Source organism: Stenotrophomonas maltophilia group sp. Smal12 (genome assembly GCF_037079935.1).
GTDB classification, from domain to species: Bacteria; Pseudomonadota; Gammaproteobacteria; order Xanthomonadales; family Xanthomonadaceae; genus Stenotrophomonas; species Stenotrophomonas sepilia.
In genome coordinates this window covers 1-56,816 of record NZ_JBAWUK010000023.1, presented here as the reverse complement: position 1 = coordinate 56,816, position 56,816 = coordinate 1, and the positions used below count along the sequence as shown (strand labels likewise).

At 67.2% G+C, this 56,816-nt stretch carries 50 protein-coding genes and 2 pseudogenes (1 of these 52 running past the window's edge); 31 read left to right on the top strand and 21 right to left on the bottom strand.

The annotated features are described in order from the left end of the window. The 21 genes and pseudogenes from WDC87_RS11845 to WDC87_RS11745 all read left to right on the top strand — a co-directional run. Positions 1-951: the 3' portion of a spore coat U domain-containing protein gene (locus tag WDC87_RS11845; protein WP_151355118.1), read on the top strand. The gene continues 87 nt to the left of window position 1, outside the view; the window shows 951 of its 1,038 coding nt (coding positions 88-1,038); its start codon lies off the left edge, out of view; the stop codon is at positions 949-951. Positions 952-993: 42 nt separating this feature from the next. Continuing rightward, complete coding sequence (locus tag WDC87_RS11840; RefSeq protein WP_252744685.1) at positions 994-1,320, top strand: hypothetical protein; 327 nt, start codon at positions 994-996, stop codon at positions 1,318-1,320. After that, positions 1,320-2,018: a molecular chaperone gene (locus WDC87_RS11835; protein ID WP_334271697.1), complete on the top strand. Its 699-nt coding sequence runs from the start codon at positions 1,320-1,322 to the stop codon at positions 2,016-2,018. The genes WDC87_RS11840 and WDC87_RS11835 overlap by 1 nt, the downstream gene beginning before the upstream one ends. 219 nt (positions 2,019-2,237) lie before the next feature. Beyond that, a complete protein-coding gene (gene rpsB, locus WDC87_RS11830) occupies positions 2,238-3,044 on the top strand; it encodes a 30S ribosomal protein S2 (RefSeq protein ID WP_005408748.1) in 807 nt (268 codons plus the stop codon). Positions 3,045-3,169: 125 nt separating this feature from the next. Then, complete coding sequence (gene tsf / locus WDC87_RS11825; protein ID WP_053463562.1) at positions 3,170-4,045, top strand: translation elongation factor Ts; 876 nt, start codon at positions 3,170-3,172, stop codon at positions 4,043-4,045. A gap of 259 nt (positions 4,046-4,304) precedes the next feature. After that, positions 4,305-5,840, top strand: a complete 1,536-nt coding sequence (locus tag WDC87_RS11820; protein WP_005415855.1) for a GGDEF domain-containing protein — start codon at positions 4,305-4,307, stop codon at positions 5,838-5,840. A gap of 120 nt (positions 5,841-5,960) precedes the next feature. After that, positions 5,961-6,689, top strand: coding sequence for a UMP kinase (pyrH, locus tag WDC87_RS11815; RefSeq protein ID WP_005415854.1), 729 nt, complete (start codon positions 5,961-5,963; stop codon positions 6,687-6,689). Between the two features lie 96 nt (positions 6,690-6,785). After that, positions 6,786-7,340, top strand: a complete 555-nt coding sequence (frr, locus tag WDC87_RS11810; RefSeq protein WP_005415853.1) for a ribosome recycling factor — start codon at positions 6,786-6,788, stop codon at positions 7,338-7,340. A gap of 5 nt (positions 7,341-7,345) precedes the next feature. After that, complete coding sequence (uppS, locus tag WDC87_RS11805; RefSeq protein ID WP_049412139.1) at positions 7,346-8,113, top strand: polyprenyl diphosphate synthase; 768 nt, start codon at positions 7,346-7,348, stop codon at positions 8,111-8,113. After that, entirely contained in the window at positions 8,110-8,946 is an 837-nt protein-coding gene (locus WDC87_RS11800; protein WP_061480179.1) for a phosphatidate cytidylyltransferase, read from the top strand. The genes uppS and WDC87_RS11800 overlap by 4 nt, the downstream gene beginning before the upstream one ends. Before the next feature lie 2 nt (positions 8,947-8,948). Beyond that, the gene (locus WDC87_RS11795; RefSeq protein WP_072166812.1) at positions 8,949-10,139 is read left to right on the top strand and encodes a 1-deoxy-D-xylulose-5-phosphate reductoisomerase; all 1,191 of its coding nucleotides are present in this window, start codon (positions 8,949-8,951) and stop codon (positions 10,137-10,139) included. Positions 10,140-10,194: 55 nt separating this feature from the next. Beyond that, a complete protein-coding gene (rseP, locus tag WDC87_RS11790; RefSeq protein WP_252745320.1) occupies positions 10,195-11,553 on the top strand; it encodes an RIP metalloprotease RseP in 1,359 nt (452 codons plus the stop codon). A 74-nt stretch (positions 11,554-11,627) separates the two neighbouring features. Further along, on the top strand, positions 11,628-13,991 hold the full coding sequence (bamA, locus tag WDC87_RS11785) for an outer membrane protein assembly factor BamA (protein WP_053497093.1): 2,364 nt from the start codon (positions 11,628-11,630) through the stop codon (positions 13,989-13,991). A gap of 435 nt (positions 13,992-14,426) precedes the next feature. Next, positions 14,427-15,449 (top strand): UDP-3-O-(3-hydroxymyristoyl)glucosamine N-acyltransferase, encoded by a 1,023-nt coding sequence (lpxD, locus tag WDC87_RS11780; protein ID WP_301655197.1) that lies wholly within the window; start codon positions 14,427-14,429, stop codon positions 15,447-15,449. After that, positions 15,446-15,904, top strand: coding sequence for a 3-hydroxyacyl-ACP dehydratase FabZ (gene fabZ / locus WDC87_RS11775; RefSeq protein WP_005415845.1), 459 nt, complete (start codon positions 15,446-15,448; stop codon positions 15,902-15,904). Before lpxD ends, fabZ begins: the two co-directional genes overlap by 4 nt. 16 nt (positions 15,905-15,920) lie before the next feature. Further along, entirely contained in the window at positions 15,921-16,712 is a 792-nt protein-coding gene (gene lpxA, locus WDC87_RS11770) for an acyl-ACP--UDP-N-acetylglucosamine O-acyltransferase (protein WP_005415844.1), read from the top strand. A 92-nt stretch (positions 16,713-16,804) separates the two neighbouring features. Continuing rightward, positions 16,805-17,968, top strand: a pseudogene (gene lpxB, locus WDC87_RS11765) (lipid-A-disaccharide synthase); the annotation flags it as partial. Further along, complete coding sequence (locus WDC87_RS11760; protein ID WP_252745322.1) at positions 17,965-18,624, top strand: ribonuclease HII; 660 nt, start codon at positions 17,965-17,967, stop codon at positions 18,622-18,624. The pseudogene lpxB and the gene WDC87_RS11760, both read left to right, overlap by 4 nt. A 237-nt stretch (positions 18,625-18,861) precedes the next feature. Next, entirely contained in the window at positions 18,862-22,449 is a 3,588-nt protein-coding gene (gene dnaE, locus WDC87_RS11755; RefSeq protein ID WP_072166815.1) for a DNA polymerase III subunit alpha, read from the top strand. 56 nt (positions 22,450-22,505) lie between these two features. After that, on the top strand, positions 22,506-23,375 hold the full coding sequence (locus WDC87_RS11750; protein WP_252745323.1) for a hypothetical protein: 870 nt from the start codon (positions 22,506-22,508) through the stop codon (positions 23,373-23,375). Between the two features lie 113 nt (positions 23,376-23,488). Further along, positions 23,489-24,448: an acetyl-CoA carboxylase carboxyltransferase subunit alpha gene (locus WDC87_RS11745; RefSeq protein WP_072166817.1), complete on the top strand. Its 960-nt coding sequence runs from the start codon at positions 23,489-23,491 to the stop codon at positions 24,446-24,448. 275 nt (positions 24,449-24,723) lie between these two features. Here the strand turns inward: WDC87_RS11745 and WDC87_RS11740 are convergent, their stop codons facing one another. Next, complete coding sequence (locus tag WDC87_RS11740) at positions 24,724-25,179, bottom strand: CopD family protein (RefSeq protein WP_053497082.1); 456 nt, start codon at positions 25,177-25,179, stop codon at positions 24,724-24,726. A gap of 187 nt (positions 25,180-25,366) precedes the next feature. Between WDC87_RS11740 and WDC87_RS11735 the strand changes: the two genes are divergently transcribed. Together WDC87_RS11735 and phaZ are read left to right on the top strand one after the other, a co-directional pair. Next, complete coding sequence (locus tag WDC87_RS11735) at positions 25,367-25,957, top strand: class I SAM-dependent methyltransferase (protein ID WP_111008404.1); 591 nt, start codon at positions 25,367-25,369, stop codon at positions 25,955-25,957. A 93-nt stretch (positions 25,958-26,050) separates the two neighbouring features. Further along, positions 26,051-27,358 carry a polyhydroxyalkanoate depolymerase gene (gene phaZ, locus WDC87_RS11730; protein ID WP_252745324.1) on the top strand — a complete coding sequence of 436 codons (1,308 nt, stop codon included), beginning with the start codon at positions 26,051-26,053 and terminating at the stop codon, positions 27,356-27,358. A gap of 110 nt (positions 27,359-27,468) precedes the next feature. Here the strand turns inward: phaZ and WDC87_RS11725 are convergent, their stop codons facing one another. Both WDC87_RS11725 and WDC87_RS11720 read right to left on the bottom strand, forming a co-directional pair. Then, positions 27,469-28,458, bottom strand: a complete 990-nt coding sequence (locus tag WDC87_RS11725; protein ID WP_061480675.1) for a sensor domain-containing protein — start codon at positions 28,456-28,458, stop codon at positions 27,469-27,471. After that, positions 28,455-28,820, bottom strand: a complete 366-nt coding sequence (locus WDC87_RS11720) for a PadR family transcriptional regulator (protein WP_252745325.1) — start codon at positions 28,818-28,820, stop codon at positions 28,455-28,457. The genes WDC87_RS11725 and WDC87_RS11720 overlap by 4 nt, the downstream gene beginning before the upstream one ends. A gap of 136 nt (positions 28,821-28,956) precedes the next feature. Here WDC87_RS11720 and WDC87_RS11715 point away from each other — a divergent pair, with 136 nt between their 5' ends. Beyond that, positions 28,957-29,859 (top strand): peptidylprolyl isomerase, encoded by a 903-nt coding sequence (locus tag WDC87_RS11715; RefSeq protein WP_252745326.1) that lies wholly within the window; start codon positions 28,957-28,959, stop codon positions 29,857-29,859. A gap of 160 nt (positions 29,860-30,019) precedes the next feature. Here the strand turns inward: WDC87_RS11715 and WDC87_RS11710 are convergent, their stop codons facing one another. Further along, on the bottom strand, positions 30,020-30,151 hold the full coding sequence (locus WDC87_RS11710; RefSeq protein WP_281268058.1) for a hypothetical protein: 132 nt from the start codon (positions 30,149-30,151) through the stop codon (positions 30,020-30,022). A 273-nt stretch (positions 30,152-30,424) separates the two neighbouring features. Further along, positions 30,425-31,297, bottom strand: coding sequence for a DMT family transporter (locus WDC87_RS11705; RefSeq protein WP_252745327.1), 873 nt, complete (start codon positions 31,295-31,297; stop codon positions 30,425-30,427). A gap of 115 nt (positions 31,298-31,412) precedes the next feature. Between WDC87_RS11705 and WDC87_RS11700 the strand changes: the two genes are divergently transcribed. Together WDC87_RS11700 and WDC87_RS11695 are read left to right on the top strand one after the other, a co-directional pair. Further along, the gene (locus WDC87_RS11700; protein ID WP_088496930.1) at positions 31,413-32,357 is read left to right on the top strand and encodes a LysR substrate-binding domain-containing protein; all 945 of its coding nucleotides are present in this window, start codon (positions 31,413-31,415) and stop codon (positions 32,355-32,357) included. 68 nt (positions 32,358-32,425) lie between these two features. Continuing rightward, positions 32,426-32,719 (top strand): hypothetical protein, encoded by a 294-nt coding sequence (locus WDC87_RS11695; RefSeq protein WP_005415831.1) that lies wholly within the window; start codon positions 32,426-32,428, stop codon positions 32,717-32,719. Between the two features lie 31 nt (positions 32,720-32,750). Here the strand turns inward: WDC87_RS11695 and WDC87_RS11690 are convergent, their stop codons facing one another. Together WDC87_RS11690 and WDC87_RS11685 are read right to left on the bottom strand one after the other, a co-directional pair. Continuing rightward, entirely contained in the window at positions 32,751-33,563 is an 813-nt protein-coding gene (locus WDC87_RS11690; protein ID WP_252745328.1) for a DUF4349 domain-containing protein, read from the bottom strand. Then, on the bottom strand, positions 33,560-33,916 hold the full coding sequence (locus tag WDC87_RS11685) for a GFA family protein (protein ID WP_072166825.1): 357 nt from the start codon (positions 33,914-33,916) through the stop codon (positions 33,560-33,562). Before WDC87_RS11685 ends, WDC87_RS11690 begins: the two co-directional genes overlap by 4 nt. A 112-nt stretch (positions 33,917-34,028) precedes the next feature. Here WDC87_RS11685 and WDC87_RS11680 point away from each other — a divergent pair, with 112 nt between their 5' ends. Then, entirely contained in the window at positions 34,029-35,837 is a 1,809-nt protein-coding gene (locus WDC87_RS11680) for a DUF885 domain-containing protein (RefSeq protein WP_252745329.1), read from the top strand. 84 nt (positions 35,838-35,921) lie between these two features. Here the strand turns inward: WDC87_RS11680 and WDC87_RS11675 are convergent, their stop codons facing one another. The 3 genes from WDC87_RS11675 to WDC87_RS11665 form a co-directional block, all read right to left on the bottom strand. Next, positions 35,922-36,158 carry a hypothetical protein gene (locus tag WDC87_RS11675; RefSeq protein ID WP_088496928.1) on the bottom strand — a complete coding sequence of 79 codons (237 nt, stop codon included), beginning with the start codon at positions 36,156-36,158 and terminating at the stop codon, positions 35,922-35,924. A 180-nt stretch (positions 36,159-36,338) separates the two neighbouring features. After that, positions 36,339-38,171, bottom strand: a complete 1,833-nt coding sequence (gene smrA, locus WDC87_RS11670; protein WP_061480683.1) for a multidrug efflux ABC transporter SmrA — start codon at positions 38,169-38,171, stop codon at positions 36,339-36,341. Between the two features lie 155 nt (positions 38,172-38,326). Beyond that, complete coding sequence (locus tag WDC87_RS11665) at positions 38,327-39,889, bottom strand: serine hydrolase (RefSeq protein ID WP_252745330.1); 1,563 nt, start codon at positions 39,887-39,889, stop codon at positions 38,327-38,329. A gap of 110 nt (positions 39,890-39,999) precedes the next feature. Between WDC87_RS11665 and WDC87_RS11660 the strand changes: the two genes are divergently transcribed. Next, complete coding sequence (locus tag WDC87_RS11660) at positions 40,000-40,443, top strand: VOC family protein (RefSeq protein WP_072166830.1); 444 nt, start codon at positions 40,000-40,002, stop codon at positions 40,441-40,443. Further along, a complete protein-coding gene (locus tag WDC87_RS11655; protein ID WP_252745331.1) occupies positions 40,440-41,312 on the top strand; it encodes a DUF72 domain-containing protein in 873 nt (290 codons plus the stop codon). The genes WDC87_RS11660 and WDC87_RS11655 overlap by 4 nt, the downstream gene beginning before the upstream one ends. Here WDC87_RS11655 and WDC87_RS11650 read toward each other — a convergent pair. Beyond that, entirely contained in the window at positions 41,233-41,847 is a 615-nt protein-coding gene (locus tag WDC87_RS11650) for a Pr6Pr family membrane protein (RefSeq protein ID WP_072166832.1), read from the bottom strand. The genes WDC87_RS11655 and WDC87_RS11650 overlap by 80 nt on opposite strands. Before the next feature lie 79 nt (positions 41,848-41,926). On the opposite strand from WDC87_RS11650, the gene WDC87_RS11645 reads away from it, so the two are divergent. After that, positions 41,927-42,874 carry a DMT family transporter gene (locus WDC87_RS11645; protein ID WP_252745332.1) on the top strand — a complete coding sequence of 316 codons (948 nt, stop codon included), beginning with the start codon at positions 41,927-41,929 and terminating at the stop codon, positions 42,872-42,874. A 30-nt stretch (positions 42,875-42,904) separates the two neighbouring features. Here the strand turns inward: WDC87_RS11645 and WDC87_RS11640 are convergent, their stop codons facing one another. The 6 genes and pseudogenes from WDC87_RS11640 to WDC87_RS11615 all read right to left on the bottom strand — a co-directional run bounded on the left by WDC87_RS11640 (position 42,905) and on the right by WDC87_RS11615 (position 52,505). Beyond that, a complete protein-coding gene (locus WDC87_RS11640) occupies positions 42,905-44,065 on the bottom strand; it encodes an AAA family ATPase (protein ID WP_252745333.1) in 1,161 nt (386 codons plus the stop codon). Between the two features lie 117 nt (positions 44,066-44,182). After that, positions 44,183-45,253, bottom strand: coding sequence for a sensor domain-containing diguanylate cyclase (locus WDC87_RS11635; protein ID WP_252745334.1), 1,071 nt, complete (start codon positions 45,251-45,253; stop codon positions 44,183-44,185). 132 nt (positions 45,254-45,385) lie between these two features. Continuing rightward, positions 45,386-46,108 carry a pseudouridine synthase gene (locus WDC87_RS11630; RefSeq protein WP_019659152.1) on the bottom strand — a complete coding sequence of 241 codons (723 nt, stop codon included), beginning with the start codon at positions 46,106-46,108 and terminating at the stop codon, positions 45,386-45,388. 34 nt (positions 46,109-46,142) lie between these two features. Continuing rightward, positions 46,143-47,807 (bottom strand): GGDEF domain-containing protein, encoded by a 1,665-nt coding sequence (locus WDC87_RS11625; RefSeq protein ID WP_252745335.1) that lies wholly within the window; start codon positions 47,805-47,807, stop codon positions 46,143-46,145. Positions 47,808-47,915: 108 nt separating this feature from the next. Then, a pseudogene (locus WDC87_RS11620) lies at positions 47,916-50,340 on the bottom strand (EAL domain-containing protein). A gap of 218 nt (positions 50,341-50,558) precedes the next feature. Next, on the bottom strand, positions 50,559-52,505 hold the full coding sequence (locus WDC87_RS11615) for a DEAD/DEAH box helicase (protein ID WP_053497041.1): 1,947 nt from the start codon (positions 52,503-52,505) through the stop codon (positions 50,559-50,561). Between the two features lie 268 nt (positions 52,506-52,773). Between WDC87_RS11615 and WDC87_RS11610 the strand changes: the two genes are divergently transcribed. After that, the gene (locus WDC87_RS11610; RefSeq protein ID WP_014036469.1) at positions 52,774-52,995 is read left to right on the top strand and encodes an RNA-binding S4 domain-containing protein; all 222 of its coding nucleotides are present in this window, start codon (positions 52,774-52,776) and stop codon (positions 52,993-52,995) included. 11 nt (positions 52,996-53,006) lie between these two features. On the opposite strand, the gene ubiM is transcribed toward WDC87_RS11610, so the two are convergent. The 4 genes from ubiM to WDC87_RS11590 all read right to left on the bottom strand — a co-directional run bounded on the left by ubiM (position 53,007) and on the right by WDC87_RS11590 (position 56,434). Then, the gene (gene ubiM, locus WDC87_RS11605; RefSeq protein WP_252745338.1) at positions 53,007-54,185 is read right to left on the bottom strand and encodes a 5-demethoxyubiquinol-8 5-hydroxylase UbiM; all 1,179 of its coding nucleotides are present in this window, start codon (positions 54,183-54,185) and stop codon (positions 53,007-53,009) included. A 79-nt stretch (positions 54,186-54,264) separates the two neighbouring features. Next, positions 54,265-54,654, bottom strand: a complete 390-nt coding sequence (locus WDC87_RS11600; protein ID WP_072166838.1) for an MAPEG family protein — start codon at positions 54,652-54,654, stop codon at positions 54,265-54,267. Between the two features lie 11 nt (positions 54,655-54,665). Beyond that, positions 54,666-55,211, bottom strand: a complete 546-nt coding sequence (locus WDC87_RS11595; RefSeq protein WP_088496919.1) for a DUF4019 domain-containing protein — start codon at positions 55,209-55,211, stop codon at positions 54,666-54,668. A 59-nt stretch (positions 55,212-55,270) separates the two neighbouring features. After that, positions 55,271-56,434, bottom strand: coding sequence for a hypothetical protein (locus tag WDC87_RS11590; protein WP_061479514.1), 1,164 nt, complete (start codon positions 56,432-56,434; stop codon positions 55,271-55,273). Positions 56,435-56,816: the final 382 nt, after the last annotated feature.

Below are 56,816 nucleotides of genomic sequence, written 5' to 3'. Positions count from 1 at the left end.
GCCGATCCGACCCTGCCGTTCGGCAACATCAACAGCAATGCACCCGGCCCGAGCACGGCCAACCTCAACATCACGGTGACCTGCACCACCGCCGCGCTGAGCCTGTTGGCCACCACCGGCGTGCGCGTCTGCGTGGGCATCGGCGCAGGCAGTGGCGGCGGCAGCAGCTCCACGTTCCGCACGATGGCCACCTCCACCAGCGACACGATGAATTTCCAGCTATATAACAACGCCAGCTTCGGCCAGGTCACTGGCCTGGTCCCGCGCGGCACGCCGCCAGCGCAGGAGCTGACCATGAGCTACAACGTACCGCTGCTGACCGGCGGCAGTGGTGCGCAGACTGTGCAGCTGTTCGGTCAGATTCCGGCCAACCAGGTCCTGGCCTCCGGCGCGTACAGCAGCACCTTCAGCGGCGCCAGCGTGGTGCTGACCTGGGCCTGGAACGAAGTCCTGCTCGGCACCGCCACCGTTCCCGCCACCTGCAACGGCGGCGCCACCGGTACCAACAGCGCGAGCGCGGCCTTCAGTTTCACCGCCACCGCCAACGTGCTGCCGCAATGCGGCAGCTACGTCACCACCAACATGAATTTCGGCAACGTCACCGGCGGCATCCCGGCCAACATCGACCAGACCGCCACCCTGACCCTGACCTGCCTGAAGAACACCGCCTTCCAGGTCGGCCTGAACAACGGCCAGAACAATCCCGCCGCCACCACCACCCGGCGCATGGCCACCACCATCGGCAACAGCACCTATTACCTCCCCTACGAGCTGTACCGGGATCCGGCACGAAGCCAGCGCTGGGGCAACACCCTGACGGTTGACACGGCCAGCAGCACCGGCACCGGAAGCGCACAGCAGCTGACCATCTACGGCCGGGTACCGCCGGTCACCGGCCAGCCCCCGGCCGGCACCTACAACGACCTGGTGACGGTGACGATCACCTACTGACCTGCGTGCCGACCAACAGTCTGCACCCACCGGACGAAGGCCGTGCCGAGCGCGGGCTCGGCGCTACAGTTGCGGCGCATCCAGCCGATACCGCGCAGCAAGATCTTTCAGCACGGTGGGCAGGTGATTCGCGCATTTCTGATCGGGGCGATGCTGGTCGCCAGCACGCCGGCCCGCGCCGAACCGCGCAGCAGCACGCTGCAGATCCGGCTGACCGTGGTCGAATCCTGCAGCGACGATGCCGGCGCTCCCCATTGCGCGGCGCCACACCAGCGCAGTGACGACCCCAAGGTGCCGCCCCAGGTCCGCGACCTCGCACCACCGACGACAGACGACAGCGCAATGCCCTCCGTGACCCTCATCTACTGATGCGCGCGCTGCTGATCCTGCTTGGACTGCTGCTGGCGCAGCCCTCGGCGGCGCTGGAGCTGTTGCCGACCACCCTGCAGCTACCCGCCGAAGGCGGCCGCGCCGAACTGTGGCTGCGTAATCCGGGGCCCGGCCGCTGGCAGGGCCAGGTGCAGGTGCTGGCCTGGGAGCAGCAACTGGACGCCGAACGACTGCAGCCCAGCGACCGGATCCGGGTCAGCCCTGCGCGGCTGGACCTGCCCCCTGGCAGCACCCAGCGCGTCTGGCTGCTGCCAGGCGGTCCGCCAGCATCCGTGGGTGAACAGGCCTATCGGATCGTACTGGCGCCGGCCTTGCCGGGATTGCCCCGCTACTCGCTGCCGTTGTTCCGCGGCCCAGCGGCGCCAGCGCTGCATGCCCGGTTGCAGGCCCGCGTCGAGGCACATGGGCCTCAGGCCATGCTGCGACTCAGCAATTCCAGTACGCTGCATGGCCGCCTGCACGATCTGCAGTTCATAGCGGCCGACGGCCAATCGTCGCTGCTGGTGGCCGGGCTGGCCGGCTATATCCTCGCAGGCCATGAACGCCGCTGGCCCCTGCCCGCCCGCCCCGATGGCTATGTGGGCGGCCACTTCCGGGCCCGTCTGCAGGACGGCCGCGAGGTCGATCTGGCCGCATCTGACCCTGCAATTGCAGCGGACGCCCCCAGCGGGCTATAATCGACCGGATTCCTGCCGCCTGCGTGCGCGGGAGCCCGTCCACACCGGACGTCACCGGTGAATCCACACCTGCTGCCCCCATCCGTGCCGGGGTGCTCCGCGAGGAGTTCGGCCACGGAGGCAACAGGGAAGCCCAACCCCGGAACCGATCGCGCTTCCACGCGTCCCGCATACCTATCCCGCGGGCGGAATCGCTGGTTCCATATCAGGAGTATTGCAATGCCCCAGGTCACCATGCGTCAGATGCTGGAAGCCGGCGTCCACTTCGGCCACCAGACCCGCTACTGGAACCCGAAGATGGCTCCGTACATCTTCGGCGCCCGCGGCAAGATCCACATCATCAACCTGGAAAAGACCGTCCCGCTGTTCAACGATGCGATGAACTTCATCTCGTCGGTTGCCCAGAAGCGCGGCACCGTCCTGTTCCTGGGCACCAAGCGCAGCGCCCGCGAAACCATCAAGGAAGAAGCCGAGCGTTGCGGCATGCCGTTCATGAACCAGCGTTGGCTGGGCGGCACCCTGACCAACTTCCGTACCGTCAAGCAGTCGGTTGCCCGCCTGAAGGAACTGGAAGCCGGTGAAACCGACGGCACCTTCGAGAAGCTGGTCAAGCACGAGGTGCTGGGCCTGCGTCGCGAGCGCGACAAGCTGGAAGCCTCGCTGGGCGGCATCAAGGACATGAACCGCCTGCCGGACGCCATCTTCGTGATCGACATCGGCCACGAAGACATCGCGATCAAGGAAGCCAAGAAGCTGGGCATTCCGGTCATCGCCGTGGTCGACACCAACTACAACCCGGAACTGGTGGACTACGCCATCCCGGGCAACGACGACGCCATCCGCGCTGTGCAGCTGTACGCCCGCGCCGCTGCCGACGCCGTGCTGGAAGGCAAGGCCGCTGCGCCGCACGCCGCTTCGGTGCGCGAGGAAGAGTTCGCGGAAGCCGCTGCTGAAGGCGAAGAGAAGCCGGCCCGCCGCGCTCCGGCCAAGAAGGCTGCCAAGAAGGGCGACGACGCCCAGGCCTGATCCAGGCCCCGGGTGGACGCCCGGCGTCCACCCTCCCTGCACGCAGCCCCTGGCGCGTGACAGGACCGTGTCACACGGGCCGGCCACCATGCCGGCCCAACCCCTTTCTTTCGTGAGGTAATCCCGTGGAAATCACTGCTTCCCTGGTCAAGGAACTGCGCGAGCGCACCGGCGCCGGCATGATGGAATGCAAGAAGGCGCTTACCGAAGCCAACGGCGACATCAACGCCGCTGCTGAAGCCATGCGCAAGTCCGGCGCTGCCAAGGCCGACAAGAAGGCTGACCGCGTGGCCGCCGAAGGCCGTCTGGGCCTGGCCCAGGACGGCGGCAAGGCCGTGCTGGTCGAAGTCAACTCGGAAACCGACTTCGTCGCCAACGATGACAACTTCAAGTCCTTCGTCAACGCCGTCGCCGCCGCTGCCCTGGCATCGGGCGCCAATGACGTCGAAGCCGTGAAGGCCGCCACGCTGGCCGACGGCCGCACCGTAGAAGAAGCCCGCGCCACCGCCGTGCAGACCCTGGGCGAGAACATCCAGATCCGCCGCATGGTCAAGGTCGACACCACCGGCAACATCGGTGCCTACGTCCACACCAACGGCAAGGTTGGCGTGCTGGTCGACCTGATCGGCGGCGACGTCGAGCTGGCCCGTGGCCTGGCGATGCACGTGGCCGCGCTGAAGCCGCCGCACAACAAGGCTGCGGACGTTCCGGCCGAGTTCGTCGAAAAGGAAAAGGAAATCGAGCTGGCCAAGATGACCGAGAAGGACAAGGCCAAGCCGGCCGACATCCTGGAAAAGATCATCAGCGGCAAGATCAACAAGATCGTCAGCGACGTGACCCTGTACGGCCAGACCTACGTGCTGGGCGACACCACCGTCGAGCAGGTGGTCAAGGCCGCTGGTGCGGACGTGGCAGGTTTCAAGCTGCTGATCGTCGGCGAAGGCATCGAAAAGGTGGTGGAAGACTACGCCGCCGAAGTTGCCAAGGCGATGCAGGTCTGATTCCAGCCCTCCGGCTGTGAAGCGACCAGAAGGAGCCGCGGGAAACCGCGGCTCTTTTTTTATGCATGGGCCCAGGGATTAACCCATGGCCCATCGGTGGGTGCGCACCGTTGGTGCGCACAACCGGCACCTTTGCGTTGCGCTCGAATCAAGCCGATACTCAGTCGCAGGGAATCCTCAGTCACTTAGCAGGAACGAAAATCGCGGACTGTGATGCATTCCTAGGTATTCTTGTCCCAATGGAATTGAACGACCCGACATGCCTCCCGAGCTGACAGCTGCCCTGGCGCTCTGCCGCAACCTGCCTTCGCCACCCGGTATTGCCCTGCGCATCATCGAACTGGCTCAGGACCCGGAAGCGGACATCGCCACCGCCGCCGACATCATCGCCATCGACATGGCGCTGAGCGCTCGCATGCTGCGCATCGCCAATTCGCCGCTGTATGCCAGCCGCCGCCGCATCGAGAACCTCGGCCAGGCGCTGACCATGCTGGGCCTGAACGCCACGATCAGCCTCGCCCTCGGCTTCACCGTCACCCAGGGCCTGACCGGCGGTGGCGCCGATCATGACCTGCGCCAGCGCGCGTGGAAGCGCAGCATCCTCAGTGCCCTGGCCGCCAGCCAGCTGGGCCAGGCGCGCGGCCTGCGCCGGCTGGAGGAGCTGATGCTGGCCGGACTGCTGCAGGACCTGGGCGTGCTGTGCCTGGCCCAGGCCGAGTCGGAGCGCTACCTGCCACTGCTGCGCGAGGCACGCGACAACATCGACCTGGTTTCCCGCGAGCGCGAGGCGCTGGGCTGCAGCCACGCCGACGTCGGCGCCTGGGTGGCCGAGCAATGGGGCCTGCCACGTTACCTGGTGGAGAGCATCAGCCACAGCGAGGACGAGGACGCCGCCGAATCGCCATTCCAGGCCTGCGTGCAACTGTCCGGCGCAGTGGCCGACATCTGGCTGGATAACGATGCCGATGCCGCGCGCGAGCGCGCACTGCAGCAGGTGCACGACCGCCTGGAGCTGGACAGCGCGCGCTTCGACCAGGTGCTGGCCCGCATCAGCGAGGCCCTGCCCGACATCGCCAGCCTGTTCGATGCCGGCCTCAATTCGCCGGCGCGGGTGCGCGAGCTGATCGATCACGCGCAGGAACTGGCCACGCTGCGCAACCTGCGCGAACTGCAGGATGCCGACCAGGCACGCCGCCGTGCCGACGAATTCGAGGCGCGCGCCAAGCGCCTGGCCGACCAGGCCCATCGTGATGCATTGACAGGCGTGCTCAACCGCCGCCAGCTGGAAGCGGTGCTGGAGCAGGAATTCCTGCGTGCCGGCCGCCAGGGCTGGCCACTGTCGGTGGCCTTCATCGACCTGGACGACTTCAAGAAGATCAACGACGCCCACGGCCACCTGACCGGCGACGAGGTGCTGCGCGCCTTCGCCGGCAAGCTGCAGGGCCAGTTGCGCAACAGCGACACCGTGGCCCGCTTCGGCGGCGAGGAGTTCGTCGCGCTGCTGCCCAACACCAGCGAAAGCGTGGCCCTGGACGTGATCCGCCGGGTGCTGGCCAACATCGTCGCCACGCCGATGGCCGAGCTGGAGGGTGGTCCGCTGTTCGTCACCTTCTCCGCCGGCGTGGCCACCCAGGGCGGCTACGAGCGCTTCGCCGACGTCCAGGACCTGCTGCGCGCCGCCGACGACGTGCTGTACCGCTCCAAGAACCTGGGCCGCAACCGGGTGATCGCCCGCTCGCCGGGGGCGCTGGGCCATGACGAGCTGTCGGCCACGGCCAGCGCCGAACTGGGCTGAACGGGACGCCCCGGCTGATCGGGCGAACCACCGGATTCTGCGCCGCAGTGCACAAAACACTTTGGCACAACGCCGCATGCGCGTAGAATCGCCCGCGATTTCCACGCACCCGAGGTCCCCATGTCCAAGCTCGCCTATCGCCGCATCCTTCTGAAACTGTCCGGGGAGGCGCTGATGGGAGACGAGGACTACGGCATCGACCCCAAGATCATCAATCGCCTCGCCCGTGAGGTCATCGAAGCCCAGCAGGCCGGTGCCGAAGTGGCGCTGGTGATCGGAGGTGGCAACATCTTCCGCGGCGCCGGTCTGGCCGCCGGCGGCATGGACCGCGTAACCGGCGACCAGATGGGCATGCTGGCCACCGTCATCAACGCCCTGGCCATGCAGGACGCCCTCGAGAAGCTGGGTGCCAAGGCCCGGGTGATGAGCGCGATCAAGATCAACGACGTGTGCGAGGACTACATCCGCCGCCGCGCCATCCGCCACCTGGAGAAGGGCCGTCTGGTGATCTTCGCTGCCGGCGTCGGCAGCCCGTTCTTCACCACCGACTCCGGCGCCGCGCTGCGCGCGATCGAGATCGGCGCCGACCTGCTGCTGAAGGCCACCAAGGTCGATGGCGTGTACGACAAGGACCCGAACAAGCACAGCGATGCGGTCCGCTTCGACAGCCTGAGCTACGACGAAGTGATCCGCCGCGGCCTGGAAGTGATGGACACGGCGGCCTTCGCTCTGGCCCGCGACAGCGACCTGCCGATGCGCGTGTTCGACATGGGCCAGCCGGGCGAACTGCTGAAGATCCTCAACGGAGCGAACATCGGCACCCTGGTCCAGGGCCGCGACCCGGCCTGAGCCTGAGCGCAAAGCGACAACCGGGCCGATTCAGGCCCGGCAGCGTCCCGTATTCGCCTATAATCGCCCGATTCCAGATACATCCAGGACCGGGCGATGCTCAACGACATCAAGAACAACGCGCAGACGCGCATGGCCAAGAGCATTGACGCTCTGAAGCACACCCTCACCTCCATCCGGACCGGCCGCGCCACCCCGGCCCTGCTGGACCGCGTGACGGTCAGCGCCTATGGCAACGCCAGCACCCCGCTGAACCAGGTCGCGTCGATCTCCAACGCCGACGCGCACTCGCTGCTGGTCACCCCGTTCGACAAAGGCATGATCAAGGAGATCGAAAAGGGTCTCTACAACGCCGAGTTCACTCCGAACACGCTGGGCACTGCGATCCGCATCAACATGCCGCCGCCGACCGAAGAGCGCCGCAAGGAGCTGGTCAAGCAGGTGCAGAAGGAAGGGGAAGGCGCCAAGATCGCGATCCGCAACATCCGTCAGGACGCGAACAAGGAAATCGCCAAGCTGGTCAAGGACAAGGCGATCAGCGAAGACGAGAAGAAGCGCGGCGAAGACGACATCCAGAAGCTGACCGACGCCAACATCAAGGACGTCGACAAGGTCGTTGCCGACAAGGAAAAAGAACTGCTGTCGGTCTGAAGTCGATGCCTTCAGTCCCGCCTCCGTTGCCTGCCTCCCTGCCCCGCCACATTGCCATCATCATGGATGGCAATGGGCGTTGGGCACAGCAGCGCCGTCGCCCCCGCGTGATCGGCCACCGTGCCGGCGCGCGCGCGGTCAACCGCACCATCGAGCGCTGCCTTGAACTGGGCATCCCGGCACTGACCCTGTTCGCCTTCTCCAGCGAGAACTGGGGCCGGCCGCAGGAGGAAGTGGACGCGCTGATGAAGCTGTTCCTCGGTGCACTCGACCGCGAAGTGGACGAGCTGCACCGGCGTGGCGTGCGCGTGCGCTTCATCGGCGAACGCGAGCGCTTCGGCGCCGGGCTGGTCAGCCGCATGCAGCTGGCCGAGCAGCGCACCGCCGACAACACCACCCTGACCCTGTCGATCGCCGCCAGCTACGGTGGCCGCCAGGACATCGCCCGCGCCGCGCGCGCCCTGGCCGTCGAAGTGGCGGCCGGTCGCCTTCTGCCCGAGCAGATCGATGAATCGCTGCTGGGCAGCCAGGTGGCCCTGGCCGACCTGCCGCCGCCGGACCTGTTCATCCGCACCGGCGGCGACACCCGCATCAGCAACTTCCTGCTGTGGCAGCTCGCCTATACCGAACTGTGGTTCACCGAGGCCCTGTGGCCGGACTTCGACGCCGGGCAGCTGCAGCAGGCGCTCGACGCCTATGCCGGTCGCGAGCGTCGTTTCGGCCTGACCAGCGCCCAGATTGCCGCACTGGCCACCGAGACTTCCAGCCCATGACCAAGACCCGAGTCCTTGCCGCGCTGATCATGGCGCCGTTAGCCATTGCGGCGATCCTGCTGCTGCCCACGCAATGGCTGGCCGCCGCCGCCGCCGCCGTGCTGCTGATCGGCCTGTGGGAATGGCTGAAGCTGGCCGGTATCGAAGACACCCTGGCGCGCACCGTGCTGCTGGTGCTGAACCTGCTGCTGATGGTGCTGCTGGTCTGGGCCGATGGCAGCACCCTGGTCCTGTTCCAGATAACCACGCTGGCCGGCGTTGCCTGGTGGCTGGCCGCGCTGGTCTGGTTGCGCTTCTTCAACTTCGGCGCGCAGCCGTCGGCACCCTCGCGGATCCTGAAGATGCTGGCCGGTACCCTGGCCATCGTGCCGGCGTGGGCCGCGCTGGTGCTGATCCATGCCGGCGGCGATCCGCCGGGCCAGCAGGGCCACCTGTGGCTGCTGGCTGCGCTGGCGCTGGTGTGGGCGGCCGACTCGGGCGCCTATTTCGCTGGCCGCCATTTCGGCAAGCACAAGCTGGCGCCGCGGATCAGCCCCAACAAGACCTGGGAAGGCCTGTTCGGCGGCCTGCTGGCCGGTGTCGCCGTGGCCCTCGGCCTGGGCTGGCTGGCTGGCATCGATGCCGCACACCTGCCCGGCCTGTTGATCACCGCGGTGGTGGCGGTGTTCGCCTCGGTCCTGGGCGACCTGTTCGAGAGCCTGATCAAGCGCCATGCCGGCGCCAAGGACTCGGGCCACCTGATCCCGGGCCACGGTGGCGTGCTCGACCGGGTCGACGGCGTCCTCGCCGCCGTGCCGGTGTTCGCGCTGGGCAAGGAAATCTTCGGGTTCTGACCATGAATGCTGCTGCAGACCTGCGCCGGGTCGCCGTGTTCGGCGCTACCGGCTCGATCGGCGCCTCCACGCTGGACGTGATCGCCCGCCACCCGCACCGCTACCAGGCCACGGTGCTCGCTGCCGGCCGCCAGGTGCAGGCGCTGCTGGCGCTGTGCCGCCAGCACAGACCCGCGCACGCGGTGATCGCCGACGCATCGCTGTTCGCCGAGCTGCGTGACGGCCTGCGCGAGGCCGGACTCACCACCGAGGCCCATGCCGGCCAGGCCGCGCTGGACCAGCTGGCCGCCAGCGATGCCTGCGATACCGTGGTCGCGGCCATCGTCGGCGCGGCCGGCCTGTCCTCGACCCTGGCTGCCGCCGCCGCCGGCAAGCGCATCCTGCTGGCCAACAAGGAATCGCTGGTGCTGGCCGGCGAACTGCTGACCCGGACGGCCGAACGTGCCGGTGCCGAAATCATCCCGATCGACAGCGAGCACAGCGCGATCTTCCAGTGCCTGCGCTCGCGCGATGCCAGTGTCGACGGCGCCGGCGTGCGCCGGATCCTGCTGACCGCCTCCGGCGGCCCGTTCCGTGGCCGCAGTCGCGCCGAACTGGCCCAGGTCACCCCCGCCCAAGCAGTTGCCCACCCCAAGTGGTCGATGGGGCCGAAGATCTCGGTCGATTCGGCGACGTTGATGAACAAGGGCCTGGAAGTCATCGAGGCCCACCACCTGTTCGGCGTGCCCGGCGAGCGCATCGAGGTGCTGGTGCACCCGCAGAGCCTGGTCCATTCGCTGGTCGAGTTCGTCGATGGCTCGACCCTGGCCCAGATGGGCCTGCCGGACATGCGCACCACCCTCGCCGTCGGCCTGGGCTGGCCGCAGCGCATCGAATCGGGCGTGGCCGGGCTGGACCTGCTGGCCCAGGGCCGCCTGGATTTCGAGGCCCCGGATACCGACGCCTTCCCCTGCCTGGCGCTGGCCTGGCAGGCGATGCAGGCCGGCGGCACCGCGCCGGCGGTGCTGAACGCCGCCAATGAAGAGGCTGTTTCAGCGTTTCTTCAGGGCCGGATCGGTTTCCTGACGATCCCGGAGCTGGTTGCTAACGCTCTTTCAACACTGCCGACCCAGCCAGCCGATACACTGGAGGTCCTGTTGTCCGCCGACCAGCGGGCACGCCAGCTCACCCTGAACGCCATCGACGCCGCCTGAACGACCGCCTCGCCCAGCATGACGCCGCCGCCCTTGCCCACCACTGTGAGCCTGCATGACTGACTTCATCGGATCGGTCTGGTGGATGATCGTCAGCCTCGGGCTGCTGGTCACCTTTCACGAGTTCGGGCATTACTGGGTCGGGCGCCTGTGCGGGGTCAAGATCCTGCGTTTCTCGGTCGGCTTCGGCCGGCCGCTGTGGTCGCGCCGCAACCGGCACGGCACCGAGTTCGCCATCGCCGCCATCCCGCTGGGCGGTTACGTGAAGTTCCTCGACGAACGCGAGGTCGAAGTGCACCCGCACGAGCGCGGCCAGGCCTTCAACCACAAGACCGTCTGGCAGCGTATCGCGATCGTTGCCGCCGGCCCGATCGCCAATCTGCTGCTGTGCATCCTGCTGCTGTGGGCGATGTTCGTGATCGGCAAGCAGGATTACTCGCCCACCATCGGCCGTGTCAGCGGCATCGCCGCCAGTGCCGGCCTGGCCAGCGGCGACCGCGTGCTGCGCGTGGACGACCGCCAGGTGGTCACCCTCGGCGAGGCCAGCATGGCGCTGACCGCAGCCGCGATGGACCGCCGCGACGTGAAGCTGGAAGTGCTGGATACGGCCGACCAGGTACGCACGCGCACCCTGCCGCTGTCGCAGCTGCCGGCGGGTTTCGATGAGCGGCGGGTGCCGATCCTGGCTGGCCTGCACTGGCAGTCGTGGCTGCAGCCGGCGCAAGTGGAGTCGCTGACTGCGGACTCCGTGGTGGCAGGGCAACTGCAGCCAGGCGACCTGATCGTGGCCATCGACGGCCAGCGCATCGACAGCGTCGACCAGGTGATCGGCGAGATCCAGGCCCTGGGCCGTGCCGGCGGGCCGGGAATGATCGAGGTCCTGCGTGGCGGCGAGCGCCTGGCGCTGGAAGTCACCCCGCGCCAGGGCAAGGACGGCAAGGGCAATCCGGTCTGGCAGATCGGCGTCGGCTTCCCCACCAGCTACAGTCCCGCCTATGACACCCTGCTGCGCTATGGCCCGCTGGATGCGGTGACCGTGGCGGTGCGCGAGACCGGCCGCCTGGCCGCCGACTCGCTGGGCATGATGGGTCGCATCGTGACCGGCAAGGCCTCGCTGCAGAACGTTTCCGGGCCGGTCACCATCGCCCGCGTGGCCAATGTCTCGGCCAAGCGCGGCCTCGACTGGTTCCTGCAGTTCCTTGCCCTGCTGTCGCTCAGCCTGTGCATCATCAACCTGCTGCCGATCCCGATCTTGGACGGCGGCCACCTGCTGTATTACCTTATCGAGTTGGTCAAGGGCAGCCCGCTGAGCGAGCGTGCCATCGCCGCCGGCCAATACATCGGCCTGGCGTTGCTGGCCGGGCTGATGGGGTTGGCGTTCTACAACGACATCCTCGGCCTGGTCCCGCGATGAACTTTTCCACGTTGTTGCCGTCTACAGCGTCGGCATCCCGCACCAATGAAATCGACCTTCCTACCGGACGTGACATGACGCGACTCCCCAATCGCCGCCTGCTGGCCCTCGCCCTCGCCGCCGTCACCGGCGCTCCCGCCCTGGCCCAGGCAGCCGAGCCCTTCACTGTCAGCGACATCCGCGTCGATGGCCTGCAGCGCATCAGCTCGGGCACGGTGTTCACCTACCTGCCGGTGGAACGCGGCGAGACGATCACCGACAACAAGGTCGGCGAGACGATCCGCGCCCTGTACAAGACCGGCTTCTTCGAAGACGTGCAGCTGGACCGCCAGGGCACGATCCTGGTGGTGACCGTCAAGGAACGCCCGGCGATCAACAAACTGACCGTGACCGGCAACAAGGACATCAAGTCCGACCAGCTGCTCAAGGGCCTGTCCGACATCGGCCTGACCGAGGGCGGCACCTTCGATCGCCTGAGCCTGGACCGCGTGACCCAGGAACTGCGTCGCCAGTACAACGACCGTGGCAAGTACAACGTCGACATCACCCCGACGGTGAGCCCGCTGGACCGCAACCGCGTGGACATCGCCATCGCCATCAAGGAAGGCAAGGCCGCCAAGATCCGCCACGTCAACCTGGTGGGCACCGAAAAGTTCGAGAGCAAGGACATCCTGGAGACCTGGGAGTCCAAGGAGCACAACTGGGCGTCGTGGTACCGCCGTGACGACCAGTACTCCAAGGAAAAGCTGTCCGGCGACCTGGAAAAGCTCAACTCCTGGTACCTGGATCGCGGCTACGTCGATTTCAGCATCGATTCCACCCAGGTCTCGATCAGCCCCGACAAGCGCGACATGTTCCTGACCGCGGGCGTGACCGAGGGCGCGCAGTACAAGATCTCCGAGATCAAGGTCAGCGGCGACACCATCCTCCCGCAGGAGGACGTCGAGCGCATGGTGATCCAGAAGTCCGGCGACACGTTCTCGCGTGCCCTGCTGGAATTCAGCTCGGACACCATCACCAATTCGCTGTCCAACATCGGCTACGCGTTCGCCAAGGTGAATCCGATCCCGACCACCAACCGCGCCGAGCAGACCGTGGCCATCAACATGCAGGTCGTGCCCGGCCCGCGCGTGTCGGTGCGCCGCATCCTGTTCCGCGGCAACACCCGCACGTCCGATGAAGTGATGCGTCGCGAAATGCGCCAGTTCGAGAACAGCTGGTATTCGCAGGCCGCGATCGACCGCTCCAAGATCCGCCTGCAGCGCCTGGGCTACTTCGAATCGGTGGAAGTGGAGACCCCGGCCGTCAGCGGCAGCAACGACCAGGTCGACGTCGTCTACAACGTCAAGGAAACCACCTCGGGCAGCTTCGTGTTCGGCTTGGGCTACTCGCAGTCCTACGGCATGACCACCTCGGTGCAGCTGTCGCAGAACAACTTCCTCGGCGGCGGCAACCGCGTGTCGGTCGAAGCCTCGCGCAGCAGCTACCTGCAGCGCTACGGCTTCAGCTACACCAATCCGTACTTCACCGATGACGGCGTGTCGCTGGGCTACAACCTGTCCTGGCGCGAACTGGATTACTCCGACTTCAACACCGCGCAGTACAACAGCACCAACGGTGCCGCGCAGGTGGTGTTCGGCGTGCCGCTGACCGAGACCGACACCGTCTCGCTGATGTTCGGCATCGACAGCAACCAGATCACCACCTACCAGGGCTCCACCCCGCAGTCGATCATCGACTACATCAACGCCGTCGGTAAGCGCACCTTCCATGCCTGGCGCACCGAGCTGGGCTGGGCGCGCGACTCGCGCAACGACTACTTCATGCCGACCCGCGGTACCTACCAGCGCGTGGGCCTGGAAACCACGCTGCCGGGTTCGACCATCGAGTACTACAAGCTGAACTACCAGATCAGCAAGTACTGGCCGATCATGCCGTCGCTGGTGATCAACACCCGCGCCGAAATCGGCTACGGCGATGCCTACGGCAAGGACTACACCCGTACGCTGACCAATCCGGATGGCACCACCCGCACCGTCACCGCCAGCGGCCTGCCGTTCTTCGAGAACTTCTACGCCGGTGGTACCAACTCGGTACGCGGCTTCGAGGACAACACCCTCGGCCCGCGCGAAGTCACCACTGGTTATCCGGAAGGCCAGCCGCTGGGTGGTTCGCTGAAGACCGTCGGTTCGGTGGAAGCCTACTTCCCGCGCCTGTTCGACAGCCCGTCGGCGCGCGTGTCGGCCTTCGTCGACTTCGGCAACGTGTATACCGGCGTGGACAACTTCAAGGCCAACGAGCTGCGCGTATCCACCGGTGTGGCCCTGCTGTGGCGCGCCCCGGTCGGCCCGATCTCGATCAGCTATGCCTTCCCGTTGAAGAAGGAAGACGATGACAAGATCGAGCGCCTGCAATTCACGTTCGGTGGGCAGTTCTGACGAACCGCGGGGCGGTTCGCCAGAACTGCCCCCGCATTCCACCTATCCCCCGCGCCGCTACGCATGCCATCCATGGCATGCGCCCTTCGGGCCGTTGCATAGCAACGTTGGGAATCGCTCCTGCGATTCCCAGGGGCGCGCCCCCCTTAACAAAGGGGGGCTCTCCACCAGACGGGGCGCGAAGCGCCGGGCATTGCCCGGCGTTTCCGTTTTACTTGCTCGCCGCCGTTACTTCCCGCGCTCGCGTGAAATCATCTGGTGATGGCGCAGGGGGCTGACCAGGACCGTTGGCGCCATGAATGGCGCCATCGAGCCCCCAGGGATGGGTTTACGGCGTGTCCTGGGCAGCCCCCTGCGCCATCACCCCGGGACATCAGGCAGGCGCCGCTTTTGACCCTGCATGACCGAAATGGCGTCACACGTTAAACTCCCGCCGTGAACACTCCCACCTACACCGCCCAGAAACTCGCCGAGCAGTTCGGCCTGCAGGTCCATGGCGATCCCGCTACCGCCATCCATGGCGTGGCCACCCTCGCCCATGCCGGTCCTGGCCAGCTGACCTTCCTTGCCAACCCGCGCTACCGCGCCCAGCTGGCCGACAGCCAGGCCTCGCTGGTGGTGCTGCGTGCCGACGACGCCGAGTCCGCTCCCGGCGCCGCGCTCGTCGCCAAGGACCCGTACACCACCTTCGCCAAGATTGCCGCACTGTTCGACATCGCGCCGACCCGCCCGCCGGGCATCCATCCCAGCGCAGTGATCGATCCCAGCGCCCAGGTCGCGGCCAGCGCCCATATCGGCCCGTTCGTCTCGGTGGGTGCGCGCAGCGTCGTCGGCGAGAACTGCATCATCGGCACCGGCAGCGTGATCGGCGAGGACTGCAGCCTGGATTCCGGCTGTGAGCTGATCGCACGGGTCACCCTGGTCACCCGGGTCAGGCTGGGCAAGCGCGTGCGCGTGCATCCCGGTGCCGTGCTCGGCGCCGATGGCTTCGGCCTGGCGATGGACGCCGGCAAGTGGATCAAGGTGCCGCAGCTCGGCGGCGTCCGCATCGGCGATGACTGCGAGATCGGCGCCAATACCTGTGTTGATCGTGGCGCGCTGGAAGACACCGTCCTTGCCGAGGACGTTCGCCTGGACAACCTGGTGCAGATTGCCCACAACGTGCAGATCGGCGCCCACTCGGCCATTGCCGGCTGCACCGGCATCGCCGGCAGCGCCAAGATCGGCCGTTACTGCCTGCTCGGCGGCCACGTTGGCGTGGTCGGCCACCTCGAGATCTGCGACAAGGTCGTGATCACCGGCAAGTCGGTGGTCCGCAACTCGATCCATGAGCCGGGCGAGTACTCGTCCGGCACCCCATTGACCGACAACCGCACGTGGCGCAAGAACGCCGCGCGCTTCAAGCAGCTGGACGCATTGGCTCGCCGCGTTCTGGCTGCTGGCAAGGAGAAAGAATGAACGATTCGCTGCAGCTTCCGATCGACGTCTGCCAGATCCAGGAACTGCTTCCACATCGCTACCCGTTCCTGCTGGTGGACCGGGTGCTCGAACTCGACGTCGAGGCCAAGCGGATCCTGGCGCAGAAGAACGTGAGCATCAACGAGCCGTTCTTCCAGGGCCACTTCCCGGGCCGCCCGATCATGCCCGGGGTGCTGATCATCGAAGCGCTGGCGCAGGCTGGCGGTGTCATGACCCAGCTCACGCTCGGCCGCGATGCGCAGTCCAAGCTGTTCTACATGGTCAAGGTGGAAAACGCCCGCTTCAACAAGCAGGTCGTGCCCGGTGACGTGCTGATGCTGGACGTGCAGATGAAGCGCCTGATCCGCAACATGGGCTGGTACTACGGCGAAGCCAAGGTCAACGGCGAAGTCGTCGCGTCGGCCGAGGTCATGTGTGCCGGCGCCAAGGGCTGATCCACTGGAGGCAGCAATGACTGACAACGCACCGCGGATCCACCCCACCGCCGTCATCGACCCGGCCGCACGCCTGGCCGACGATGTCCAGGTGGGCGCCTTCACCCTGATCGGCCCCGACGTTGAAATCGGTGCCGGCACGGTGGTGGGCCCCCATTGCAGCATCCACGGCCCGACCCGGATCGGCCGCGACAACCGCTTCGTCGGCCATGCCGCGATCGGTGGCGAGCCGCAGGACAAGAAGTTCGGCGGCGAGCGTACCGAACTGGTGATCGGCGATCGCAACGTGTTCCGCGAGTTCGTCACGCTCAACCGTGGCACCGGCGGCGGCGGCGGCATCACCACCATCGGCAACGACAACTGGATGCTGGCCTACACGCACGTGGCACACGACTGCCATGTCGGCAACTTCTGCGTGTTCTCCAACAACACCACTCTGGCTGGCCACGTGACCGTGGGCGACTACGTGATCATCAGCGGCTTCGCCGGTGCCCACCAGTTCTGCCGCATCGGCGCGCATGCCTTCCTCGGCATGGGCGCGCTGACCAATGGTGATGTACCGCCGTTCACCATGGTCGGCACCGATTCGCTGGGACGCCCGCGTGGCATCAACAGCGAAGGCCTGAAGCGGCGCGGCTTCGACGCTGACCGCATTTCGGCCATCAAGCGTGCGTACCGCACGCTGTACGTTGCGGGCCTGCCGCTGGCAGAGGCCAAGGTGCAGCTGACCGAACAGGCGCGTGACAGCGACGACGTGAAGGCGATGCTGGACTTCATCGAGCATGCCGAGAGGCCCCTGCTGCGATGAGCAGCTCGACCGGCCAGGCGCCGGCCGGCGCCGCGGTGATCCCGCTGGCCTCGATGGCCGGCAGCGATCCCGCACAGCGGGTGCTCAGCGAGCGCCCGTTGCGGATCGCGCTGGTTGCCGGTGAAGCCTCCGGCGACCTGCTCGGTGCGGGCCTGGTGCGTGAACTGAAGGCGCGCTTCCCGAATGCCGAGTTCGCCGGTATCGGCGGCGATGCCATGCGCAGCGCCGGCTGCCAGACCTGGCACGATGCCAGCGAGCTGGCGGTGATGGGCCTGACCGAAGTGCTGCGCCACCTGCCACGCCTGCTCAAGCTGCGCTCGGCGTTCCGCCAGCGTGCGCTGGACTGGCAGCCGGACGTGTTCATCGGCATCGACGCCCCCGACTTCAACCTGGGCATCGAGCGCTGGCTGAAACAGCGCGGCGTGCGCACCGTGCATTACGTCAGCCCGTCAGTCTGGGCCTGGCGCGAAAAGCGCGCCGAGAAGATCGGCAGCAGCGCCGACCTGGTGCTGTGCCTGTTCCCGATGGAGCCGCCGATCTATGCCCGGCACGGCATCGACGCGCGCTTCGTCGGCCACCCGATGGCCGATGACATTCCGCTGCAGGGCAACCGCGAGGAAGCACGCGCCGCGCTCGGCCTGCCGGCCTCGGCCAAGGTGCTGGCGGTGTTGCCGGGCAGCCGCCTCGGCGAGATCTCGCGCCTGGGCGAGCCGTTCTTCGAAGCGGCCTGGCAGGTCTCCGAACGCATTCCGGGCCTGCATGTGGTGGTGCCTGCCGCCAACCCGGCCTGCAGGCAGCTGATCGAAGAACAGCTGTCGCGCTCGGCGCTGCCGGTGGCCTACTCGCACGTGCTGGACGGCCAGGCGCGCAACGCGATGATCGCCGCCGACGTGGTGGTGCTGGCCTCCGGTACCGCGACCCTGGAGGCCATGCTGGTGAAGCGGCCGATGGTGGTCGGTTACCGTGTCAACGAACTGACCTATCGACTGGTGAAGGCGCTTGGCCTGATCAAGGTCGACCGCTTCGCCCTGCCCAACATCCTGGCCGGGCAGGACCTGGCACCGGAACTGATGCAGCACGACTGCACGCCGGACAGGCTGGCCGCGGCCATCCAGCAGTGGTTCGACCACCCGCAGCGGGTGAGCGACCTGCAGGACACTTACGTGCGCCTGCACGAACGCCTGCGACGCAACGCCTCGGCGCGTGCCGCCGATGCCGTCGGCGAGCTGCTGATGCGCGACCAGGCCCAGGCATGAGCCGCCGTCACGCCGCCGCAGCCAGCCTGACCCTGTTCGACGGCGTGGCCGTGGTCGAGCCGGAGCGTCTTGTGGCCGGCGTCGACGAGGCCGGGCGTGGCCCGCTGGCCGGGCCGGTGGCGGTGGCGGCGGTGGTGTTCGACCCGGCGCGGCCACGAATCAACGGCCTGGATGATTCCAAGCAGTTGACCGCTGCCCGCCGCGAGCAGCTGCATGACCGCATCATCGAGCGCGCCCTGGCCTGGCACGTGGTGCTGGTGGACGTGGACACCATCGACCGCCTGAACATCTACCAGGCCACCCTGCAGGGCATGCGTGACGTCGTTGCAGCGGTCGCCCATGTGGCCGGCTTCGCCCGCACCGACGGCAATGTGGTGCCCAAGGGCCTGGTGCTGCCGGCGCAGGCGCTGGTCGGCGGCGATGGCATCGACCGCGCAATCATGGCCGCATCGATCCTGGCCAAGGTCTCGCGCGACCGCTACATGCAGGATGTGCATGCCCGCCACCCGCAATACGGCTTCGAGCAGCACAAGGGCTACGGCACTCCGGCCCACCTCGCCGCCCTGCGCGAGCACGGCCCCTGCGTGGAGCATCGGCGCAGCTTCGCACCGGTGCGTGAGTGCCTGGACCTGGCGCAGGCGGCGGCCATCGCCTGAGCCAGCTGGAGTTGTAGGGCCGAGCCCATGCTGGGCTGCTGTGGACAGCCGAGCATGGGCTCGGCGCTACAGAAGGCGGCCTCCCGCACGCCTGAATCCGGCGCCACGCCGTGCCCCTGTCAAGCCTTGTGGCAACCCCCTGCCCTCGCTACCCTGACCGGGCATTCCAGCGCTTCCCGACCCCGGCGACGAACCTCCGTCAGCACCCGGGGCCCGCGCGCTCCAACCTGGTCCGGCATGTCCAACTCCCGCTTCGTACATCTCCACGTCCACACCGAGTTCTCGCTGGCGGACTCCACCATCCGTGTGCCGGCCAAGCCGGACCAGGCGGACCCGAAGAAGGCCAAGCAGGCCAACCTGCTGTCGCGCTCGGTGGAGCTCGGCCTGCCCGCGCTGGCGGTGACCGATCTCAACAACCTGTTCGCCCTGGTCAAGTTCTACAAGGCCGCCGAAGGCGTCGGCATCAAGCCGATCGCCGGTGCCGACGTGCTGATCGCAGAGGAAGGCCAGGACCCGTGGCGGATGACCCTGCTGTGCCGCGACCGCGAGGGCTACCTGAGCCTGTCGCGGCTGCTGACCCGCGCCTGGATGGAAGGCCATCGCCCGGAAGGCGGCGTGGCCATCCACCCGGACTGGCTGAAGGCCGGCAATGCCAACCTGTTCGCGCTGGCCGGCCGGCAGAGCCTGGCCGGGCGCCTGGCACTGGACGGCAAGCATGAACTGGCCGAGCAGCAGCTGGCCGACTGGCAGCGCGTATTCGGCGATGGCCTGCACCTGGAGCTGACCCGTACCGGCCGCGAGGGCGAGGAAACCTTCAACCAGTTCGCGCTGATGGCCGCTGGCCAGCGCGGCCTGCCGGTGGTCGCCAGCAATGACGTGCGCTTCCTGTCGCCGTCGGATTTCAGCGCGCACGAAGCGCGCGTGTGCATTTCCACCGGCCGCGTGCTGGACGATCCCAAGCGTCCGCGCGAGTACAGCGACCAGCAGTACCTGAAGTCGGCCGAGGAGATGTGCGCGCTGTTCGCCGACATCCCCGATGCGATCGACAACACGCTGGCGCTGGCCGAGCGCTGCAACATCGAGATGCGGCTGGGCACCTACTTCCTGCCCAACTACCCGGTGCCCGACGACGAGACCCTGGACACCTGGATCCAGAAGATGTCGCGCGACGGCCTGGAAGAGCGCCTGGAGAAGAATCCGCTGGCGCCGGGCAAGACCCGTGAGGAGTACTTCGAGCGCCTGGAGTTCGAGCTCAACACCATCATCAAGATGGGCTTCCCCGGCTACTTCCTGATCGTGGCCGACTTCATCCAGTGGGGCAAGAACCAGGGCATCCCGATCGGTCCCGGCCGCGGCTCGGGTGCCGGCTCGCTGGTGGCCTGGGCGCTGAAGATTACCGACCTGGACCCGCTGCCGTACAACCTGCTGTTCGAGCGATTCCTGAACCCGGAACGCGTGTCGATGCCCGACTTCGACATCGACTTCTGCATGGACCGCCGCGACGAGGTGATCGACTACGTCGCCCGCAAGTACGGGCGCGAGCGCGTCAGCCAGATCATCACCTACGGCACCATGGCCGCCAAGGCGGTGGTGCGCGACTCCGGCCGCGTGCTCGGCTTCCCGTATGGCCTGGTCGACGGTGTTTCCAAGCTGATCCCGAACATCCTGGGCATCCACCTGAAGGATGCGCTGGGCAAGGGCAAGGAAGGCCCGAGCTCGGAAATGGCCTCGGCCGAACTGATCCAGCGCTATGAGACCGAGGACGATGTCCGCGACCTGATCGATCTGGCGCTGCAGCTGGAAGACCTGACCCGCAACGCCGGCAAGCACGCCGGTGGCGTGGTGATCGGGCCCGAGCCGCTGAGCGAGTTCTGCCCGCTGTACGCCGAACACGACGAAAATGGGCTCGGCAAGAACCCGGTCACCCAGTTCGACAAGAACGACGTTGAAGAAGTGGGCCTGGTGAAGTTCGACTTCCTCGGCCTGCGCACGCTGACCATCATCGACTGGGCAGTGAAGGCGATCAACAAGCGCCACGAACGCGCGGGCATTCCGCCGGTCGACATTGCCGCGATCCCGCTCGACGATGCGCCCACCTACAAGGACATCTTCGCCAACGGCAACACCGGCGCGGTGTTCCAGTTCGAGTCCTCGGGCATGCGCCGCCTGCTGAAGGACGCGCGCCCCGACCGCTTCGAAGACCTGATCGCGCTGGTGTCGCTGTATCGCCCCGGCCCGATGGATCTGATTCCCTCCTTCAACGCGCGCAAGCACGGCCAGGAAGAGATCATCTATCCCGATCCGCGCACCGAAGCGATCCTGAAGGACACCTACGGCATCATGGTGTACCAGGAGCAGGTGATGCAGATGGCGCAGATCGTCGGCGGCTACTCGCTGGGCGGCGCTGACCTGCTGCGACGCGCGATGGGCAAGAAGGTGCCGGCGGAAATGGCCAAGCATCGCGAGATCTTCCGCGAAGGTGCAGCCAAGGGCGGCGTCGACGGCCCCAAGGCCGACGAAATCTTCGACCTGATGGAGAAGTTCGCCGGCTATGGCTTCAACAAGTCGCACGCCGCTGCATACGCACTGGTCAGCTACCAGACCGCCTGGCTGAAGCGCCATTACCCGGCCGAGTTCATGGCGGCCACGCTGTCTTCGGACCTGGACAACACCGACAAGGTGGTTGGCTTCCTCGACGAGGTGCGCAACCTCGGCCTGACCGTGCTGCCGCCGAAGGTGAACCAGTCGGCCTTCATGTTCGAAGCGGTCACGCCGGACACGATCCAGTACGGTCTGGGCGCGATCAAGGGCGTCGGCCAGGGCGCCTGCGAAGCGGTGGTCGAGGAACGACTGAAGGGCGGACCGTTCAAGGATCTGCTGGACTTCTGCACCCGCGTCGGCTCGGCCAAGCTCAACCGGCGCACGCTGGAAGCGATGATCAACTGTGGCGCGCTCGATGAACTCGGCCGCAACCGTGCCTCGCTGATGCTGCAGCTGCCGGAAGTGATCAAGGCCACCGACCAGATGGCACGCGAGCGTGCGTCCGGGCAGAATTCGCTGTTTGGCGGGCCCGATCCGAGCACCGTTTCGATCCAGCTGGACCTGCCGGAAGCCGAAGAATGGCCGCTGCTGCAGCGCCTCAACGGCGAGCGCGATACGCTGGGCTTCTACCTCAGCGGCCACCCGTTCGATCCCTGGCGCGACGATGTGCGCGATCTGGTCGGCAACGACCTGGGTTCGGTGGAGAAAATCTGGAGCGCCAACAGCGGCGGCGGTGGCGGCGAGAAGCGCTGGCGCCCGGAAGTGCAGACCGTGCTGGCCGGCCAGGTGGTCGGCGTGCGCCGCAAGGGCGAAAGCCAGATTTTCATCCAGCTGGAGGACGGTCGCGGCCGGGTGGAGTGCAGCGCGTTCTCCGATGCGATGGCCGAGTTCGGCCACCTGATGACCAAGGACCGCATCCTGGTGGTGAAGGGTGGCCTGCGTGAGGACGAATTCAACGGCGGCTTCGCGTTGCGCATCCGCCAGTGCTGGGACTTCGACGAAGTGTGCGCCAACTACGCCACGCGGCTGTCGCTGCGCCTGGACCTGCGCCAGCAGCGCCCGGTCTGGGAGCGCATCAATGCCCTGCTCGACCGCCATCGCCCGGGGCGCACGCCGCTGCGCCTGGACCTGCTGCTGAAGGGCCCGCACGGCGGTGTCGCCGGCATGCTGGATGTCTCCGGGCAGAGCGCAGTGCGCATCGATTCCAAGCTGATGGAGGCGCTGCGCGCCGACCCGGCCGTACGTACGCTGAAGGTGCGCTACAGCCCGCCGTGGGCCAGCTGAGGCTGGCTGCTTCGTGTTCCTGTTTTTCCCGTTCCAGTCATCAAGGACGATTGCCGATGAAGACCCTGCTGTTCCCGTTCGTTGCCGCACTGGCGCTGGCCGCCTGCTCGCCGTCGAAGATCGAGTTCCAGATCGACAACCCGACCGACACGCCGCTGGCGCTGAGCATCGACGGCCAGGACCTGCCAGTGGCTGCGCACGGCTCGCGCCCGGTCTCGCTGGCCATTGGCGAGCATCGCCTGCACACCGACACGCTCGGCGATGTGCGCTTCATCGTCTACGTCGATGGCCGCGGCGGCCTGATCAACCCGACCCTGAGCGAGTACGTGATCGCTCGCGAGGTCTATGTCACCGACGAGAGCAAGCTGAAGAACTTCGGCACCGGCAAGGCCGGCATCGAGCTGGGCGGCGTCGACTTCGAGGGCCCGTTCGAGAAGACCCACGAACTGTTCATCGACAAGACCTGGACCTACGGCGTGCGCGAACCCTTCCCGACGGAAAAGGTGGTGGCCCACGTCGACGCCAGCGGCGGCCAGATCGTGGCCAAGGTGTTCACGGCACCGGATTTCATCGCCTACGTCGAAGAAGGCATGGGCGAACCCGGTGCATTCAAGCGCGAACAGCCGGCCGGCTACGTGGCCCCGGCGTTCAGCCTGGAACCGGCCCCGGCCAGCCTGCCGGCACTCGACCCCGCCTTCGAGGCGCACGCCGCGCCGCTGCGCGAGGTCTATGCCCGCTGGCTGAAGGCCACCACCGCCGATGAACAGAAGGCCCTGCGCAAGCAGGACTTCGACGCGCAGATGGCCTTCACCTCGGCTACCGCCGCCCTGGGCAGCGGCCTGGGCCGGGAGGCCAACGAGGCCTACAACGACTTCGTTTCCCGGCGCAGCCAGTTGATGGGCCGCAGCGCCCTGGTGGTGCCCTGAGCTGACTGGCGCCGCCTGCCCGGCTGCGCTACCGTCGCCTTCCAGACGAAGGCGTACGGGTGGTTTGCACGCATTCGGCTAGAATTGCCCCCTTCTTTACACGACGGCTTCCGATGAATCCGAACTACCTCGACTTCGAGCAACCCATCGCCGACCTGGAAGCCAAGATCCAGGAACTGCGCAACGCCAGTGCCGGGCCGGCGGTCAATGTCGAGGCGGAAGTGCACGCGCTGCAGGACAAGCTGCGCATGCGCACCGCGCAGATCTTCCGCAACCTGACCTCGTGGCAGGTGCTGCAGCTGGCCCGGCACCCGTCGCGTCCGTATACCGCCGACTACATCCGCGTCATGTTCGATGAGTTCCAGGAGCTGGCCGGTGACCGCGCCTTCGCCGACGACAAGGCGATCATGGGCGGCCTGGCCCGCATCAATGGCCGCGCGGTAATGGTGATCGGCCACCAGAAGGGCCGCGATACCAAGGAAAAGATCAAGCGCAACTTCGGCATGCCCAAGCCGGAGGGTTACCGCAAGGCGCTGCGCCTGATGAAGATGGCCGAGCGCTTCGGCCTGCCGGTGCTGACCCTGATCGACACCGCCGGCGCCTGGCCGGGTATCGACGCCGAATCGCGCGGGCAGTCCGAGGCCATCGCGCGCAACCTGATCGAGATGGCCGAGCTGAAGGTGCCGATCATCTGCACCGTGATCGGTGAAGGCGGCTCCGGCGGCGCGCTGGCGCTGGGCGTGGGCGACCGCACCGTGATGCTGGAATACGCGGTGTACTCGACCATCACCCCGGAAGGCTGCGCCTCGATCCTGTGGAAGGACGCGGGCAAGGCCAAGGAAGCGGCCGAGCAGCTGGGCCTGACCGCGCCGCGCCTGAAGAGCCTGGGCCTGGTCGACAAGGTCGTGCGCGAGCCCACCGGTGGCGCCCACCGCAACCCGACGCAGATGGCCAAGCGCCTGAAGGCCGTGCTGCTGAACGAGCTGGACGCGCTGGAGAAGCTGTCCACCGAACAGCTGCTGGAGCAGCGCTACGCGCGCCTGCGCAGTTACGGTACGTACGAAGCGGCCTGATTCATCGGCTTGTTACTTTCTTGCTCGTGCAAGAAAGTAACCAAAGAACACGCCGCCGAACGCGAGCCGGTGCCACGCACCGGTTCCCTGCGCTTCTCGGTGAATCAGGGGACGGCGCCGAACTCGCTGCGCTCAGACATCGGCGCCTCTTCGCCCCTGTTTCACCTGCGATGCTCGGCTCGCTCATGGCGGACCTGAACATCAAACGCCACAGCTGCACCCAGTAGATCCACGCCATGCGTGGATGCATCTGTGCGATGCGCTGCGCGCCCCGTTCAGAACGGCTTGGCCAGCACCAGCCACACGATCGGAATGAACGCCAGCAGCGGGATCTCGTTGATCCAGCGCAGCGCGCGCGACGACGGCAGCGCCCTGCCCTTGGCCACGCCCTTCAACAGACGGCCGATCCAGCTGAAATACACCAGCAGCACCACCACCAGGCCCAGCTTGGCGTGCAGCCAGCCAGCGCCGCCCGGCGCGACCATGGTCGGGAAATCCGGGATGACCTTGTAGCCCAGCCACAGCACCAGGCCCAGCACAAAGGCCAGGCCGAACATCGAGTGGCCGAAACGGTACAGGCGCAGGCCCATCAGCTGCAGGCGCTCGGTCACCGCCGGCTGGCCTGCGGTCTCGGCCAGGTTGACCAGGATGCGCGGCAGGTAGAACACCGTGGCCATCCACGCCACCACGAATACGATGTGGAAGGTCTTGACCCAGTAGTAGCTCTGCATGCGCTCGCTCCGGCGGCTGGCGTAGATGGGCGCCTATTGTCGCAGTAGAGCCACCTCCTGGGTGGCTGCCGCGTCCAATCGCCGCATCAGGACAGCCATGCATGGCGTGGCTCTACTGCGGGTCCGCCACACCCGGGGGCGCCACGCCGTACGATAGGCACCGTTTTCCCCGATCGCGCACCGCCCCATGGACAAGACCTACGACGCCGCCTACTTCCAACGCTGGTACCGCCGCGCCGACATCGGCGGCAGCGCCCGCCTGGCGCGCAAGGTTGCCCTGGCGGTGGCCAGTGCCGAGTACTACCTCGAACGACCGATCCGCAATGTGCTGGACATCGGCTGCGGCGAAGGCGCCTGGCGCGCACCGCTGCTGAAGCTGCGTCCGAAGGTCGAATACCTGGGCTTCGACAGCAGCGAGTACGCTGTGCGCCGCTATGGCCGCACCCGCAACCTGCACCTGGCCAGCTTCGGCGACTTCGCCTGGCTGCGGCCCTGCGCCCCGGTCGACCTGCTGGTGTGTTCGGACGTGATGCACTACGTGCCCGACCGCGAGCTGCGCGCCGGCCTGTCCGGCGTGGCCGAGCTGACCGGCGGTGTGGCCTTCCTGGAGACCTTCGCCGCCGAGGACGCGTTCGAAGGCGACCACGACGGCTTCCAGGCCCGCCCAGCACGCTGGTATCGGCGGACGCTGGCCCGGCACGGCCTGCAGCCGGTAGGGTCGCACTGCTGGCTCGGCCCCGCCCTGGCAGGCGATGCCGCCGCGCTGGAACGGATGTGAATCCGGATTCATTATTTTCAGCCAACTTAACCTGCGGGACACCCGGATGGGATATGCTGCGCGGCAACATATGACCATACATATTCGGTCGTCATGCTCTATCAACTGCACGAACTGACCCGCAACCTGCTCGCCCCCTGGGTGCACCAGGCCCAGGCCAACGCCAGATTCTTCGCCAACCCGGGCCACTGGTGGTCGCAGATGCCCGGCGCCGATCGTCTGGCGGCGGTCAATGAGCTGTTCCACCGCATCGGCAAGGATTACGAGAAGCCCGAGTGGGGCATCAACGAAATCGAGGTCGACGGCGAGCGCGTGCCGATCGTCGTGCACGAGGAAGTGAGCAAGCCGTTCTGCAAGCTGCTGCGCTTCAAGCGCCACAGCAATGAAGCCGAACAGCTGCACACCATGCTCAACCAGCCGTTCGTGCTGGTCGTGGCACCGCTGTCCGGGCACCACGCCACGTTGCTGCGCGATACCGTGCGCACGCTGCTGCGCGACCACCGTGTGTACGTCACCGACTGGGTGGACGCGCGCATGGTGCCGGTCAACGAAGGCGAGTTTGGCCTGGACGATTACATCGCCTACATCCAGGAGTTCATCCGCCATCTGGGCGTCGAACGCCTGCACGTGGTCAGCGTGTGCCAGCCGACGGTACCGGTGCTGGCCGCGGTTTCACTGATGGCCAGCCGTGGCGAGCCGACACCGCGCACCCTGGTGATGATGGGCGGCCCGATCGATGCACGCTGCAGCCCGACCGCAGTGAACAACCTGGCCACGCAGAACCCGCTGTCGTGGTTCGAGAACAACGTCATCCACACCGTGCCGGCCAGCTATCCCGGCGCCGGCCGCCGCGTGTACCCGGGCTTCCTGCAGCACGCCGGCTTCCTGTCGATGAACCCCAGCCGCCACTTCAGTTCGCACTGGGATTTCTACACCGACCTGGTCAAGGGCGACCTGGAAGACGCCGACGCGCACCGTCGCTTCTACGACGAGTACAACGCGGTGCTGGACATGCCGGCCAAGTACTACCTGGATACCATCCGCGTGGTGTTCCAGGACTTCCTGCTGCCGCGTGGCGAGTGGGTGGTCAATGGCGAGAAGGTCGATCCGTCGGCGATCCGCGATACCGCGCTGCTGAGCATCGAGGGCGAACTGGACGACATCGCCGGCCTCGGCCAGACCGAAGCAGCGCAGGCGCTGTGCACCGGCATTGCTGCTGACCGCCGCGAGCATTTCATCGTCGAAGGCGCCGGCCACTACGGCATCTTCAGCGGCCGTCGCTGGCGCGAAGTGGTGTACCCGAAGGTCCGCGACTTCTTCGCTGCGCATGCCGAGGCACCGGCGGCAAAGGCCACGAAGAAGAAGAGCAACGTCACTCCGTTGCGGCGAAAGGCGGGGTAACTCCCCGCGGTGGGGTCGGATCCCTTTCCAACGGAAAGAGCTCTGACCCAGCATGATGGGATCCGGGGTCAGAGCCCTGTTCTGCGAACAGGGATCCGACCCCTGGCCTGTTACAACCGCACCAGCAGGTTCTTGGCAATCAGCCCGTGCAGCTTGCCGATGCCCCGTGCCAGGTGCATCGTCAACAGCAGCAGCAGCACGCCCACGGCTGCGATCACGATGCCCACCAGCGGCGAGGCGGCCATCGGCAGCACGTTCACGCCATCGACGTAGACACCCGGAATGTCACCGCTGAACAGCGCGGCCACCGGCGCCCAGATGAACCCCAGTGACAGCGACAGCAGCGTCACCGCGATGGTGAAGTAGACCACGCCCAACGGCAGCATCAGCACGAAGTACAGCAGGGTCAGCCAGGTACGGCCATCGGTGAACATGTCGCCGATGCGCTGCAGCCACGTGCGGCTACGGTCGGTGTAGCGCGGACGGCGCGGCATGCGCTCGCCCAGCAATGCTTCCACCAGCCGCCCTTCCAGCAGCGCCAGCCCGCGCACCGAGCCGAAGAACAGCACGGTCAGCGGAATCCCGACGATCAGGATCAACAGGCCGAGCGAGAGCGACAGGCCGGTCACCACCCAGGTGAAGAAGAAGATGCCGGTGGCCAGCGACAGCAGCATGTAGAACAGCGCGCCATAGGTATGCGGATCGGCCACCACGCCGAAGAAGCGCGCCAGCAGTGAGCGTTGCACTGGCGCCGGCGGCGGCGCAGCCGGTTCGACGCCGCTGGCTTCGGCGGCGGCACGCAGTACCGGCGCGGTATCCGCACGCGGCGTACGCAGCGCGCGGTTCACCGTCACTTCGGTCTCGCGGTAGATGTCGGCCACTTCGTCCGGCGCGCCATAGCTGCCGGCAACATCGGCGATCACCTCGGCCTCGCTGCGGCCGGGCTGTGCTGCCAGCTCCGAACGCAGGTATTCCTCGGCGTCGTACAGCGCGTCCTGCACCATCGCCGGATCGGCGCCCTCCAGCGCCGCGCGCAGCTGCGCCAGGTACTGCGGAATGGTGGTGGGCAGGGCACGGCCTGCCAGGCTCGGGTCGTTCATTGCGGTACCCCCTCCAACACGGAATCGACGGAATCACGGGTGGCCTGCCACGCTTGGCGCCACTGCGCCAGCACCTCGCGGCCACGTTCATTGATGCGGTAGTAGCGTCGCGGCGGCCCGCTGCTGGACGGCTCCACATGGCTTTCCAGCAGGCCGGCGCCCTCCAGGTTGCGCAGTACCGGGTACAGCGCGCTCTGCTTGCCGCTCAGCACGCCCTCGCCCACCCGCTCCAGCTCCTTGGCAATGAGGTAGCCGTACAGCGGCTCCCCGGCCCGGGCCAGCACCGCCAGCAGGGCCAGCGACACCGTTCCGACGCTGAGCTCCTTCTGGAACTTCTTCAGGTGGACATCGTCCTCGGACATGGCCGGCCCTCCACTACGTTGAAGTCCACAGTAGTGCGAAGTTCGGTATAGCGAATGTGTCGTTAGTCACTCTGCCGGTTGGCGTGACCGAATTGCTCGCGCAGAATCGAAGCCTCGTTCATGTTCCGGGGTTTCCATGCCGCACCGTCGTCGCCTTGCCCTGACCGCCCTCGCCCTCGCCTTCCTGCTGCCCGCCGTGGCCAGCGCGGCCACGCCCTACCGCAGCCCGCAGCAGATCCTGGACGCTTCGGCCGCCAGCGACTGGCGCACCCCCGACCCGGCCAACCTGCTGTACATGGACCTGCCGGCCGGGCGGGTGATCATCGAGCTGGCACCGCAGTTCGCCCCGCGCCATGTCGCCAACATCCAGACCTTCGCCCACGAGCATTTCTGGGACGGCGCCAGCATCTACCGCTCGCAGGACAACTTCGTGGTGCAGTTCGGCGATGCCGACGCCGATGACGCGGCCAAGGCCAGGCCGTTCGGCAGCGCCGCGCGCAAGCTGCCGGCCGAGTTCGAACGCGCCAGCGCCGGCCTGAAGGTCAACGTGCTGCCGGATCGCGATGGCTGGGCCGCGCAGACCGGATTCGTCGACGGCTTCCCGGTCGGCCAGGACCCGCAGGCCGGCAAGACCTGGCTGGCGCACTGCTACGGCATGCTCGGTGCCGGCCGCAGCAACGAGGAAGACAGCAGCATCGGCGCCGAACTGTACGTGGTGACCGGGCAGTCACCGCGCCAGCTCGACCGCAACATCACGCTGGTTGGTCGCGTGCTGAAGGGCATGGAGCTGCTCAGCGCAACGCCGCGCGGACCGGCGCCGATGGGCTTCTACACCGACCCGAAGCTGCGTACGCCGATCATGTCGATCCGCCGCGCCAGCGATGTGCCGGCGGCCGAGCGCACGCCGATCCAGGTACTGCGTACCGACTCGAAGACCTTTGCCGATACGGTGGAGGCGCGACGCAATCGCGTGGATGATTTCTACAAGCGCCCGGCGGGGCATATCGATCTCTGCAATATTCCGGTGCCGGTGAAGTAACGCCGTCGCGGATTCTGCGCGAGGCGCGTGCTGAAGGGGCTTCATTGTTCATGGGCGTCACTTTTCTTTTCGCGCGAAAAGAAAAGTAACCAAAAGAAACGCGCCGCCGGGTCGCGAGCCGCCGTGCTTCGCACGCCGGTCCCCTGCGCTTCTCGGTGAATCAGGGGACGGTGCCGAACTCGCTGCGCTCAGACATCGGCACCTCTTCGCCCCTGATTCCCCTGCGATGCTCGGCTCGCTCAAGGCGGACCCAGTTCAAAGGCCACAGCTGCACCCAGTAGATCCACGCCATGCGTGGATGCTCTTGCTGTTGATCTTGACCTTCCAGTCCGCCTTGAGCGAGCCGAGCACCGCAGGTCCGGCGAGGGCGAAGAGGCGCGGGTGTCTGAGCGCAGCGAGTTCCCGCGCCGTCCCTCGACGGGCGGAGGAGCGCAGGGCACCGGTGCGCAGCACCGGCTCGCGGCCGGCGGAACGTTTCTTTTGGTTACTTTTCTTTGCGTACAAAGAAAAGTAACGCCCATGAACAGTGAAGCACCTTCAGCACGTGCCACGTGCAAAAAACGTCTCAGCCCTTCTGACTCACCGCCACGCTACCCAGAATCAACACACCCGCAATCAACATCTGCACCGTCACCGCCTCCCCCAGGAACAACCACGCAAACGCCGCACCGAACAACGGAATCAGGTAGGTCACCGTCGACGCCCGCGACGGGCCGATACGACCGATCAGGCGATAGAACATCAGGAACGCCAAGCCGGTACAGGCCACGCCCAGCGCGATCGCAGCGCCCCAGGCCTTCAGCGGGATCGCCGCCTGCGGCCAGTGGCTGACCGCCATCGGCAGCATCCACAGCGAGGCGCACGACAGCGTTGCCGCCGCGGCGGCGGCCGACGGCAACCCGGTCATGTGCCGCTTCACCAGGTTCACGCCCAGGCCGTACAGCAGCGATGCCGCCGCACCGGCCAGCACTGCGGTGCCGATGCTCAGGCCGGAAACCTTGGCCGTGGCCAGCACCACCACGCCGGCGAAGCCGACCAGCAGCGCCCCGGCACGGCGCATGCCGATCTTCTCGCCGAAGAACAGGAACGCGATCAGCGCGGCGAACAGCACCGTCATCGCATTGCAGATCGCACCGATCGCAGCCGGCGCCTGCTCGGCGGCATAGGCAAACAGCACGAACGGCAGCGCCGAATTGATCAGGCCGATCGGCGCCAGCCACAGCCAGCGGCGCGGCGGGAACTGCGCGCGGGCGCGCCACAGGAACGGCAGCAGCACCAGCGCGCCCAGCGCCAGCCGCACCTCGACCAGCGCGAATGGGCCGAACGACGGCACCGCCACCCGCATGAACAGGAACGAGCAGCCCCAGATGGCGCCCAGCAGGGTCAATTCCAGCGGCGTGCGCCAGTCGCGCTCGGCCGCCTGTGGGATCGCATTCATGTCCTGCCTCCGTCCATCGTCTGTTCCTCGCCAAGGCAGACAGGATCAGGCGCAGACGCCCGCCGCACAAGCGCGTAGTATCGCTGTCAGCCACAAATATGGTTTGAGGCTCGACATGCTGCTCCGTCCTTCCCTGCTCCCCGCACTGGCCGTGTTCGCGGTCGCCGCACGCCACCAGAATTTCGCCCAGGCCGCGCAGGAGCTGCACCTGACCGCCAGCGCGGTCAGTCACCACGTGCGCCGCCTGGAAGAAGTACTTGAAGTTCGCCTGTTCCTGCGCCACGCCCGCGGCGTGCGCCTGACCGCCGAGGGCCGGCAGCTGGCCGACGCCGCCAGCGCCGCCTTCACCGATGTCGCGGCGGTGGCCCATCACCTGCAACCGGATGCCGACAGCGTGCCGCTGCGGATCACCACGCTGCGCTCGCTCTCGTACTGCTGGCTGCTGCCGCGACTGCCACGCTTCACCCAGGCCTATCCACACATCCGCATCGAGCTGCACACCGGCAGCGGGCTGGACCGCTACGACGACAACGGACCGGAAGTCGGCATCCGCTACGGGCTGGGCCAATGGCCGGGCCTGCGTGCACAGCACCTGATGGATGACTTCCTGTTCCCGGTGGCCTCACCGGCGCTGGCCGGGGTCGAAGCACTGGTTGATCCGGCGCGCATCGCCGGCCTGCCGCTGCTGACCGACCTGTCGCCGCAGGGCTGGCGTGACTGGTTCCGCCACGCCGGTGTGCGCCCACCGTCGCCCCTGCCGCCGATGCACACGTTCGCCGACAGCACCGACGCGATGCGTGCGGCGGTGTATGGCATGGGCGCGGTGCTGGCGCGCACCCACATCGCCCAGCCCTACCTGCAGCGCTACGAGGTGGTGCGCCTGCCCGGTCCGGCATTGAAGGCACGCTATGCCTACCACGTGGTGCACGCAGAAGGGCAACCGCCGAGCCCGGCCGCGCGCCTGTTCATCGACTGGTTGCTGGAACAGGCGCAGGACGAGCGCACGCCGGTCCCGGCATTGCCGGACAGCCTGCTCGGGCGGCCGGCGACGCACGCCTGACTGCGCCCTCACCCGTTCTTTGCCTCACGCTGGCTAGGCTGCTGGCGAACCCACAACGTACCTATGCCATGGCCATGCTGCGACTGCGCATCACCGGAACCGAAGACGACGCCCGCGCCATCAGCGACCTGCTGCTCGGCCTGGACGGCATCGAACATGTCGAGGAAACCGACGACCTGATGCCGCATATGGACGACGACGATTCCAGTTCGGCCGGGCTGTCCGATGACATCGGCCCGGGCATCCACGAGTTGGAAGTGGAAGTCGGCAATGAAAGCACCGCGCAGAAGGTGCGCGATGCGGTGCAGGAACTGGCGCTGGAGCTGGATGTGTTCGTCGAGTACGAGACCGACGAGGGCTGATGCCGGCTGACGGCCGGCATCAGCCTTCACCTCAGCGGTTGGGCGGTAGCTTGCGGCGGCGACGCCACCATGCCCGCACACCCCAGGCCGCGATCAAGGCCAGCACCGCCACCGGCAGCAGTGCGGCCGCAGCGCGGATCAGGAACGCGATGCTGGTGCTGAGGATGCCGCCCGACTCGCTCAGCGCCTCACCGATCTCGCTGCGGCTGCGCTGGCCAGAGGTGGTGTCGAAGTGGATCGCCACCAGCTGGGTATCGATGCGCCGGCGCTGCTGCGCAGCATCCTTGTTGGCCTGCTCGACACCCGCCTCGATCTCCGACAGGCGCGTGGTGATCGCCATCAGGTCTTCGATCTTCAGGTCCTTGCGGTCCTGGTAGGACAGCAGGCGGGCGTGCTCCTTTTCAAGCCGTGCCTTGGTCAATGCCGTGTCGGCCACCGCCTGCGCGAGATCCTCGGCGCGCGTATTGCGCGACTGCAGCTTGCCGCCTTCACCAGCCATCGCGATCAGCGGCTCGGTACCCTTCGGCGCGACGCGCACCTTGACCTCGCCGCTGGGCTGCTCGCCGCCGTGCTGCTCGACCTGCAACACTGCACAGTCGCCGAACTTCGCGCTCTGGCAGGCCTGAGCGATCTGCTGGATGCGCGGTGCTATCTGCGCCGCTTCCAGCTGCACCTGCACGTCATGTTCGTAGGCCAGGAATGCGCCTTCCGGCGACGCGATGGCAGCCTCGGCGGCCGTGGCGCCCGCATCCCCCATCATGTCGCCCTGCTTGGCGCAGGCGCCCAGCGCCAGCAGCAGTACCGGCAGCGCCGCCCTGCGCGTCCACGCTCGCACCGGCCTCACAGTGCCGCTCCGTCGTAGGAGGTCACCGAAAGGCCCGCCAGGTCGACCTGCGGCACGCAGCGCACGTTCACCGCCACCATCGGTGTGCCGGTACGCGGATCGACCGCTTCGCTGTAGGGCGCGATACCGCATTCGCGGCAGTGGTGGTGGTCGATGTGGGCCTTGTTGAAGTGGTAGGTGGCCACGTCAGCCGGATCGGTGGCCAGCTGGAACGCCGCACGCGGGGCGAACCACAGCAGGCTGCCGCGACGCCGGCACATCGAACAGTTGCAGTCGATGACGTCGCTGATCGGCGCCTCGGCCTGCACGGTGAATGCGATCCTGCCGCAATGGCAGCTTCCCTGGTATTCCATGTCCTGCGCTCCTTTGGAGGGTCCTTGAATCGGCCCATGGTAATCCTATGGCACGGGGACAAAGCAGCAACGGGGCCCTATGCTCAGGGTTTGACCCCGTACAGGAATGCCGATGCGCCCGCATCTTCTTGCCCTCGCCCTGGTCGCCGCGCTGGCCGGTTGCCAGCCGGCCGACGCCCCGACCAACGCTTCCACCCCGGCCGCCAGCCAACAGGCCGGTGACGCGGCGGTCGATGCCGCCTTCGCCGATCTGTCCAAGCGCGCCATGGACACCTGGATGCAGCTGTCGCCGGTCAGCGCCACCCAGATCGGTGACCACCGCTACGACAGCGAGCTGGACGACCTGAGCGCCGCCGGCCAGCAGAAGACCGTGGCCGCCTACAAGGCGCTGCTGGGCGAGCTGGACAAGATCGAAGTGGCCAAGCTGGGCCGCGAGAACCAGGTGGACGCGGCGATCCTGCGCAACCAGCTGCAGTCGGAAATCTGGAACGCTGAAGTGCTGCAGTCCGGCAAGTGGGACCCGCAGCTGTACAACGGTATCGCCGGCAGCGCGATCTACGGCCTGATGGCGCGCGAGTTCGCACCGCTGCCGGAGCGCCTGAAGGCGGCCACCGCGCGCATGGAAAAGCTGCCGGCGATCTTCGCCCAGGCGCGCGAGAACCTGGATCCGGCCCGCGTGCCGAAGATCCATGCCGAGACCGTTGCCAAGCAGAACAAGGGCATCCTCAGCATCGTCGATACCTTCATCACCCCGCACATCGGCGAACTGCCGCAGGCCGACCAGCAGCGCCTGCAGGCGGCCATCGACGGCCTGAAGAAGGCCGTGGACGAGCAGCAGACCTGGGTGGACAAGACCCTGGTGCCGAACGCCAAGGGCGACTTCCGCATCGGTGCGGAGAAGTACGACCAGAAGCTGAAATTCGCGCTGAGCTCCTCGCTGTCTCGCCAGGAGAGCGGTGAGCGTGCGCGCGCCGAACTCAAGCGCGTGCGCGAGGACATGTACGGTATCGCGCAGACCGTGCTGAAGGACAAGCCGGGTGCACCGGAGATGCCGGCCCAGCCGACCGACGAGCAGCAGCAGAAGGCGATCGAGGCCGCGCTGGAACTGGCCTACGCCGACAAGCCGGCACGCGACAAGGTGGTTGACGATGCCAAGGCCGCGCTGGAGCAGTCCACCGCGTTCGTGCGCGAGCACGATCTGATGACGCTGCCCGATGCGCCGGTGGACATCATCCTGATGCCGGAATTCCAGCGTGGCGTGGCCGTGGCCTACTGCGATTCGCCGGGCCCGCTGGACAAGAACCTGAAGACCTTCTACGCCGTGTCGCCGATTCCGGACGACTGGAGCGAGAAGCAGGTCGACTCGTTCCTGCGTGAGTACAACTCGCGCATGATCCACCTGCTGAGCATCCATGAAGGTACTCCGGGCCATTACCTGGAAGGCTGGCACTCGGCCAAGTTCCCCTCGACCCTGCGTGCGGTGCTGCGTTCGGGCCTGTTCGCCGAAGGCTGGGCGGTCTACACCGAGCGCATGATGCAGGAGCAGGGTTACCTCAACAATGATCCGCTGTTCCACCTGGTGCAGCTGAAGTTCTACCTGCGCACCATCTCCAACGCGATCCTCGACCAGGGCGTGCACGTGGACAACTGGGATCGCGAAAAGGCGATGCACCTGATGACCCACGACGCGTTCCAGCAGGAAAGCGAAGCGGCCGGCAAGTGGGTGCGCGCGCAGCTGACGTCGGCACAGCTGCCGACCTACTTCGTCGGTGCGCAGGAACACTTCGACACCCGCAAGGCAGTGCAGGAGAAGCTGGGCGACAAGTTCAACCTGAAGGCGTACCACGACCAGGTGCTGTCCTACGGCGCGCCGCCGGTGCGTTTCGCCCGCCAGCTGATGCTGGACCAGCCGATCGAGTGATCGGGACGGTGTGAGACGAAGCGGAGCGGCCCGGGGAAACCCGGGCCGCTTTCTTTGTTCGCCCCTGCTTGGGCTGCCGCCGGGTCAGAGCAGATGGATGTACATTTTCTTTGAGCCCAGCCGCAGATCCACGAAGTACTCGGCACCACAACCACGACACGCTGCAGGACAATCCTCATCACTGCCACGCTCGTTTTCCAATGAGCCAGCCACGACCGGATATCCGCACTCGAAACAGTTGAAAGCCACATGGTGGCCATGCGGATCAGCAGGGATCTGGTCACCCTCACCGTCCATCACCAGGAAATCCGTGATTCTCATTTCCACTCCCTCCCGCTGAATTGAGGACGAAAGACGAGCCGAACATCTAGCGTCAGTTGTGCAAAAGCAACGCGCGGATTGCACCACAGCGTGGCGCTTTACGTCCGCATCAGATCTCGATGCGTCGAAGCAGTTGCCTGGGCTCCGCCTCCGTGCCCCGTTCAAAAAGCCTTGAAGCAATCACTGCTCCGCAGCCACGAAACCACCGGTCTGTCGCGCCCACAAGCGCGCGTACAGGCCACCGGCCGCAATCAGTTCGGCATGGCTGCCGGTCTCGACGATGCGGCCCTGGTCCATCACCACCAGCCGGTCCATGCGCGCGATGGTCGACAACCGGTGCGCGATTGCGATCACCGTCTTGCCGCCCATCAGCTCATCCAGGCTGTCCTGGATCGCCGCTTCGACTTCCGAGTCCAGTGCCGAGGTCGCTTCGTCCAGCACCAGGATCGGCGCATCCTTCAGCAGCACGCGGGCAATGGCGATGCGCTGGCGCTGGCCACCGGACAGCTTCACGCCGCGCTCGCCGACATGCGCGTCGTAGCCACGGCGCCCCTGCCCGTCCACCAGCGTATCGATGAAGGCCTCGGCACGCGCCTTGGCTACGGCAGCACGCAGCTGCTCCTCGGTCGCATCGGGGCGGCCGTACAGCAGGTTGTCGCGGATCGAGCGATGCAGCAGCGAAGTGTCCTGGGTGACCACGCCGATCTGCTGGCGCAGGCTTTCCTGGGTGACGTAGGCGATGTCCTGGCCGTCGATCAGGATGCGGCCGCTTTCCAGGTCGTACAGGCGCAGCAGCACGTTCACCAGGGTCGACTTGCCGGCACCGGAAGGACCGACCAGGCCGATCTTCTCGCCCGGCTTCACCACCAGGTCGAGGCCGGCGATCACGCCGCCCTTCTTGCCGTAATGGAAGTGGATGTCCTGGAACTGCACGCCACCACGGGTCACCTGCAGCGGCACCGCGTCCTCGCGGTCCTGCACGGTCAGCGGCTGGGCGATGGTGGTGATGCCATCCTGCACCGTGCCGATGTCCTCGAAAATGCCGTTGATGGTCCACATGATCCAGCCGGACATGTTGTGGATGCGGATCACCAGGCCGGTCGCCAGGGTGATCGCGCCGACGGTGATGTGGCCGCCATTCCACAGCCACAGCGCGAGCCCACAGGTACCGGCAATCAGGAACCCGTTGACGATGGCGATGGTCAGGTCCATGCCGGTGGTCACCCGGGTCTGCGCGCGGTGCTTGACCGCCAGCTCCTGGATCGACTCGGCCACGTAGGCCTGCTCGCGCCCGCCATGGGCGAACAGCTTCAGCGTGGGAATGTTGGTGTAGCCATCGACGATACGGCCCATCGCCTTGGAGCGCGCTTCGGACGCAATCCAGGCCCGTTCCTTCGCGCGCGGCACGAAGTAGACCATGATCACCGCATAGGCGAGCAGCCACAGGACCAGCGGCACCATCAACCGCCAGTCCGCCTGCGCGAACAGGTACAGCGCCGTGCCGGTATAGACCACGATATACCAGAGCGAATCGACCATCTGCACCGCCGACTCGCGCAGCGAGGTACCGGTCTGCATGACCCGGTTGGCGACACTGCCGGCGAAGTCGTTCTGAAAGAAGCTCAGGCTCTGCCGAACCACGTAGTTGTGCATCAGCCAGCGCGAGCGGTTGCTCAGGCCGGGCACGATCGCCTGGTTGACCAGCAGGTTGTGCAGGCCCACCAGGATCGGCCGCGCGATGACCGTGATGAACAGCATCCAGCCCAGTTCATTGGCATGGCGCTTGAAGAAATCGGCACCGGGCTGCTCGGCGACCATGTCGACGATGCGGCCCAGGTAGTCGAACATGGCCACTTCCACCAGCGCCAGCAGCAGACCGGCAATCAGGGTCGCCAGCAGCACCGGCCAGACCGGGCGCAGGTAGTGCAGGTAGAACGGCAGCACCTTGCGCGGTGGCATGCGCCCATCCACGGGCGGGAAAACCGGGATCAGGGATTCAAACCAACGGAACATCGCATTCCCTCGCCATCAATAGCCGGCGGAGTATCCCACGCCGGATGTGTACGCCGGCCGACGATGCCGTGGCGCCGGTAGTGCCGGCCGCCGGCCGGCAACCTCGCGACGTTTCCAGGGATCATGAGGTTGCCGGCCAGCGGCCGGCGCTACCCTCATCCTTTGACCGGGGTGAACAGCAGGTCCTGGAAATCGAAACTGAAATCGGTCAGGTCGGAAATCGGCTGCATGCGCACCTCACGCACTTTGCCATCCGGGTCCAGGCTGAAGTTCACGAACGCATCGGCGTTGAGCGAACGGTCGTCCCAGCGCACGATGAAGGTGTCGTGCTGCCAGTGCTCCAGGCGCCCGCTCAGCTGCGCGGTCTTCGCAAAGCGCAGGCGCAGGCCCTTGCCTTCGGCGCTGATCTGCATGTCGCCATACCAGCGGTCACGAAAGCTGCCGGTGTAGCCGGCCAGCGCCAGCGATGGCCTGCTGCCCTTGTCGCGTGCGCTCTGGTGCTTGGCCCAGGCCTCGTCGGCCTTGTCCTGACCCTTGGCCACGGCCTTGGCATAGGCGTCCACCCAATCGTGCTTTTCTCCGCCCAGGTAAGCGTCAAGCACGCTCAGGGTGATCGCATTGAACGCCGCACCCACTTCCTGGTTGGTCAGCACCACCACGCCCAGCTTCTCGCCTGGCACCAGGGTCAACCGCGAGACCATGCCCGGCCAGCCACCGGTGTGCCAGACCAGCTTCTGCCCGCGGTAGTCGCTCAGGCTCCAGCCTTCGCCATAGCCGGCGAAGTTGGCCCGCGCCGGTGCCAGCTCCGGAACGCTCGGCGCCGGGATCGACTGCGGGGTGATCATCCGCCACATCTGCTGCTGGCTCTTCTCGCTGAACAACGGCGTGCCGTCAGCCAGCTTGCCTTCTGCCAGCTGCACCTGCATCCAGCGCGCCATGTCGTGCGCGCTGGAATAGATGCCACCGGCGCCGGCATTGTTCGACCAGGTCAGCGGTGCAACGGTGCGCAGGTCCTTGAAATCGTACTTGGCGTGACCGACCGCCGCCTTGTCACCTGGCTTCAGGTGGTCGGCGTTGTAGCGCGTGCCGGCCATCCCCACCTTGTCGAAGATGCGCGTCTGCAGGAACTGCTGGTAGCTCATGCCGGACACGCGCTCGATCACCTGTTGGGCGACCGCGTACAGGATATTGTCGTAGGCATAGCTTTCGCGGAAGCCGCCCTTCAGCGGCACCCTGCCCAGTCGCTCCACCACTTCGGCGTTGCTGTAGGAGGTAGCCGGCCAGAACAGCAGGTCACCGGCGCCCAGGCTCAGCCCGCTGCGATGCGACAGCAGGTCGCGGATCGTCATCTGCCCGGTCACGAACGGATCGGACATGCGGAACGACGGCAGGTGGTCGATCACCTTGTCATCCATCTTCAGCTTGCCGTCCTCGGCCAGCAGGTTCAGCGAGGTGGCGGTGAACGCCTTGGTATTGGAAGCGATGGCAAACAGGGTGTCGGCCTGCACCGGTTCCGGCTTGCCCTGCTCGCGCACGCCCCAGCCACGTTCCAGCACCACCTGGCCGTCCTTGACCACGGCCACGGCGATGCCGGGCACGTCGAACTGCGTGCGCACGCGCTCGACGGTCGCATCCAGGTCCTGCAGCTGCTGCGGGGTCGCCGCATTGGCCATGGTCGTGCACGCCAGCAGCACGGCTCCTCCGATCCAGGTTTTCATCGAGCACCATCTCCGAACAGGGGTCGCGGCCATGTGCAGGCCGTCACCGGGGTTTCGCAGGATGGTAACGGTCGCCGATGCACCCTGCCCCGTGCCATAGGAGGGGTGTCATGGGCGGGAACGGCCAACCAAGCAATGGCTCCACCATCATTCCGTGCCTGCGCTACCGCGACGCGCTGGCCGCCATCGACTGGCTGCAACGGGCCTTCGGCTTCCATGCCCAGGCCGTGCATGCCGATGGCGATACGGTTTTCCATGCCCAGCTCACCTTCGGCAACGGCATGATCATGCTCGGCTCGGCCAACAACCAGAGCGCGTGGAGCGAACACGCGGTCCTGCCCGGAGAAGTCGGCGGCCGCCAGACCCAGAGTGCCTGCGTGATCGTCACCGATGTCGATGCGCACTATGCGCGGGCCAAGGCGGCTGGAGCGCGCATCGTCATCGACATTGCCGACCAGGACTACGGCGGCCGCGGCTATGCCTGTGCCGATCCTGAAGGCTACCTGTGGTGGTTCGGCAGCTACGACCCCTGGCGCGAGGACCACAGCCAGTGACCGCTGCCGGCCAGATGGCGATCCGCTGCGGTATTGGCGGCTGGGTGTTTCCTGAGTGGCGCGGCGGCATGTTCTATCCGGTGGGACTGCCGCAGCGCGAGGAACTGGCCCATGCCAGCCGCGCCCTGCGCTGCATCGAGATCAACGGCACCTTCTACCGCACGCCGACTGCGGCCCAGTGCGCGCAGTGGGCCGCGCAGACGCCGGAAGGCTTCCGTTTCTCGATGAAGGCGCCACGCTACCTGGTGCAGCGCCGCGACCTGGCCAGCACCGTGGAAGCGGCCACGCCGTTCCTGCAGGCGGCACTTGCGCTCGGTGACCGGCTCGGCCCGCTGCTGTGGCAGTTCGATCCGCACCATCCGGCCGACGCCGATGCATTGGAAGCGCTCATGGCGCAGCTGCCGAAGCAGCTCGAGGGCGTGCCGTTGCAGCACGCTCTGGAAGTGCGCAACGCCGAGGCACATGGACCGGCTCTGGTCGCCGCCGCGCGCCGCCACGGCGTGGCGCTGGTGATCGAGGACAGCGACGAGGCGCCATTGCATGGCGATGTCAGTGCGGGCTTCGTCTACGCGCGGATCAAGCGCAGCCAGGCCCGCTTGAATGAGGGCCTGCCTGCGTCCGTGCAGCAGCGTTGGGCTGAACGCGCACGACGCTGGTCACGCGGCGAGCCGGTGGACGACCTGCCCTGCCTGGCCGCGCCCGCCCCGGAAACCCCGCGCGGGGTCTACCTGCTGTGCATCGGTGCCGGCAAGGCCCGCAACCCGGCCGCAGCGATGGCCCTGCAGCGCCTCATCGACGGCGCCAGCGGTCCAGCCCCCACAGCAGGGTCCACCCCACCACGAACACGCCCGCAACGCGCAGCACGTTGAGCAGGAAGGCCGCCAGCCCCAGGCGTTGCAGTTCGAGGAACGGATACGGCGCCTGTCCGGTCATTGCAGCGACCAGCATCGCCCAGCCGAGGTAGACCAGTGGTACCAGCAGCACACCGCCCAGCGCGCGCCAGCGCAGCGCCCCATGCGGCAGCAGCCACCACCACCCCAGCAGATACAGCGCCGGCACAGCGTAGTGCAGGCCGGCATCGACCCACCATTGCAGCCCGGTGGGCTGCCACAGCCCCTGCAACGCCAGCACGTAGATGCACGCGGTCACCCCGATGCACAACGCGATCACCGCGGCGACAGTCGTGTCCAGCACACCCGCACGGATCAGCCTGACGCATCCCAGGCACACCGCCAGGTTGCTGAGAATCGTGAAGTAACCAACGAAGCGCAGTGTCGCCATGCCGACCCCGGCAGCCGCCCCGGGGCCGCGTAGCAGCAACAGGTATTGCAGCAGCAACGCGGTGGCGGCCACCAGTGCAGTCAGTGCTGCCCATGCACGCAGGGCGGAGCGGTTGGCAGCCATTGCAGGGTTCCCCTGAGGAGTTTCCGCGAGCATGCCACAGGCGTCGCCGGCGACCATACGATTGCCTCACAATAGGCCGATGAGCACACCCGACACCCGCAAAGCGCTGTGGCAGATCCATTTCTGTGTCCTGCTGTGGGGCATCACGGCCATCCTCGGCAAGCTGATCACCCTGCCCGCACTGCCGCTGGTGTGGTGGCGCATGCTGCTGGTGACGGCGATGCTGGCCCTGCTGCCGCGGGTCTGGCGCGGGTTGCGCACCCTGCCCCCGCGGCTGGTCGCCGGCTACGCCGGTATCGGCGCGCTGGTCGCCCTGCACTGGCTGACGTTCTACGGCGCGGTGAAGCTGGCCAATGCCTCGGTGGCTGCCACCTGCATCGCACTGGCACCGGTGTTCACCTCGATCATCGAGCCGTGGGTGGCCAAGCGGCCGTTCCAGCTGCGTGAGCTGGCGTTTGGCCTGGCGGTGCTGCCGGGTGTTGCGCTGGTGGTCGGTGGCGTGCCCGATGGCATGCGCCTGGGTGTGTTGATCGGCGCGATCTCGGCGCTGCTGGTGGCGGTGTTCGGTTCGCTCAACAAGCGCATGGTCAGCCATGCCGATCCGCTCACGGTCACCGCGCTGGAGCTGGGTGCCGGCACCCTCACACTGACCCTGCTGGCGCCGCTGATGCCCTATCTGCTGCCGGCGCTGGCCAGCCCGCTGTGGGTGGTCCCGAATCTGCACGACGGGATCCTGCTGCTGGTGCTGGCCGGATTCTGCACGCTGCTGCCGTTCGCCCTGGCCCTGGTCGCACTACGCCACCTGAGCGCCTACACGGTGCAGCTGGTGACCAACCTGGAGCCGGTCTATGCGGTGGTACTGGCGGTGGTGCTGCTGCGCGAGCAGCACGAAGTCACCCCGAGGTTCTACCTGGGCGTGGCGATCATCGTCGGCGCGGTGTTCCTGCATCCGCTGCTGAACCGCCGCAAGCCGGTGCAGCATCCGGAAATCCTCGGCACGGCCGAAGCGCGCAACATCGCCGATTGAGTGCATCCACGCATGGCGTGGATGGCCGCATCAGCGCTGCGGCCAATGCCAGGCCGGCGCATCCAGCAGGCCCTGCCCGCTCAACAGCGTGCGGCCCTGTTCCTTGTACAGATGCAGCGAATGGCACCCTGGCGCCTGTTCCAACGCCGCGATCAGCCGGCTGGCGTGCGACACCACCCATACCTGGCTGCGCGCACTGGCTGCGATGATGAGCCGCGCCAGCGCCGGCAGCAGGTCCGGGTGCAGGCTGGTCTCCGGTTCGTTGAGCACCATCAGCGGCGGTGGGCGTGGTGTGTGCAGCGCCGCCGCCAGCAGCAGGAAGCGCAGCGTGCCGTCGGAGAGCTCGGCCATCGACAATGGCCGCAGCAACCCAGGTTGGTGGAAGCGCAGCGCCAAGCGTCCATCCAGCGCCTCGAAATCGACCGTGGCGCCCGGGAACGCGTCATCGACGCTGCGTGCCAACGCAACCGGGTCGCCGATCTCGAGGATGGTCACCCAGGCCGCCGCCAGGTCCCGGCCATCGTGATGCAGCACCGGCGTGCGCGTGGCCATCGCCGGTTGCCGCGCCGGGGCATCGCCATCGCTGCGGAAATGGTCATAGAAGCGCCAGCAACGGATGTACTCACGCAAGGTGATCGTTTCGGGCATGCGCTGCGGATCGCCGACCTGGGTGAACAGGCTGTCGAACAGCGACAACCGGTCATCCACCAGATCCCAACCGCGCGCATCGCGCTGCCGCACCATCGCCCCGCGACGATCGACCAGCTGGTTGGCGCTGCGCAGGAACGGCCCCGCCCAGATCGCCTCGGCCTTGATCTGCGGGTCCAGCGCAAACGCCGAACGGCTGGGCGGCGGGTAGCCGAGATCGATGGCGTAGCCGAATTCGTCGGTGGTGAAGCTGAGCTTCAATCCCACCGATTCCTGGCGTGGGCCGCCCTGCAAGGCGATTTCGCCGGCAGCAACCCGACGGTCTATTTTTTCCGGGCCCGCCCACAGCGCCGAGCCCAGCCCACCTTCGCGGGCCAGCACCGCCGCGACGCCGCCCTGCGCGGTCTCGGCCAGCAGGCGCAGCGCGCGGTAGAGGCTGGACTTGCCACTGCCATTGTCGCCGGTCACCACATTCAACTGCTGCAGCGGCAATACCAACCCGTGCAGCGAGCGATAGTGGGCGATGGCCAGGGTCTGCAACATGGTCGGCGTCCGGGAAAACAGGGCGTCATGCTGCCCGCTCTTGATCGCAGGCGCTGCGACGCGATGTGAATCGGGAAGAGCATCCACGCATGGCGTGGATCTACCGGGAGGGGCGCTTCAGCCCGCTACTTCCACCCGGTTGCGGCCATTGCCCTTGGCCCGGTACAGCGCCTTGTCGGCACGTGCCAGCGTGTCGTCCAAGCTTTCACCGGGCTGGTGCTGGGCGATGCCGATACTGATCGTGACCGGGAAGCCCAGTGGCAGGTCGGCCACGGCCAGGCGCAGGAACTCGCACTGAAGTTCGGCGGTGCGCAGGTCGGTTGCGGGCATCACTGCCACGAACTCCTCGCCGCCATAGCGCGCCGCCATGCCACGGCCGGCAAAGTGCGACCGCAGCAGCGCGCCCAGTTCGGCCAGCACGCGGTCGCCGGTGGCGTGGCCCTGGAAGTCGTTGATGTGCTTGAAGTGATCGATGTCCAGCAGCGCGACGCAGGCCTCAGCGGGCTGCTCCCCGGTCATCGCCACGGCCTCGTCCAGCGCCGCTGCCATCGCGCGGCGGTTCGGCAGGCCGGTCAGCGCATCAGTGCGGCTCTGCTCGGCCAGGTCGGCGTTCTGCGCCAGCAGCACGTCGTGGTACTCCGACAGCAGGCGCTCATAATCATCGCGTTCCAGCATGTGGTTCTGGATGTCGAGCGCGAAACGGCGCAACTCCATCACCAGCATCACCTGCCGCGACAGTGCGGCCAGCGCCTCGGCCTTGTCGCTGGCCAGGTGTTGCGGCTGTGCGTCGAACACGCACAGCGTACCCAGCGGCAAGCCGTCGGAGCTGATCAGCGGCGCGCCGGCATAGAAGCGGATGTGCGGATCGCCGACCACCACCGGATTGTCGTGGAAGCGCACATCCTGCAGCGCATCCTCGACCACCATGATCTGCTGCGGCTGCAGGATGGCATGGCCACACATCGATTCGCTGCGCAGGTTTTCCGCCGCATCGATGCCCTGGATCGACTTGAACCATTGCCGTTCGACATCGATCAGGGTCACCGCCGCCATCGAGGTGCCGCAGACCGCCTTGGCGATCACCACCAGGTCGTCGAAGGATTTTTCACGCTCCGAATCGAGGATGCGGTAGCGGTACAGCGCCTCGAGCCGAAGGGCTTCGTTGGCGGGCTTGTCGGGCTTGATCATGCAACGTCACGTCGGCAGGTCACCGCGAAGTCTAGCGGAAGCCGGTGCGCAATCCGCATGGCAGGTCGTGCCGGCCGTTGGCCGGCATCCCGGATACCTCGCGCGCCCATTGCAGCCGGCCAGCGGCGGGCACTACCAGTCCAGCTGCTTCGGCAGCAGGCCCTGCAGCTCCTGCTCGGTCAGGTTGCGCCACTGGCCCGGCTTCAGCGCGCCAATCTTGATGTTGTCGATGCGCACGCGGCGCAGCTGGGTCACGCGATAGCCGAACTCGGCGGCCATCAGGCGGATCTGCCGGTTCAGGCCCTGCTGCAGGGTGATGCGGAAACCGAACTTGGCGATGCGCGAAGTCTTGCATGGCAGCGTCATCTGGTCGTGGATGCGCACACCACGCGCCATGCCGCGCAGGAACTCATCGGTGACCGGCTTGTTGACCGCCACCAGGTACTCCTTCTGGTGGCCATTCTCGGCACGCAGGATCTGGTTGACGATGTCGCCGTTGCTGGTCATCAGGATCAGGCCTTCGGAGTCCTTGTCGAGGCGGCCGATCGGGAAGATGCGCTGTTCATGGCCGACGAAGTCGACGATGTTGCCCTTGACCGACGTCTCGGTGGTGCAGGTGACGCCGACCGGCTTGTTCAGCGCGATGTAGACGTGGCGGCGGGCGCCGGGCTTGCGGGCCACGCGCGCGCGCAGTGGCTGGCCATCCACCAGCACCTGGTCTTCCTCGCCCACCACCGCGCCGGTGCCGGCCGGATGGCCGTTGACGGTGACCCGGCGGGCGGCGATCAGGCGATCGGCCTCGCGGCGGGAGCAGAAGCCGGTGTCGGCGATGTGTTTGTTGAGTCGGGTGGTCATCGCCCTATTATCCGGCATCGCCGCCCGCCGCGCTTCATGCCAGGCCGGGTGGATCGAGTTCTTCGCCGTCGAACACCCGGTTGCGGCCGGCACGCTTGGCCACGTACATGGCATGGTCGGCCCGGCGCAGCAGCGCGGCGAGATCGTCCTCGCCCGGCCGCCACTGCGCCAGGCCGATGCTGGCGGTGACCTCCAGGCCGGGCACCTGCAGCGCCCGGGCCGCCTCCGTGATGTGCCGGCGCAGGCGATCCAGGCGCGCCGACGCCGCCTCGCGGGGCATGCCCGGCATCAGCAGCAGGAACTCTTCGCCGCCCATCCGCACTACCTGGTCCTGGCTGCGTACCGCGGCACGCAATGCACGCGCCACCGCCACCAGCACCTGGTCCCCCACGGCGTGGCCATGGCGGTCATTGATGTCCTTGAACAGATCGATATCGAGGAAGCCGATCACCAGCGGGCCACGTTCGCGGTCAACCTGCTCCAGGTGGCGTGCCAGCTGCTGCAGGCCGGCACGGCGGTTGGGCAGGCCGGTCAGGCCATCGGTCTCGGCCAGCTGGCGCAGTTCATCGCGCTGCTGGCGCAGCCGACCCAGCCGCTGGTTCAGTGCGTAGGCGGCCATCATCAGCAGCCAGGTCACCGCCAGCTGCAGGGCCTCCACGCGGTATTCCAGCAACCACGCCGCGCGGCAGGCGTCGGCCAGGATCAACACCAGCATCGGCGCCAGCGCCGCCAGCCCCGCCTGCGCCCAGCGGTCACCGCGCAGCCGTGCCCACACCCCTGCCATCAACGCCAGGCCACAGCCCAGCAGATAGGACACCTGCAGGCCCTGCGCCACCCAGGCCAGGCTGTCCCATGGCAGCCAGGGCACCAGTGCAGCCAACACCAGCAATCCCCAAAGCGCCAGCAGCTGGAACGGACGCGAACGCGGCAACAGGCGATCACCGCCATTCAGCCGCCACAGCGCCGGCAGCACCAGGGCCTGCGTGGCCGCAGTCAACACCAGCAGCCACCAGGCACCGCGCTCGCCCACCGGCAACCAGGGTTCCGGATAGCCGCTGAGGCCACCGAGGATGGCCTGCCAAAGCACCAGCACGGTGGTACCGGCGATGTAGACCAGGAAACTGCGGTCGCGGGTGGTGAGGAAGGCCATCAGTGCCGACAACGCCAGTGCGATCGCCACGGCGATGCAGGCCGCGCGCACCAGCAGGCGGGCGGTATCGTTCTGCTGCACGGGACTGGGCGCGCCCAGCCGAAGGGTGGGTACCCAACGCGCCTTCAACGGCGTCTGCCACGACACCAGGAATGGATCGTGACTGCCCGCTTGCGGCACCGCCACCAGCCCGATGCCTGCGCGGAAGCGTGAGTCTCGGGTACGGGCATCGTGCATGTTGCCGCAGATCTCGCGATCGCCATACTGCACGCGGACTTCGCCAGCGAACACATTGAACACGTCCAGGGCCTGCGGTTGCCCCGACCAGCCGCCCGGCGGCGCAGGCACCTGCACCTGCTGCCGGTGACCGGCCAGCATGTCCGGCGTGCATGCGCGATGTGGAGTGGGTTCATCGGTGGCTGCGCCGACCAGCAGGTAATCGCGGCCGGCTTCGACGGCAGCGGCCCACAGTGGCCACGGCGTCGCCAACCACACCAGCAGCACGACCAGCACCGCCCCTGTTCCGTACTGCCACTGCCTGCCGCCCACGCCACGTCCTGTTCCTGCTTACGCCCGCGCCCACTGCGCGTCGCCCCTGGCGGGCATTATCGCAGCCGCGGCTGCAACGCATGTGTAGACCAAAGTCGCCGACGGCGTTCAACCTGCGGCGGGAGGACCTTTCACGGCCACCAGACGCACCGGCCGCAGGTCGGTCAGGGTCATCCGTTCCAGTGGCTGCGGCCGCTCGACCGCATAGCCCTGCAGGCCCTGCACCCCAAGCCGGGTCAGCGCGGCGGCGACTTCGGCGGTCTCTACCCATTCGGCCACCACCTCCATCTGCAGCTCGCGCCCCAGTTCACTGATCGCGCGCACGGTGGCGTGGCTGACCGGATCGGTATCCATGTCGCGCACGAAGGCCCCGTCTATCTTCAGGATGTCGGCCGGCAGCTGGCGCAGGTAGCCGAACGAGGACAGCCCGGAGCCGAAATCGTCCAGCGCCATCCGGCAGCCGCGCGCCTTCACCGCATCGATGAACGCGCGCGCCTGGCTGAGGTTGCTGATTGCGGCGGTCTCGGTGATTTCGAAGCACAGCTTGGAGGCCAGCGCGCGATTGCGCTCCAGCAGGTCGCAGACGAAGGCGAGGAAGCCGGGTTCGGCGATCGACTGCGCCGACACGTTGACGTTGCACAGTCCCAGCTGCCGCACATGCGCCGGGCACACCTGCAGGTGCCGGAACAGCAGGCCGAGCACGTGCCGGTCCAGCGCCACGGCCATGCCATAGCGCTCCACCGCCGGCATGAACTGGCCCGGCAGGTGCAGGCTGCCATCGCTGCCGCGCATGCGCACCAGCACCTCATAGTGCAGGTAGGTGGGATCGCCGACGCGGGCGATGCGCTGCGCATACAGCACCATGCGGTTCTCGGCCATGGCCAGGCTGACGCCCTGCAGCCGCTCGGCTTCCCGGCGCCGTTCCTCCAGCGCCATGCGGTTCTCGTTGAAGCAGTGCACGCGGTTGCGCCCGGCCTGCTTGGCCGCATAGCAGGCACTGTCGGCGGCGCTCATCAACCAGTTCACATCCGGTGCATCGGCGCTGACCTCGACCACGCCGATGCTGCAGCTCAACTGCGGGCTGCCCTCGCTCACCGGGAACGTCGCCTGCCCCAGATTGCGGATCACCCGCTGCAGCACGCGCTTGGCCTCGTCCTGCCCGGCATGGGCGAGGAACACCGCGAACTCGTCCGCACCCAGCCGGCCCACCCAGTCACCATCGCGCACCGCCGCCACCAGGTAATCGGCGAAGCTGCGCAGCATCTGGTCGCCGGCGGCATGGCCGAAGCTGTCATTGACCAGCTTGAAATGGTCCAGGTTGATGTAGCACAGCGCGTGCGTGCCACCTTCGCTGCGCACCTGCAGCAGTGCGCGTTCCAGCAGGCGCTCGATCTCGCGCCGGTTGATCAGGCCGGTCAGCGGGTCATGGCTGGCGTGGTGCTCGATCTCGCGCGCCAGTGCATGGTTCTGGCTGACGTCTTCGATGATCGCGAACACTGACAGGCCGCCGCCGGCGCTGCGCACACCGGTGCCGCTCCAGCGGCCCCAGACCAGGCTGCCATCACGACGGCGGAAGCGCAGTTCGCTCGGGCGCAGCTGGCGGTCCCAATCGATGCGCCCCACCCCATCAATGACCAGCTCGCCGTCCATCAGCAGGTCAGCCAGCGACAGCTGCAGCAGCATGTCACGACGATGGTCGAGGATGTCGGCCATCGCCTGGTTGGCCTCGATCACCTTGCCTTCGGTATCGAGCTTGAGCATGCCGACGTTGGCCTGGTAGAACGCTGCGCGGAAGCGGCTCTCGTGTTCGGTCAGGTCCTTGCCGACGCGGCGCGCCAGGGCCACCGCCATCAGGCTGATCGCCAGCACCGACAGGCCCGCGACCATCAGCGTGGCCAGCCTCACCAGCGTCGCCATCCGCAACAGCGCCTGCGAGAACGCCTGGCTCTGCACCTTCATCCGCTGGTCCAGGTCACGCAGCTGCTGCAGGTAGTGGTCGCGTGCGGCAACGGGCACCAGGCCGCCGTCGTGCCGCCGCTGCAACTCATCGACCAGGCGCTGCAGCGCCATCAGGTCCCCGTCGGTCTGCCGCCATAACGCGGTCGCTTCGCGGAAGGCACCGATATCGCGCGCGTAGCGGAACGAAAACACCAGGCGCGGAATGTCGGCGTGCGCGTTGCCCCCCCTGCAGGAAGCCCTGCCGGGCCTTCTCTTCGTCAGGCTCCGCCTGTTCCAGCGCCAAGCGCGCCTGCAGATCGCCCAACGGCACCTGCAGGGCCTGGCGTGCATCGTCCAGGTCCTGGGCATCACCGCGCGCCAGGTAGCGACTGAGCGCGGCGGTCGCATCCTGCTGACCGCGCGACCAGTATCCCTGGCCGGCGATCCAGGCGGTGGAGGCCGCCTGCAGTTCCTGGATCAACGCCGACAGTGCGACCAGTCCGATCGCCATGCCGGTCAACAACGCAAATCGCAGTCCCAGCCCCCGGGTCATCGGCACCCGCCGGCTGTGTTGGTCCGTGCCACTCCTACCCATCCCGGATCCCCCCGAATGTGCTGCGGTGACAACCTCCTTTGGAACCGGACCAGCCTATGACCGGCAATGTGTTGACCGTGCGAAAAAGGGGACGGAGGGGATTAAGTCGTTTTCGGCATAGGCGCATGGCCTGCCATAGACGACTTAATCCCCTCCGTCCCCTTTTCCTGTACGCCGGCCCGGGGGCCGGCGTCGCTCTGGACGGCTGTGGGTGCGGCTTAGAAGCTGCGCGGGCCGCGCGGCTTGAAGCCATCACGACGTGGCGGGCGGCTGTCGCGGTCACCGCCGCGGTCGCCCCCATGGCCACCCGGACCACCCGGACCACCACGACGCGGGCCACCGGGGCCGCCCGGACCACGCTTGTCGAAGCGCGGCTTGAACGGACGCGGGGCCGGGTTGATCTCTTCACCGGCCGCCAGCGGACGCATCTGCAACTGTTGGCCGGACACCCACACCTTCTGCAGGTGCGACAGCACGTCCGGCGGCATCTGTGCCGGCAGGTCCAGCAGCGAGAAGTCGTCGTGGATGTCGATGCGGCCGATGAAGCGGCTTTCCAGGCCGGCTTCGTTGGCGATGGCGCCGACGATGTTGGCCGGCTTCACGCCGTGCTGGTGGCCCACCGAAATGCGGTAGGTCTCCATGCCCTGCTCCGGCGCACCACGCGGCGGAACCTCGCGGCGCGGACGCGGCTCGAAACCACCTTCGGCGTCGTCGCGACGCGGGCCACGCTCGAAGCGCGGCCCCCGCTCGTTGCGGTCGAAGCGATCGCCACGCTCCGGGCGGTCGCCACGGTCGAAGCGCTCGCGCGGCGCGCGCTCTTCACGCGGGGCACGCACCGGCGGCTGCAGCAGGAACGGGGTATCGCCCTGCAGCATCCTGGCCAGCGCGGCGGCGATCTCGATGGCCGGCACGTTCTGCTCGTTCTCGAAGCGCTCCAGCAGCTGGCGGTAGAAGTCCAGGCCGCCGGCGCCGAGCGTTTCGCTGATACGCGAGGTGAACTTGTTGATGCGGGTGTCGTTGACCGCTTCCACGCTCGGCAGCTGCATCTCTTCGATCGGCTGGCGGGTGGCACGCTCGATCTGGCGCAGCATGCCCTTCTCGCGCGGGGTGGCGAACAGGATCGCCTCGCCGCTGCGGCCGGCACGGCCGGTACGGCCGATGCGGTGCACGTAGCTCTCGGTGTCGTACGGGATGTCGTAGTTCAGCACGTGGCTGATGCGCTCCACGTCCAGGCCGCGGGCGGCCACGTCGGTGGCGACCAGGATGTCCAGCTTGCCTTCCTTCAGCATGGCAATGGTGCGCTCGCGCTGGGCCTGCTGCATGTCACCGTTGATGGCGGCAGCGGCCAGGCCACGCGCCTGCAGCTTACTGGCCAGTTCTTCGGTGCCGGCCTTGGTGCGCGCGAAGATGATCATCGCGTCGAACGGCTCGACTTCCAGGATGCGGGTCAGCGCGTCCAGCTTGTGCATGCCGCTCACCCACCAGTAGCGCTGGCGGATGTTGGCCGAGGTGGTGGTCTTGGCCGCGATGGTCACTTCCACCGGGTCCTGCAGGTAGGTCTGCGCGATGCGGCGGATCTGCGGCGGCATGGTGGCCGAGAACAGGGCCACCTGGCGCTGCTCCGGCAGCTTCTTCAGCACGGCTTCCACATCGTCGATGAAGCCCATGCGCAGCATTTCATCGGCTTCGTCCAGCACCAGGGTCTTCAGCTCGGACAGGTCCAGGGTGCTGCGGTCCAGGTGATCGATCACGCGGCCGGGAGTACCGACCACGATGTGCACGCCACGGCGCAGGGCCGACAGCTGCTGGCCGTACGGCTGGCCGCCGTACACCGGCAGCACGCGGAAGCCCGGGATCTTCGACGAATAGGACTGGAATGCCTCGGCAACCTGGATGGCCAGCTCGCGGGTCGGCGCCAGGATCAGGGCCTGGGGCTTGATCTGCTGCAGGTCGATGTTGGACAGTACCGGCAGTGCGAACGCAGCGGTCTTGCCGGTACCAGTCTGGGCCTGGCCCAGCACGTCGCGGCCTTCCAGCATCGCCGGGATGGTGGCGGCCTGGATCGGCGACGGGGTTTCGTAGCCGATGGCGGTGACCGCCTGCATCACGGGCTCGGACAGGCCGAGCTGCGCGAACTGCAGCGGCGCTTGGGAATCTTGGGACATGGGGAACTCCGAAGGCACTGCCGTCTTCCTGGCAGTGCGATAAAAAGGGTGATGGTCCGCGCTTTGGGCGCCCTTCTTATCGCGTGCCCTGGCGCTGCTCGGTCGGAGGAGATTTCACTCGCTCAGAGCGGAATGATACCGCATTGATCCTGAACGAGGCGTACAGCTTTCCATGTGCGTGCCGTCGTGCCCCGTGCTGGCGCACAATACGCGCCCTCTCCCCGGCCCGGCCGCTGGCCTGCGCCCTCTTTCCAGGACCCCTCGCTCCATGCAGATTCTCGAATTCGACCTCGACGGCGACTACGTCGAACTCAAGCAGCTGTTGAAGCTGGCCGACCTGGTCACCAGCGGCGGCGAGGCCAAGATGGTCATCAGCGAGGGCCAGGTGCGGGTCGACGGTGAGGTCGAACTGCGCAAGGCCTGCAAGATCCGCGCAGGCCAGGTGGTCGAGTTCGCCGACAGCCAGATCCGCGTGCTGGCCGCTGGCTGATCCGAGGGTGTTCAGGCCACGCGCTGGGTCAGGTGCGAGGCGATCAGCTGCCTGAACGGCGCCACGCCCTGCGCCAGGCGCAGGCCCGCGGCCCGCAGCAGGCGTGCCGGGCGACGATCGTCGGTGTACAGGCTGGCGATCGCGTTGGTGGCCTCGTACAGCGGCCGCGACGCCAACCGATGACCGCGTTGGTAGCTGGCCAGCATGCCGGCGGCGGCAATGTCGGCACCGCGCCGCTGCTGCGCGACGATGCCCTGTGCCAGCCGCTGTGCGCTGGCCAGTCCCAGATTGAAGCCGTGCGCGGTGACCGGGTGCATGCCCACCGCGGCATCGCCGATCAGCGCGGAACGCTCGCCGACGAAACGGTGCGCGTACACCCCCACCAGCGGATACGCCTGCGGTGTGGCCACCGGCTGCATGCGGCCCAGCCGATGCTCGAAGCAGGCACTGATGGCCTCACCGAAAGCCACCTCGTCCATCGCCAGCAGTTCTCCGATCTGCCGCGGCGGCAGCGTGATCACCGCCGATGCCTGGCCCTCGTTGAGCGGCAGCAGCGCCATGGTGCGGCCGTAGCCGAACCACTCCCAGGCCGTATGGTGATGGTCGCGCTCGACCTGCATGCGGCATACCAGCATCGACTTGCCGAAGTCGCGCATCTGCGCACCGATGCCAAGCATGCGGCGGGTGGCGGAGAAGCGGCTGTCAGCCGCGACCAGCAGGCGCGCGTGCAGTTGACTGCCGTCATCGAGTCTGACCACCTGGCCCTGCGCATCGGCCTGCACGCCCAGCACCTTGCGCCCATCGAACAGCTCCAGCGCATCCTGGCCCTGCACGGCATCCCAGGCGGCGCGGCGGATCAGGTGGTTGGGCACCAGCCAGCCCAGCGGCTGGCCATCAACCTGGCTGCTGGCGAAGGTCAACGCGAACGGCGAGCCGCCGTTCATCACCCTGGCATCGCGCAGCTCGGCGACTTCGGCCTGCGGCAGCCGCTGCCACAGCCCCAGTTGCTCCATGCTCTGCCGCGAGGCATGGGTCAGCGCGATCTCGCGGCCATCGAAGGCGGCGTCGGCCAGGGCCTGGCGCGGCTGCACTTCGACCAGCCCGACCTGCAGGCCACTGCCGGCCAGCGCACGCGCGAAGCACAGGCCCGCCGGTCCGGCGCCGACCACCACCACGTCCATCCTGCGCATGCGCGCCTCCTGCCGTTGATTCAGTCCGGGCCAGCATAGCGCCGCGCGCCTGAGCGGCCTTGATCTGGATCAGGCCGACTTACAGAAGTGCGAACACGAGCGCCAGGATCGACAGCAGCGATACGAGCCAGACCAGGCTGCGCACGTAGGGCACGCCCGCGGCATACAGCGGCAGGTAGACCACACGCGCCCAGACGTAGGCCTGCGCAGCCAGCGCCGTGGTGTCGTTGCTGCGCCCGGCCACGACCACTGCGATGGCGGCAGCGGCGAAGAACGGGAAGGTTTCCAGGAAGTTGGACTGCGCACGCTGCAGGCGGCCGGCCAGCGGGCTGAGCGGCTTTGAATTGCCATCCCGTGCGGAGGCATTCCACTTCATCCCGCGCTCGCGGGTGACCACGGTGGAGGTGGCGAAGATGTAGACGAAGCCCAGCAGCACCGACCAGGCCAGCATCGTCAGCTCAGTTGCCATCGTTCATCTCCTCAGGGCGCCGACGCGCGCAGGCTGTAACCGGCCAGGCGCCAGACCTGGTCCTCGTCGAAACGGAACGAGACCAGCTCGCGCACCGGCTGCGCGCTGTTGGCGAAACGGGTCGGGAAGCTGACGTTGATGTACAGCCCTTCCGGCACTGCGGCGCCGGGGCTGTACTTGACCCGGGTGATGGTCGGCTGGCCACGCCCGGCCAGCGCACCCAGGCGCGTGCGCTCGGCGGCCAACTGGCTGACGAAGGTGGCCTTCGGCACCGCACGGCGCGCGACGGCCGAAGCACCATCCCACAATTCGCCGGCGCGGTTGGCATCGACCAGCTGTGCCGCCTTCAACGCAGCCGCGCCCATTTCCGCGTCCTGCTTCTGCACCTGGGCCTGCTGCGCAGCGGTCAACGCCGGGGCACCTGCCGTGGCGGGCTTCGCGGCCGCCGGCGATGCCGGGGCCGGGCGCGCGGGTGCCGGTGCCGGCGTGGCCGGCGCAGGTACCTGCGCCAACGCAGTCAGGGGCAGCAGGGACAGCAGCAGGAGCACGCGCTTCATGGACACCGCCGGTTCTGGAGGAAAGGACCGCAGTCTACGCCAGCGCAGTGAGCGGTTCGTCAGCGCGCGTGGGCGTTGCCTTCCACCGCCGCCGCATCGGCCTGCGCGGCCGGCGTGCCGGTCTCTGCTGGCGCCTGTTCGGCCACCGGCGGCGGCTCCGGCGGCGCTGGTGGCAGCGTCGCCACATCGATCTCCGACAGCGGGCTTTCGTCGGGGCAGACCGCGTCCGGGAAGCCGAAGCGCTGCTTCAACGCCTGGCCGCAGCTGTTGATCGACTCCATGTCGGCGCCTTCGCGCTTGCACTGCTGGTCGAAGGCGACCAGGAACGCGTCCTTGCGCTGCACGAAATCGTCGCCGCAGGCACGCATCTGCTTGATCCGTTCCAGATCGTCCTGCACCGCATTGGTGCCATCCAGGCCGTACTGGCGCAGTTCGTCCGGAGTCAGCAGCCGCAGGCTGCGGTTGGGCACGGTCATCATCAGATCGGCCACACCGACCGCCACGCCGTTGCGTTGCAGGTAGTCCTTCACGTTGTCGTAGACCTCGTGCAGCTCGCGGTTGAGCTCGGCGCGCGAGGTGGCCTTGGAACTGATGCGCATCATGCGGTGGATGCCGACCTTGCCCGACAGCAGGCGGTTGTCGCCGGCGGCCAGCACGAACACGCAGGCGCTATGGCAGATCGAGCCTTCGCGCACCCAGATGGTCCAGCCGGATTCACCGATGCTGTCACCGGCAACGATCGCCGATTCCACCTGGCCGCCGCTGGAATCCAGATCGAGGATGCGCTTGTGGATCTTCTGCTCGTCAGCAACCACGGCCAGTCGCCACATCATCTCGGCGAAGCCCGGATTGATCTTGCCGGCGTAACGCACGCGCATCAGGCCGCGCTCGGCGCACGGCGCCAGCGCCTGGGTGATCTGCTCGCGCTGCAGGCCTTCCAGCTCGACACCGTCGCCGGCATCGCCAGCATATTCCGTGCTGCAGCTGACCCAGGCACGGCCATTCTCAAGCTGCGCCTGCGGCCACGGCCGATCCGCCTGGCTGCGCGGCGGCGCTGGCGGTGGCGGTGCATCGGCCGCATTGATCGACACCATGTTCTCGCCATCGCTGGCCGGCGCCCGCGCCGCCTTGTCGGCAGCAGTCACATTGCCCGGATTCTCCAGCTGGCTGCAGCCCGCCAGGGCCAGGCACAACAGGGGCAACCAGCGGCGTTTGGCGGACATCGGGCAACCAGTCTTCAAGTGAGCAGGAGCCACAGTCTACCCGTCCAGGCCGCGCATTCAGTGCGTGGTGATGAACCCCTTCTGACCCTTGGGGAAAAAGCGTGTCGACCAAGGTCGACACCCACCAACAGCAGCGCAGAACGCTCGCCCGACAGGTCGCATGAACCTGTCGAAGGCGGGGTGGGTCCGGTTGCAGGGGCGTGAGCGCCATGGATGGCGCGACCGAGCTTCCATGGGTGAGGGCGCTTTGTTTGCGAAGCACTGCTTCGCAAGCGCCCGAACGCCCAGCCGCCAGCGGCTGGGCCGGGCCCCGGAGGGGGACTTGCAGCGCCCCCCTCAAGGGGATCCATCCCGCCAACCCTCGGAAACCACCTTTGCTGTT

What these genes read in the sequence shown, in the direction of transcription:
- WDC87_RS11835 (WP_334271697.1), top strand. Translation starts at nt 1,320, where the DNA reads ATGCGCGCGCTGCTGATCCTGCTTGGACTGCTGCTGGCGCAGCCCTCG.
- rpsB (WP_005408748.1), top strand. Translation starts at nt 2,238, where the DNA reads ATGCCCCAGGTCACCATGCGTCAGATGCTGGAAGCCGGCGTCCACTTC.
- WDC87_RS11820 (WP_005415855.1), top strand. Translation starts at nt 4,305, where the DNA reads ATGCCTCCCGAGCTGACAGCTGCCCTGGCGCTCTGCCGCAACCTGCCT.
- pyrH (WP_005415854.1), top strand. Translation starts at nt 5,961, where the DNA reads ATGTCCAAGCTCGCCTATCGCCGCATCCTTCTGAAACTGTCCGGGGAG.
- frr (WP_005415853.1), top strand. Translation starts at nt 6,786, where the DNA reads ATGCTCAACGACATCAAGAACAACGCGCAGACGCGCATGGCCAAGAGC.
- uppS (WP_049412139.1), top strand. Translation starts at nt 7,346, where the DNA reads ATGCCTTCAGTCCCGCCTCCGTTGCCTGCCTCCCTGCCCCGCCACATT.
- WDC87_RS11800 (WP_061480179.1), top strand. Translation starts at nt 8,110, where the DNA reads ATGACCAAGACCCGAGTCCTTGCCGCGCTGATCATGGCGCCGTTAGCC.
- WDC87_RS11795 (WP_072166812.1), top strand. Translation starts at nt 8,949, where the DNA reads ATGAATGCTGCTGCAGACCTGCGCCGGGTCGCCGTGTTCGGCGCTACC.
- rseP (WP_252745320.1), top strand. Translation starts at nt 10,195, where the DNA reads ATGACTGACTTCATCGGATCGGTCTGGTGGATGATCGTCAGCCTCGGG.
- bamA (WP_053497093.1), top strand. Translation starts at nt 11,628, where the DNA reads ATGACGCGACTCCCCAATCGCCGCCTGCTGGCCCTCGCCCTCGCCGCC.
- fabZ (WP_005415845.1), top strand. Translation starts at nt 15,446, where the DNA reads ATGAACGATTCGCTGCAGCTTCCGATCGACGTCTGCCAGATCCAGGAA.
- lpxA (WP_005415844.1), top strand. Translation starts at nt 15,921, where the DNA reads ATGACTGACAACGCACCGCGGATCCACCCCACCGCCGTCATCGACCCG.
- WDC87_RS11760 (WP_252745322.1), top strand. Translation starts at nt 17,965, where the DNA reads ATGAGCCGCCGTCACGCCGCCGCAGCCAGCCTGACCCTGTTCGACGGC.
- dnaE (WP_072166815.1), top strand. Translation starts at nt 18,862, where the DNA reads ATGTCCAACTCCCGCTTCGTACATCTCCACGTCCACACCGAGTTCTCG.
- WDC87_RS11750 (WP_252745323.1), top strand. Translation starts at nt 22,506, where the DNA reads ATGAAGACCCTGCTGTTCCCGTTCGTTGCCGCACTGGCGCTGGCCGCC.
- WDC87_RS11745 (WP_072166817.1), top strand. Translation starts at nt 23,489, where the DNA reads ATGAATCCGAACTACCTCGACTTCGAGCAACCCATCGCCGACCTGGAA.
- WDC87_RS11740 (WP_053497082.1), bottom strand. Translation starts at nt 25,179, where the DNA reads ATGCAGAGCTACTACTGGGTCAAGACCTTCCACATCGTATTCGTGGTG.
- WDC87_RS11735 (WP_111008404.1), top strand. Translation starts at nt 25,367, where the DNA reads ATGGACAAGACCTACGACGCCGCCTACTTCCAACGCTGGTACCGCCGC.
- phaZ (WP_252745324.1), top strand. Translation starts at nt 26,051, where the DNA reads ATGCTCTATCAACTGCACGAACTGACCCGCAACCTGCTCGCCCCCTGG.
- WDC87_RS11725 (WP_061480675.1), bottom strand. Translation starts at nt 28,458, where the DNA reads ATGAACGACCCGAGCCTGGCAGGCCGTGCCCTGCCCACCACCATTCCG.
- WDC87_RS11720 (WP_252745325.1), bottom strand. Translation starts at nt 28,820, where the DNA reads ATGTCCGAGGACGATGTCCACCTGAAGAAGTTCCAGAAGGAGCTCAGC.
- WDC87_RS11715 (WP_252745326.1), top strand. Translation starts at nt 28,957, where the DNA reads ATGCCGCACCGTCGTCGCCTTGCCCTGACCGCCCTCGCCCTCGCCTTC.
- WDC87_RS11710 (WP_281268058.1), bottom strand. Translation starts at nt 30,151, where the DNA reads ATGGCGTGGATCTACTGGGTGCAGCTGTGGCCTTTGAACTGGGTCCGC.
- WDC87_RS11705 (WP_252745327.1), bottom strand. Translation starts at nt 31,297, where the DNA reads ATGAATGCGATCCCACAGGCGGCCGAGCGCGACTGGCGCACGCCGCTG.
- WDC87_RS11700 (WP_088496930.1), top strand. Translation starts at nt 31,413, where the DNA reads ATGCTGCTCCGTCCTTCCCTGCTCCCCGCACTGGCCGTGTTCGCGGTC.
- WDC87_RS11695 (WP_005415831.1), top strand. Translation starts at nt 32,426, where the DNA reads ATGGCCATGCTGCGACTGCGCATCACCGGAACCGAAGACGACGCCCGC.
- WDC87_RS11685 (WP_072166825.1), bottom strand. Translation starts at nt 33,916, where the DNA reads ATGGAATACCAGGGAAGCTGCCATTGCGGCAGGATCGCATTCACCGTG.
- WDC87_RS11680 (WP_252745329.1), top strand. Translation starts at nt 34,029, where the DNA reads ATGCGCCCGCATCTTCTTGCCCTCGCCCTGGTCGCCGCGCTGGCCGGT.
- WDC87_RS11675 (WP_088496928.1), bottom strand. Translation starts at nt 36,158, where the DNA reads ATGAGAATCACGGATTTCCTGGTGATGGACGGTGAGGGTGACCAGATC.
- smrA (WP_061480683.1), bottom strand. Translation starts at nt 38,171, where the DNA reads ATGTTCCGTTGGTTTGAATCCCTGATCCCGGTTTTCCCGCCCGTGGAT.
- WDC87_RS11665 (WP_252745330.1), bottom strand. Translation starts at nt 39,889, where the DNA reads ATGAAAACCTGGATCGGAGGAGCCGTGCTGCTGGCGTGCACGACCATG.
- WDC87_RS11660 (WP_072166830.1), top strand. Translation starts at nt 40,000, where the DNA reads ATGGGCGGGAACGGCCAACCAAGCAATGGCTCCACCATCATTCCGTGC.
- WDC87_RS11650 (WP_072166832.1), bottom strand. Translation starts at nt 41,847, where the DNA reads ATGGCTGCCAACCGCTCCGCCCTGCGTGCATGGGCAGCACTGACTGCA.
- WDC87_RS11645 (WP_252745332.1), top strand. Translation starts at nt 41,927, where the DNA reads ATGAGCACACCCGACACCCGCAAAGCGCTGTGGCAGATCCATTTCTGT.
- WDC87_RS11640 (WP_252745333.1), bottom strand. Translation starts at nt 44,065, where the DNA reads ATGTTGCAGACCCTGGCCATCGCCCACTATCGCTCGCTGCACGGGTTG.
- WDC87_RS11635 (WP_252745334.1), bottom strand. Translation starts at nt 45,253, where the DNA reads ATGATCAAGCCCGACAAGCCCGCCAACGAAGCCCTTCGGCTCGAGGCG.
- WDC87_RS11630 (WP_019659152.1), bottom strand. Translation starts at nt 46,108, where the DNA reads ATGACCACCCGACTCAACAAACACATCGCCGACACCGGCTTCTGCTCC.
- WDC87_RS11615 (WP_053497041.1), bottom strand. Translation starts at nt 52,505, where the DNA reads ATGTCCCAAGATTCCCAAGCGCCGCTGCAGTTCGCGCAGCTCGGCCTG.
- WDC87_RS11610 (WP_014036469.1), top strand. Translation starts at nt 52,774, where the DNA reads ATGCAGATTCTCGAATTCGACCTCGACGGCGACTACGTCGAACTCAAG.
- ubiM (WP_252745338.1), bottom strand. Translation starts at nt 54,185, where the DNA reads ATGCGCAGGATGGACGTGGTGGTGGTCGGCGCCGGACCGGCGGGCCTG.
- WDC87_RS11600 (WP_072166838.1), bottom strand. Translation starts at nt 54,654, where the DNA reads ATGGCAACTGAGCTGACGATGCTGGCCTGGTCGGTGCTGCTGGGCTTC.
- WDC87_RS11595 (WP_088496919.1), bottom strand. Translation starts at nt 55,211, where the DNA reads ATGAAGCGCGTGCTCCTGCTGCTGTCCCTGCTGCCCCTGACTGCGTTG.
- WDC87_RS11590 (WP_061479514.1), bottom strand. Translation starts at nt 56,434, where the DNA reads ATGTCCGCCAAACGCCGCTGGTTGCCCCTGTTGTGCCTGGCCCTGGCG.